Source organism: Cohnella sp. GbtcB17 (genome assembly GCF_019091135.1).
Classification (GTDB): domain Bacteria; phylum Bacillota; class Bacilli; order Paenibacillales; family Paenibacillaceae; genus Cohnella.
Window position 1 is genome coordinate 1 of record NZ_JAGXJW010000003.1, and the last position, 57671, is coordinate 57671.

Annotated in this window: 41 protein-coding genes and 2 pseudogenes (1 of these 43 running past the window's edge); 8 read left to right on the forward strand and 35 right to left on the reverse strand. The window is 55.6% G+C overall.

Translation table 11 applies throughout. The features are described 5' to 3' along the window. The 14 genes and pseudogenes from KVT38_RS01795 to KVT38_RS01860 all read right to left on the reverse strand — a co-directional run. A pseudogene (locus tag KVT38_RS01795) lies at nt 1-3212 on the reverse strand (hypothetical protein); the annotation flags it as partial. 122 nt (nt 3213-3334) lie between these two features. Then, nucleotides 3335-5941: a winged helix-turn-helix domain-containing protein gene (locus KVT38_RS01800; RefSeq protein WP_217591978.1), complete on the reverse strand. Its 2607-nt coding sequence runs from the start codon at nt 5939-5941 to the stop codon at nt 3335-3337. 136 nt (nt 5942-6077) lie between these two features. Further along, nucleotides 6078-8924, reverse strand: coding sequence for an ATP-binding protein (locus tag KVT38_RS01805; RefSeq protein ID WP_217591979.1), 2847 nt, complete (start codon nt 8922-8924; stop codon nt 6078-6080). Then, nucleotides 8917-9282, reverse strand: coding sequence for a response regulator transcription factor (locus tag KVT38_RS01810; RefSeq protein WP_217591980.1), 366 nt, complete (start codon nt 9280-9282; stop codon nt 8917-8919). Before KVT38_RS01810 ends, KVT38_RS01805 begins: the two co-directional genes overlap by 8 nt. Nucleotides 9283-9287: 5 nt before the next feature. Then, complete coding sequence (locus tag KVT38_RS01815; RefSeq protein WP_217591981.1) at nt 9288-11627, reverse strand: hypothetical protein; 2340 nt, start codon at nt 11625-11627, stop codon at nt 9288-9290. 1 nt (nt 11628) lies between these two features. Beyond that, nucleotides 11629-13038 carry a glycosyltransferase family 2 protein gene (locus tag KVT38_RS01820; protein ID WP_217591982.1) on the reverse strand — a complete coding sequence of 470 codons (1410 nt, stop codon included), beginning with the start codon at nt 13036-13038 and terminating at the stop codon, nt 11629-11631. After that, on the reverse strand, nt 13031-14080 hold the full coding sequence (locus tag KVT38_RS01825) for a HEAT repeat domain-containing protein (protein ID WP_217591983.1): 1050 nt from the start codon (nt 14078-14080) through the stop codon (nt 13031-13033). Before KVT38_RS01825 ends, KVT38_RS01820 begins: the two co-directional genes overlap by 8 nt. A 1-nt stretch (nt 14081) precedes the next feature. Continuing rightward, on the reverse strand, nt 14082-15710 hold the full coding sequence (locus tag KVT38_RS01830; RefSeq protein ID WP_217591984.1) for a response regulator: 1629 nt from the start codon (nt 15708-15710) through the stop codon (nt 14082-14084). A 230-nt stretch (nt 15711-15940) separates the two neighbouring features. Next, nucleotides 15941-19045 (reverse strand): glycosyl hydrolase, encoded by a 3105-nt coding sequence (locus tag KVT38_RS01835; RefSeq protein WP_217591985.1) that lies wholly within the window; start codon nt 19043-19045, stop codon nt 15941-15943. Nucleotides 19046-19080: 35 nt separating this feature from the next. Continuing rightward, nucleotides 19081-19965, reverse strand: coding sequence for a carbohydrate ABC transporter permease (locus KVT38_RS01840; protein ID WP_217591986.1), 885 nt, complete (start codon nt 19963-19965; stop codon nt 19081-19083). A gap of 18 nt (nt 19966-19983) precedes the next feature. Further along, nucleotides 19984-20895 carry an ABC transporter permease gene (locus KVT38_RS01845; protein WP_217591987.1) on the reverse strand — a complete coding sequence of 304 codons (912 nt, stop codon included), beginning with the start codon at nt 20893-20895 and terminating at the stop codon, nt 19984-19986. A 70-nt stretch (nt 20896-20965) separates the two neighbouring features. Next, nucleotides 20966-22666, reverse strand: a complete 1701-nt coding sequence (locus KVT38_RS01850; protein ID WP_217591988.1) for a type 2 periplasmic-binding domain-containing protein — start codon at nt 22664-22666, stop codon at nt 20966-20968. A gap of 90 nt (nt 22667-22756) precedes the next feature. Next, nucleotides 22757-24403: a response regulator transcription factor gene (locus KVT38_RS01855; protein WP_217591989.1), complete on the reverse strand. Its 1647-nt coding sequence runs from the start codon at nt 24401-24403 to the stop codon at nt 22757-22759. After that, nucleotides 24381-26156: a sensor histidine kinase gene (locus tag KVT38_RS01860; protein ID WP_217591990.1), complete on the reverse strand. Its 1776-nt coding sequence runs from the start codon at nt 26154-26156 to the stop codon at nt 24381-24383. The genes KVT38_RS01855 and KVT38_RS01860 overlap by 23 nt, the downstream gene beginning before the upstream one ends. Nucleotides 26157-26375: 219 nt before the next feature. On the opposite strand from KVT38_RS01860, the gene KVT38_RS01865 reads away from it, so the two are divergent. Together KVT38_RS01865 and KVT38_RS01870 are read left to right on the forward strand one after the other, a co-directional pair. Beyond that, nucleotides 26376-27182: an AraC family transcriptional regulator gene (locus KVT38_RS01865; RefSeq protein ID WP_217591991.1), complete on the forward strand. Its 807-nt coding sequence runs from the start codon at nt 26376-26378 to the stop codon at nt 27180-27182. A gap of 77 nt (nt 27183-27259) precedes the next feature. After that, nucleotides 27260-28231: a proline dehydrogenase family protein gene (locus tag KVT38_RS01870; RefSeq protein WP_254638910.1), complete on the forward strand. Its 972-nt coding sequence runs from the start codon at nt 27260-27262 to the stop codon at nt 28229-28231. Nucleotides 28232-28379: 148 nt separating this feature from the next. Here KVT38_RS01870 and KVT38_RS01875 read toward each other — a convergent pair whose 3' ends face one another. From KVT38_RS01875 to KVT38_RS01900, 6 genes are all read right to left on the reverse strand, one after another. Continuing rightward, nucleotides 28380-28748, reverse strand: coding sequence for an iron chaperone (locus KVT38_RS01875; RefSeq protein ID WP_217591992.1), 369 nt, complete (start codon nt 28746-28748; stop codon nt 28380-28382). Nucleotides 28749-28771: 23 nt separating this feature from the next. Continuing rightward, the gene (locus tag KVT38_RS35320) at nt 28772-29188 is read right to left on the reverse strand and encodes an FAD-dependent oxidoreductase (RefSeq protein ID WP_306795280.1); all 417 of its coding nucleotides are present in this window, start codon (nt 29186-29188) and stop codon (nt 28772-28774) included. A gap of 351 nt (nt 29189-29539) precedes the next feature. Further along, nucleotides 29540-29941, reverse strand: coding sequence for an SRPBCC family protein (locus tag KVT38_RS01885; protein WP_217591993.1), 402 nt, complete (start codon nt 29939-29941; stop codon nt 29540-29542). After that, nucleotides 29938-30267 carry an ArsR/SmtB family transcription factor gene (locus tag KVT38_RS01890; RefSeq protein ID WP_217591994.1) on the reverse strand — a complete coding sequence of 110 codons (330 nt, stop codon included), beginning with the start codon at nt 30265-30267 and terminating at the stop codon, nt 29938-29940. Before KVT38_RS01890 ends, KVT38_RS01885 begins: the two co-directional genes overlap by 4 nt. A 111-nt stretch (nt 30268-30378) precedes the next feature. Then, nucleotides 30379-31590: a CynX/NimT family MFS transporter gene (locus tag KVT38_RS01895; RefSeq protein WP_217591995.1), complete on the reverse strand. Its 1212-nt coding sequence runs from the start codon at nt 31588-31590 to the stop codon at nt 30379-30381. A 158-nt stretch (nt 31591-31748) separates the two neighbouring features. Next, on the reverse strand, nt 31749-32315 hold the full coding sequence (locus KVT38_RS01900; protein WP_217591996.1) for a helix-turn-helix domain-containing protein: 567 nt from the start codon (nt 32313-32315) through the stop codon (nt 31749-31751). A 179-nt stretch (nt 32316-32494) separates the two neighbouring features. On the opposite strand from KVT38_RS01900, the gene KVT38_RS01905 reads away from it, so the two are divergent. The 4 genes and pseudogenes from KVT38_RS01905 (at nt 32495) to KVT38_RS01920 (ending at nt 34793) form a co-directional block, all read left to right on the forward strand. Next, nucleotides 32495-32995: an RNA polymerase sigma factor gene (locus tag KVT38_RS01905; protein ID WP_217591997.1), complete on the forward strand. Its 501-nt coding sequence runs from the start codon at nt 32495-32497 to the stop codon at nt 32993-32995. Continuing rightward, nucleotides 32980-33639, forward strand: coding sequence for a zf-HC2 domain-containing protein (locus tag KVT38_RS01910; protein WP_217591998.1), 660 nt, complete (start codon nt 32980-32982; stop codon nt 33637-33639). Before KVT38_RS01905 ends, KVT38_RS01910 begins: the two co-directional genes overlap by 16 nt. Nucleotides 33640-33740: 101 nt before the next feature. Beyond that, nucleotides 33741-34073 (forward strand): annotated as a pseudogene (locus tag KVT38_RS01915) (amidohydrolase family protein); the annotation flags it as partial. A 195-nt stretch (nt 34074-34268) separates the two neighbouring features. Continuing rightward, nucleotides 34269-34793, forward strand: a complete 525-nt coding sequence (locus tag KVT38_RS01920) for a serine O-acetyltransferase (protein WP_217591999.1) — start codon at nt 34269-34271, stop codon at nt 34791-34793. 470 nt (nt 34794-35263) lie between these two features. Here the strand turns inward: KVT38_RS01920 and hisD are convergent, their stop codons facing one another. From hisD to KVT38_RS01940, 4 genes are all read right to left on the reverse strand, one after another. Further along, nucleotides 35264-36538, reverse strand: a complete 1275-nt coding sequence (gene hisD, locus KVT38_RS01925) for a histidinol dehydrogenase (protein ID WP_217592000.1) — start codon at nt 36536-36538, stop codon at nt 35264-35266. Between the two features lie 152 nt (nt 36539-36690). Next, on the reverse strand, nt 36691-37701 hold the full coding sequence (locus tag KVT38_RS01930) for a LacI family DNA-binding transcriptional regulator (RefSeq protein WP_217592001.1): 1011 nt from the start codon (nt 37699-37701) through the stop codon (nt 36691-36693). A gap of 169 nt (nt 37702-37870) precedes the next feature. Next, nucleotides 37871-38317, reverse strand: coding sequence for a hypothetical protein (locus tag KVT38_RS01935; RefSeq protein WP_217592002.1), 447 nt, complete (start codon nt 38315-38317; stop codon nt 37871-37873). 139 nt (nt 38318-38456) lie between these two features. Further along, complete coding sequence (locus tag KVT38_RS01940) at nt 38457-39449, reverse strand: cation diffusion facilitator family transporter (protein WP_217592003.1); 993 nt, start codon at nt 39447-39449, stop codon at nt 38457-38459. 80 nt (nt 39450-39529) lie between these two features. Here KVT38_RS01940 and KVT38_RS01945 point away from each other — a divergent pair, with 80 nt between their 5' ends. Then, a complete protein-coding gene (locus KVT38_RS01945) occupies nt 39530-39982 on the forward strand; it encodes a hypothetical protein (RefSeq protein ID WP_217592004.1) in 453 nt (150 codons plus the stop codon). Here the strand turns inward: KVT38_RS01945 and KVT38_RS01950 are convergent. The 3 genes from KVT38_RS01950 to KVT38_RS01960 all read right to left on the reverse strand — a co-directional run bounded on the left by KVT38_RS01950 (nt 39979) and on the right by KVT38_RS01960 (nt 44306). Next, on the reverse strand, nt 39979-40641 hold the full coding sequence (locus tag KVT38_RS01950; protein ID WP_217592005.1) for a DUF4386 domain-containing protein: 663 nt from the start codon (nt 40639-40641) through the stop codon (nt 39979-39981). The two genes, KVT38_RS01945 and KVT38_RS01950, sit on opposite strands and share 4 nt — an antisense overlap. A 75-nt stretch (nt 40642-40716) precedes the next feature. Then, complete coding sequence (locus KVT38_RS01955) at nt 40717-42852, reverse strand: winged helix-turn-helix domain-containing protein (protein ID WP_217592006.1); 2136 nt, start codon at nt 42850-42852, stop codon at nt 40717-40719. Nucleotides 42853-43394: 542 nt separating this feature from the next. After that, nucleotides 43395-44306, reverse strand: a complete 912-nt coding sequence (locus tag KVT38_RS01960; RefSeq protein WP_217592007.1) for a LysR family transcriptional regulator — start codon at nt 44304-44306, stop codon at nt 43395-43397. 111 nt (nt 44307-44417) lie between these two features. On the opposite strand from KVT38_RS01960, the gene KVT38_RS01965 reads away from it, so the two are divergent. Then, entirely contained in the window at nt 44418-45707 is a 1290-nt protein-coding gene (locus tag KVT38_RS01965) for an adenylosuccinate synthase (protein WP_217592008.1), read from the forward strand. Between the two features lie 24 nt (nt 45708-45731). Here KVT38_RS01965 and KVT38_RS01970 read toward each other — a convergent pair whose 3' ends face one another. The 8 genes from KVT38_RS01970 to KVT38_RS02005 form a co-directional block, all read right to left on the reverse strand. Continuing rightward, nucleotides 45732-48107, reverse strand: coding sequence for an alpha-L-arabinofuranosidase C-terminal domain-containing protein (locus tag KVT38_RS01970; protein WP_217592009.1), 2376 nt, complete (start codon nt 48105-48107; stop codon nt 45732-45734). A gap of 239 nt (nt 48108-48346) precedes the next feature. Continuing rightward, nucleotides 48347-48835, reverse strand: coding sequence for a DinB family protein (locus KVT38_RS01975; protein WP_217592010.1), 489 nt, complete (start codon nt 48833-48835; stop codon nt 48347-48349). A gap of 156 nt (nt 48836-48991) precedes the next feature. Beyond that, the gene (locus KVT38_RS01980; protein ID WP_217592011.1) at nt 48992-49387 is read right to left on the reverse strand and encodes a (R)-mandelonitrile lyase; all 396 of its coding nucleotides are present in this window, start codon (nt 49385-49387) and stop codon (nt 48992-48994) included. A 145-nt stretch (nt 49388-49532) separates the two neighbouring features. Continuing rightward, the gene (locus KVT38_RS01985; RefSeq protein ID WP_217592012.1) at nt 49533-51971 is read right to left on the reverse strand and encodes a DUF4832 domain-containing protein; all 2439 of its coding nucleotides are present in this window, start codon (nt 51969-51971) and stop codon (nt 49533-49535) included. 997 nt (nt 51972-52968) lie between these two features. Then, the gene (locus tag KVT38_RS35325; RefSeq protein WP_217592013.1) at nt 52969-54690 is read right to left on the reverse strand and encodes a sensor histidine kinase; all 1722 of its coding nucleotides are present in this window, start codon (nt 54688-54690) and stop codon (nt 52969-52971) included. After that, nucleotides 54687-56240 carry an ABC transporter substrate-binding protein gene (locus KVT38_RS01995; RefSeq protein WP_217592014.1) on the reverse strand — a complete coding sequence of 518 codons (1554 nt, stop codon included), beginning with the start codon at nt 56238-56240 and terminating at the stop codon, nt 54687-54689. Before KVT38_RS01995 ends, KVT38_RS35325 begins: the two co-directional genes overlap by 4 nt. Nucleotides 56241-56415: 175 nt before the next feature. Continuing rightward, on the reverse strand, nt 56416-57420 hold the full coding sequence (locus KVT38_RS02000; RefSeq protein WP_217592015.1) for a LacI family DNA-binding transcriptional regulator: 1005 nt from the start codon (nt 57418-57420) through the stop codon (nt 56416-56418). A 68-nt stretch (nt 57421-57488) separates the two neighbouring features. Beyond that, nucleotides 57489-57671, reverse strand: the end of a protein-coding gene (locus KVT38_RS02005) for a GH32 C-terminal domain-containing protein (protein WP_254638911.1). Its footprint extends 3576 nt past the window's final position; only the last 183 of its 3759 coding nucleotides appear in the window; its start codon lies beyond the right edge, outside the window — the gene reads right to left on this strand; the stop codon is at nt 57489-57491.

Consider the following 57671-nt stretch of genomic DNA (forward strand, 5'->3'; position numbering starts at 1 on the left):
GGTGTCGGTGTCGGTGTCGGTGTCGGCGTCGGTGTCGGCTCAACCAGTCGGAATCGATTCGATACGACCTCCGCCGCGTTGCCCGCCAGATCTGCTGCTCTCACGTGCAAGTACCAATCGCCGTCCGCTTCGCTCTTCGTCAACTCGGCGCCGTTCGCAAACGTCCGCCAGCCGTCCGCCGGTGCGGAAGAATCCGTCGTCCAAGCGTATTGGAGCGTCGATTCATCGATGCCGCTGCCCGCATCCGTCGTCGTCGTCCGAGATGAAGCCGATGATCCCGCTGTCTCCTGACCGTTCGGGGAGAACGCGACCAAAGGCGCAGTCCGATCGATCCTCACCCGCAGCTCGTCGAATTGCACACGGCCCGCCTCGTCCTCCGCCTCGAAGAAGATCGCGTGGTCGCCTTCCTCCGTCAGCTCGATCGGCGAATCGTTTGTATAAGCTTGCGGGGAACCGCCATCCACCGCATAGGTGAACGACACGAGCCCGCCGGCTCCCTTGGCGTACACGCTGACCGTGACGCTCTGCTTCGTCCACGCGCCGTCCGCATAAGCGCTGCCGTCCGCCTGCGTCATCGACGGCGTCAATATTAGCCCGCTCGTATTGATTTTTACCGTTCGCCGTTCCGTCGTCTCAAAGCCCGCCTCATTCACTGCCTTGAGATCGAGCACATGGACGCCGTCATCCGCCAACTCGATGCCGGCGCCGTACAAGGCCCAAGTCGCGCCGCCGTCGAGCGAGTAGACGATCTCATTAACCGATGCGGGATCGTCCTCTATGGATACACTCACCTTCACTGTCTGGTCCGTCCACGTGTCGTCCCGGTATTCGTTGCCGTCCGCCGTCGTCATCGCGACCGACAGCGCAGGCGGCCAGGACGGCCGACCGGTCACGCTGAGCAAAGGACGATTCGCGAGGTCGACGACGCTTCCCGAGCCGGCATCGTAAGAGACAAGAATATTCTGACCGACTCGCAAGGACTCGCCTACCGTCAGCGCGATGGATTGCGGACCGGTCTTCGCAACGTCGACGACCGTCGCGGCCGCGTCGTCCGCTTGAACGGCAAATCCTCCCGCGGATCGCAGGTTCACCTCTTCGTCGAACGTCAGCAGGATGCGGTTTGGCCGTTCGCCCCGTATACTGGCGATCGTGGGGGGCGCTGCGTCCTTGCCTATGTTCGCCGCAATGCCTCGAAGGGCGGGATAAGACTTTCCTTGCTCGATCGTCCAAATCCCATCGAAATTCCAACCGGAGTAAGTCGCCTGCCGCTTCATGGCGGCAGTCGTCTCACCGCCTCCATGACCTGAGGTGGAGGCATCGTAATATCCTGCAGCAACGATGGATACGATGGGGAATTCTCTTCCCACTATACCTCCGATTTCCGAACCCGTACCCGTTACATAGCCTGCGGCATAGGCGCGGTTGACCGTACCGACATGCCTTCCGACCAGTCCGCCGACTTCGGAAGTGCCCGACACGGCGCCGATGGCGTAAGCATCCTCGACCAAGCTCCCCAGATCGGCGCGGCCCACGAGCCCGCCGACCGCATAAGTGCCGGAGACGTCGCCTGCCGCATAGGACTGCCTGACGACGCCGGGAATCATGTTGCCCACAAGGCCCCCGACATTGTCGCCTCCGCTTACGTCAGCCGTCGAGTAGGATAATTCGACCGTACCGCCTCTATTGTCTCCGACCAGTCCGCCGCTTGCATATGCGCCGCGGATGCTGCCGCCATCCACCCCTATGCTGCGCACGAGACCTTCATTGCCCAGATAACCGATCAGACCGACCTGGCCGGTACTCGGGCGGTTAATGCGCAAGCCGCGGACGGCATGCCCCTTACCGTCCAATCGACCGGTAAAGCCCTCCTGCGTCGAACCGCCGATCGGTGCGAATCCCGCCCCTGTTCCGGCGCTCGTGGCCCACATGTCGGCCCGGCTCATATCCGTGAGCGCCGTACCGAAATTCACATCATCCGCAAGTGTATATTCGGCCGTCAGATCCATCGCCGCTAGCTGCAGCTGATGGACGTTGCCGATCGTCTTCGACCATTCCGACCGGAGGAACGGCCGGGTCGAACCGTCGATCATGAACCAGTCCGCGTCGAAGTCGAACCCTGCATAGCTCGCTTGACTGAGCGCATGTGCGGTATCAAGGCCTGTCGCGACGCAATATACGCCGTATTGGTCGTTGTTGTAGCCGCAGCCGTTGGTTTGAAGCGATGACCCCGAATCCCAGTAGTTCGTCTTCATCACGGCCCCGTTGTTGGCGCCGAGCACGCCGCCGACATCGCCCGCGGCAGCGGCGACGGCGCCGGAGGTATGGGTGTCGCCGATATATCCGTCGACCGCCATGCCGACCAGCCCGCCAACGATACGATCTCCGCTGACGGAACCCACGTTGTACGAGCGGCTCACGCTGCCGCCGTTCAGCGAACCGACCAGCCCGCCGATGTAATAACCGCTTGCTTCAACCGTGCCGTCGAAATAGGAGAGATTCAGGTCTCCTCCCAGCTTCTGCCCGACCAGTCCGCCGACGACCGTTTCTCCCGCTACGTCGGCTGTCGCGTACGACTTCGTCACCGTCCCGTCGCTTCGACCGGCCAGACCCCCGACGCCGTTCGTCCCGTTAACGCTGCCGATGGCGTAAGAAGCGTCAATCCGGCCAAAATCGTACCCGACCAGCCCGCCGACCGATCCGAATCCCTTGACATCGGCGATCGCATGCGAGCGCTCGACCGTCCCGTTGCTGTTCCCCGCCAGCGCGCCTGTGAAGTTGCCGCCGACGACGGAGCCGCCTTCCATCCCGAGATCCCGGACAATCCCGCCCGTGTCGATCGCCCAGAACAGGCCGACCCCGTCTTCGGAAGGGCGCTCGATCGTCAGATTCCGGATAATGTGTCCCGCTCCGTCGAACGTCCCCTTGAACGGTTTGGAGAGGTCTCCGCCGTACCCTTTCCCGATCGGCTTCCAGCCGCCCTCCCAATCCTTCGTTTCCGTCGCATCGATGTCCGCGGCGAGACGATAGTTCGCCGTCACGTCGTCCCGCACCGCGTCGAGCTGATCCAGCGTCTCGATCACGAAGGGATCGGCCGCGGACCCGCTGCCGCGCATGACCGTACCTTCCGTCTCTGCCCGAACGGATGCAGGCAGCACGCCGAACTCCAATGCCAGAACCGTCAACCATACGAAAACGCGCTTCATTGCTCCCATACCTTCCTTCTCCTGTTCGATAGCCGACAATCTTCCACAAGAATTATAGAAGATCCCTCCGGCTGTCGAATCTAACCGCGGTTATAGCCCCGGTTATAGAGAAATGGAAAAAGCGGGCGGATTCAGCGATCCCCCCGCAGTTCGCGCCCGCGCTTGATGGCTTCTATGCGGTTTTTCGCCTGCAGCTTGCTATAGATGCGATTAATGTGCGCCTTGAGCGTGCCCATGCCGATCCCGAGCGTCGCGGTCAGCGCCGCGTTGTCCATGCCCGCTTCCATGTGGCGGAAAATCGCGTGCTCCTTCGGCGTCAGAAGCGTCTCCAAGGCGGCCGGCGGGACGCTTGGCGCATCGGCCGCACTTCCGTAGCACGCCAGAATTTTGCGCACGTAAGCGAGCGCGGGCGCGTTCCGGTCCCGGATATTCCCCTTCTGTCGCTGCCGCACGTATTCCGCGAGCAGCTCCGCGACCGGCTTGCCCTTGTCCACGAACACCCGAACGTAGTCGTCGGGCTCGGCGTAGCGAAGCGCCTCTTCGAGCTTGAGCAGCGCCTCCTCGGTCTTGTCCGCGCTTTGCAGCATCATCGCCTGCAAAATCTGGAGGTCCAGCGCATCCATCGGACGATGTCCCTTGACGGCAATGGACAGCAGCTTCTCCGACAAGCCCCACGCCACCTGCCGCTCCCCTGTCTCCATCAGCACGCGCACGAGGAAAACATAAACGAACAGCTGGTACACGGATACCGGATCGTCCGCGGACAGCTTGTATCGTTCCTTCCATCGAAGCGCCTCCGTCAGGTCGCCTTGTTCGAGCCGCAGCGCGGCCAGCTCCGCCTCCAGGAGAATCGGCGCCGCCCGGGCTTCGTCTCTCAGCGCTCTCTCGCCAGCCTCCTCCAGCCATCGCTCCGCCTGCGCGAAGTCCTGCCTCGCTCGCCCGACCCGCGACAGCAACAAGCTGGCGGGAACGTATGCTTTTTCCGGCTGATAGGCTTCATGGCTGCTCCCCGCGAGCCCTTGCTTCAAATAGCGCTCCGCCTCCTCCAGCTCGCCCCGTTCGTACAGCAGTTCCCCGTAGCAGATCACCGTCAGATCCTGCAAGCCGATCCGTTCCATGAACGCAATCATGCTGGCGAAAAAGTCGTCCGACAAGCCTCTGGGCAGGTGCTTGCCCCGCTTGCCGTTGTACGAGCGGAATACGGAAGGCGCGAGCGGCATGTAAGGAGACGCGAAAATCAAGTCGGTTCCTTCGGGACTATGTTCAAGCGACAACCGAATATACGCCAACGCGCGGACCATGTCCATGTCGTACTGGGTCGCCTTGAAGTTCCGAACGTAATACAAATAACCCAGGTAACGGTTTTTCTCATCCTCTCCCCAATGGGACGAGGCGTCCTCGTAATGCCGCTCGGCCAGCCACAAATACCGGTCGGCCGTTTCCGCGTCTTGCGCCCACAGCAGCGAGAAAATGTAGGAAAAGTACAAATAAGGCCGCTGCATCAGCATCTGCTCGGGGATGGCCGCCAGCCAGGATCGGACCGCCTGGAATTCCCGGCGGATCATGACGCTGCGCATCTGCTCCAGGAGACGCATCGCTTCCTCGTACCGCTTCGCGGCCAAGTAATAATCGACCGCCTCCTCGAGCAGCTCCTTACGCTCGCACCACTCGGCGGCGGCTTGGCACAAGGCGCCGATCCTGCCGGCCTCCTGACGCTCCAGCCGGTTGCGCAGGAACGAGCCGAACAAGTGGTGAAACCTGTACCATTCCTTATGGTCGTCAAGCGGAATCAGGAACAGGCCGAGATCCGCCAGCTCCGCGAGCTTCGCGGCACCTTTCTCACCGCCGACCGCTTCGCACAAAGGGCCGTTCATCCGCACCAGCACCGATACATCGAGCAAAAAGCGCCGGGTCCGCTCGTCCAGTGCCTCGAACACTTCCTCCAGCAAATACTGCTCCACGCTGCCGCCTTCCGGAGAATAAGGCTTTTTGACCGCGCCCGTTCGTCCGCCGTAACGCCAAGACATCGCGATCAGCTTCAAGCCGGTCACCCAGCCCTCGCTCTCGGCCAGGCATTGCTCGATCTGCTCCCTCGGCAGCTCCAGCCCCGCATACGTCCGGAAGAACGCAATCGTCTCCGTCAGGTCGAACCGCATTTCTTCCGCATCGATGCCGTGAATCCAGCCCCGGCTGCGCCATCTCGCCTTGGCAAAGCCGATCGAGGCGCGGCTCGCGAACAGCAGGTGCACGGAAGGGGGTAGGTACTCCAGGAAAAAAGAAACGGAATCGACGATTTCGGGCGTCTCGATCAGGTGCCAGTCGTCCCACACCAACGCGAGCGGGCGCTGCAGGCGGTTCAACTCATTGAGCAAAATGACGAGAAACGGCTCGAACTGTCCGGGACTCAGCGCTTCCGCCGCGGCTTCGACCGATGCCGGCAGCGCGCCGATCGCCCCCTCGATAGAAGCCGTGACATATCGCCAAAAGCGAACTAGGTCATTATCCTTCTCGTCGAGGGACAGCCAACCGACGGGAACGTCCGCTTGACGGACCCATTCGCTGACCAAGGTCGTCTTGCCATACCCCGCCGGTGCGGTCAGGAATGCGGCTCGTCCGGCCATCCCTTCGTTCAGCCGCGCGATCAAGTGCGGCCGCGGCACATGCTTGGCGATCGGGCGCGGAACCCGTAATTTAGACAAAAGAATGCCGGGGCTGTTGTCGTTCCATGCGCTAGTCATCGTCCGGTCCTTCCTCTAGTCGGGTTTTCAATTTCTCCTTCTATTCTAGCAAAAAGATAGTCGGTGAAGGGATAGGCTTGATTGATACATCGTGTTTAAAAATGATACTTTCACGAAGTCCGGCAAGCGCCTTCCCTCATACCTCCTTCAATAATCCACGGATTGCATTCGTCAGCTTGGCGGGCGGATACGGCTTAACCAGGAACGTATCGACGTTCAGGTCGGCGGCATGCGCCTGCTCCTCGAAGGCGCTGGAAATGACGATCGGCATTTTCTCGAGCGCCGTGTTCGAACGGGCGGCCTCGATGATCGACCAGCCGCTCACGTCGGCTTCCAGCATTAGATCGACGACCAAGACGTCCGGCTTCAGCTTTGGCAAATCCTCCAGCGCCTTTCTCCCTTCGGAGTAGAGATGGACGCGAAACCCGCTGTTTTGCAGCTCGTCCCGCAGCATAATCGACAGGTTGCGGTCATTCTCCACGAGCATCACGTCGGCGGAAATCGCTGCTCCGGCCTGCTCGCCCGCATCCGTCTCAAGCGTCGGCTCCGGTTCATAAAAAGGCAGCGCGATCGTAAACGTACTGCCTTTACCGAGCTCGGATTGAACGGTGATGTCGCCTTTATGGCGGCCGACGATTTCCTTGACGATGGCAAGCCCCAGGCCGGTGCCCCCAATCTCGCGCCGGTCGGTATTGTCCACGCGGAAAAACTTGGTGAACAGCTGCGGGATCGCTTCGTCCGGTATGCCGAGCCCCTCGTCCTTCACGGTTACGATCACGCGGTTGTCGCTTCGTTCACACTGTACCCTTATATCGCCGCCGTTCGGCGAGTACTTAACGGCATTGCTGAGGAGGTTCGTAAACACCTGCGTCATCTTGTCGCGATCGCCGAGTACGGTCGAATCGGCCGCGTCGCAGTCATAGACAAAACGGTGCCTGTCCTGTCCCACGCTCAGCGTATCGATCGTCTCGCGGAGCAGCGCCGGCAGCGCAAGCGGCTGCATATCGTACACCTGCTTGCCGGATTCCATTCGCTGCAGGTCGAGGAAATCGTTGATCAATGCCGTTAGCCGCCGCGCCTCCTGATAGATCGTCGAGACGTATTTACGCTGACGCTCCGGCTTGAGCTCGCGGTGCAGAAGCAGCTCGGCAAATCCAAGCACGCTTGCAAGCGGCGTCCGAAGCTCGTGGCTGACGGTGCTTACGAATTCCGACTTCATCCGGTCGACTTCGTACTCTTTTGTAATATCCCGGTGGACAAGCAGATAGCCGAACAGCGTGCCGCCGCGGTACAGCGGCTCGCAGTAGATCTGGATGTATCGGTGAACCGGCACTGAGATCTCGTAATTTATGCTGTACGTATCGATCGGTGCCCCCGAGTAGATCCGCTCGACGAACTGCAGCAGCGGCTCCGGCTCCGCGATGCGGTCCAGAAGCAGGCTTTTGAACTGGTCCAGCGTCATGCCGGCCGTTCCCCGCATGCTGCCGCCCACGTTCAGCAGCTCCAGCCATTTCATGTTGACATGCAAGGTGACGCCTTCCAGATTCATCAGCTGGACGCCTTCCTGAATCGTATTCAGCATGCTTGTATTCAGCTGGCGTTCGTATTCGGATTCGGCATAGATCTCGATTTTGGAAAGTGCGAGGGATACTTGTCTAGCAAGCAACAAGATCTCGGCTTCCTCGGAGTTCCCGAACGTTTTGCCCACCCGCGTCAGCATGATAATGGCGGACAGATGGTTGTTGTCGCCTAGAATCGGCACGAGAATGTCCGTCGCACGGATCGCTTCGGTATGGTAACCTTTCTCCCCCTGCGTCGCTTCTCGCTCGATCGTATACGGCGCCAGCGTTTCCAGAATGCGGGCCATGATGCCTTCGTGCCAATGGTTGACAAATTGCTCGGCCGCCTGTCCGCTGAGACCGAACGAGGCGTACTCCCGTTTTTCGTTAATCAGCTTGATGATGCCCTTGTCCGAGCCGGTCACCTCCACCATGCCGCGGACGATGGACTGGAGCAGCTCCTGTTTGTCCAGCGTCGTTGCCAGCGACTGGATCAGGCGGTTTTGTTTGGCCAGGTATTGTTCGTTCTCTTCCATCTGTCGGAGCGCGGCAGTCAGTTCCTCCTGCTGCGCCTGCAGCTCGTCCTGCTGTGCCTGCAGCTCCTCGTTCTGGGCGACGAGCTCTTCTTCCTTCGCCCCTATATTTTCCATCATGGCTTCCAGCGATCGCGAGAGCACGCCGATTTCGTCCACGCGCCCGGTATAGCCCGTCTCCACGTGTTCGCCCCGGGCGAAGCGGGTTGCGGCATGCGCGAGATGCCCGATGGGATTGCCGATATCCTTGGCGACCCGCCTCGCAATCAAAATGGATATGAGCAGAATGGCGGCGATGTACAGCATAAAATATAAACTTTGGATGAAAAGCTCGCGAATCAGCTTGCGACTCTGATCGTCGACGACATCGCGCATGGTTTTCTCCTGCGCCGCCGACATGGAGATGATCTGGTTGGATACGCTGTTCGGATTGTATTTGATCAGTTCGCGAATCTCATCGTAACGGCCCACTTTCGCCTGGATGACCGCCTTCTTGAAGTTGCCGTCCGACTGGCCGAAGCTGTCCAGGAACGGCTCCGCCTTGCCCACCAGCGCCTCCTCGTCCTTGCTCATCGGCGTAAGCTTAAGCGCAGCGATGGCATCCCGTGCGAGGCCGATCTCCTTCTCCATGGCCTGAAGCTCGAAGTCCTCGAGATAAATCAGATAACCCCTCGCGCGAAGCACCGTTTCGTTGGAATGCTCCGCGATGGCGGTGATCAGCGCCAGCTTTTCCTTGAGCGGATCGGTTTCCGTCCTGTACTTCTGGACCAGATGAATCGTACTCCAGAGCACCAGAAGCGCGCCGATCAGGATCAGGATAACGGATAGGCTCATGAGCGCGGACAAGCGCGTTTTCAAGCTTTTGCGGAAAAAATTGCGAAATTTAGCCATTGAGCATTTGTCCCACCTTGGCAATCAGATCGAGCGGACTGAACGGCTTCGACATGAAGTCGTCCGCGCCGGCCTGCAGCACCTTGTCCTGTTCCGCCTGCTGGTTCTTGGCCGAGAGCATCAGAATGCGGGCGCCGCTTCGTTCGGGAAGCGCCCTGGTCTTTTCGATCACTTCGATCCCCGTCATCTTCGGCATCATATAATCGAGAATGATCAGATCGTATTCCCTCGCCGTGATTTTCTCCAGCGCTTCTTCGCCGTCGACGGCCGCATCGATCTCATAACCTTCGTCTTCCAGCGAATCCATGACCAGCATGCGCAGAATCGGTTCGTCTTCGGCAAGCAGTATAGATGCCATAAGCGTCACTCCTTCACGTTCGATTTGAAAAGGTTTTGCAGCACGTAATAGGACGCCTTCAGCCGTTCGTGATACGTCGGCAGCTCCCAACCGCTCCAGCTATAGACATTCATGTCCGCTGCGCGGAGCGTTCCGCCGGCAGCCGCTGGAATCGAGCCGGTTACCGTCCGGCCGCCGGGTTGATCCTTGTTCGCGGATCCGGCGTCATAGGCGACGGCCGCCATGCGAAGCCCGTCCGTCTTCGCCGCAGCGGCGAGTCCGTTTTTCCATACGTCGCCGTTAATTTCATGCGTGCTGGGATCTCTCACGCCCAGCAGCTGCCAGGGAATGCGCAGCTCCACCATGCCGTCCTTGTCCGATGCGCATACGTCCGCGAGCGAGTCGTAGGACGGGCTGTCCGGGTTCGCGTTGCCGAACCGCAGCATGCCTGTCTCGTAGGAGTCGAAAGGGATGTGCCCTTCGCCTTCCGGACGGTCCGGGATCACCATTCCCTTGTTGAGGGCAAGCCGTATCGGATGCCAGACACCGTTGTCCGGACGGGACGCGTAAGGCTGGTCGGGGATCATCTGCAGCTGGCGACCGTACTGGTAATGGAACAGGTCGTAATAGCTGTCGACCCAGATGCGCGATTGATCCGGCCCGCGCAGATCGACGGCAAAATCGAAGCCGGCTTCCGACCGCAGGCCGCTGCCTCCCGGTACGGTATGCTGTCCCTGACCGGCGGCCGAATCGACGAGCAGCAGGAACCCCGTTCTGCTCCAATCGATCGGAACCGACTTGCCCGCTGCGTCTGCCGTGTCGATCCGGATGTACACGTAGCGCTCGTCGCTTGCGACGCGGTAGGATTGGAGCTGAGCCGCCCCCGCCTCTTCACTGGCGGCTGAAGACTCAGGCTTTGCGGCTTGTGACGCTTTGACCGGCTTCACGCCCAGCTTGTCCCAATCGCCGCCGTCGCCGTCCGGATAAACGGCGGTCCGCTTGGCGCCGGGATCGAAGGCCAGTATGCCGAACTGCTGCTCCCCGGTCTGCGCGTTCGACCAGAACGGCCTTCTGTCTGGATTGTCGTAGTCCATCGTATTCCATGTCCGCTTGAACCACTCGTCCTGCCATGTGAACACAATGCCGCCCGCAAGCCCTTCCGCCCGGATATCCTCATACATCCCGGCATCGATATCGCCTTGCTCCTTCTCGGTATGGAACCCCTGGTTTCTGCCGCCTACGCTGCGGTGCGTGAGCCCGCGCGACGACGGCACGCCGAATTCGGCTACAACCAGCGGCATCCGATGCGCGGCCTTCAGGTCATGCAGGTAGCCCGCGTAGTTGTTCGGCTTGCCGCGCTGATCGACGTAAGACGTATACTTCTGCTCGTAGTTCAGAAACTCGGGATAATACGGATAAATGTGGTACGACGCAAAATATCCAGCCTTCATCGAGGCGGCGGGTACGATGTGGTTCGGATCCACGGATACCATGTCTTCCGTTGCGGAAGGCTCGGCCGGATGACTCAGCGGATCGGTCGTGACCCAGTTCGTAAAGCTCATCGGGCGCTGCCACCCGTACTTCTCCGTTTCATAGGAAGCCGTCTCGTCCATCATGCGCGCCAGCCAGCTTTCAAACGGCGAAGCGCCGTCCGTCTTGAAGTACGCCCCCTGAAAAGGCTGCATGCCCGCATGCTTCTTGTCCGTCGCGTCGACCATGGACGGATCCCATTCGATGCCCAGCAGCCACCCGATCACGTATTCGGAAATATCCGCCTTGTACCGGCCCGACGCGTGGCCCGGCTTCGCCGGAACATTGGCATTCCCGTGAATAATATCAACCGTGCGCCTGATTTCCTGAACAAAATCGTCCGTATTTACGCTGGCGTAGGCATCCTGCGTCGAGGCGAGATTTTCCTCGTTCGCCCAGACGCCATGCATCAGGTAAAGCGGCTCCTTCGCCTTCCGGTTGTAGTCCAGGAACGCCTCATAGAAGGCCGGGGGATGGATCGTATAGACACGGAGCACATTGGCGTGCATCTCCCCGATCTGGCGGAACCAGCGCGCATACTCTTCCTTCGTAATTGCCGCTTCACCCGGAAAATGCCCCGGCTTTGCGATCCCCATATTGACCCCTTTCACTGGGAGGTCGATCCATGTTCCGTTTCTGTATACCTGAAGGTATTCATCCCCTACTTTGCCGGACATCTTCACGCCGTCCAGCGTTGCATGCTCCGCCGCATGACGCGTGCCGCCGTTCAAGCGAATCCCTCCCCATATGCCCGCTGCAAACAGCGCCAGCACCGCAGCACCCAGGACGAACATCCGCGTACGTCTCCGATCTGCATCCTTTGTTCGACCGTTCACGTTATGCCGACACCCCCTTGCGTTTCATGGTCCCCCATCCGCGCTTGCCGACGATCCACTGCAGGAGGCCTTCGATGCGCCACCATACGGTGAGCGGCCTGTACCAGAACGATTCCGTCAAAGCGTAAGCGAACAGGCGAAGCAGATCCGACAGCCGCGGGTATTTGCGCAGGCTCCATTCCTCCAGCAGCACGGCCGTCATGGAAAATACGGAACCGTATAATACCGAGGCAGCGGCCAGCAGAAGCGCAAAAGGCCAGTAGGTAGGTCCCGAAGCGAAAAGAACCGCCATGAGCAGATAGGTCAACCCTTCGACCACCGGTCCCAGCAGCTCGATAAACAGAAAATAAGGCATCGAAACGAGGCCGACGGCTCCGTACTTCGGGTTGAACATCATGGTGAAATGCAGCTTCAGGCTCTCCAGCAGCCCTCTGTGCCAACGGTTGCGCTGGCGGCGCAAATATTTGGCCGATTCCGGCGCTACCGTCCAGCAGACCGGGTTGGGAATATAGATGATCTTTTTGCCGAGTTTGCGGTCGTTGTTCATCCGGTGCAGGCGCACGATGAGCTCCATGTCCTCGCCGACCGTACTCCGGCGATAGCCGCCGGCTTCCACCACCCAATGCTTGTCGAATACGCCGAAAGCGCCGGAAACGATCAGGAGCAGGTTATGCCTGCTGAGACCGATCCGGCCCAGCAGAAAAGCGCGCAGGTATTCGATCACCTGCATGACGACCAGCGGATTGCGCGACAACCCGATCCGGACGACTTCGCCGCTCTCGATCGTGCAGCCGTTGGCGATCCGGATGGAGCCGCCCGAAGCGATGACGTCGCCGTCGGAATCCAGGATCGGCTTCATGACGCGGAGGAACGAGCCCCTTTCCAGTACGGAATCGCCGTCGAGCGAGCAGAAATACGGGAAGCTGGCGTAATTGATGCCCGCATTGAGCGCATCCGCCTTGCCCCCGTTGGCTTTGTCCAGCAGGTATAAATTGTCGTACAGCGTGGATCGGTACACGACGCGTACCTCTTCGGTCTGCAGCACCTTCCGCACGTTCCGCGGCACGGGCACCATCCTGAACCGGTCAATCATCACATCCAGCGTCGCGTCGGTCGAGCCGTCATTGATCACGATGACCTCGTATTCGGGATAATGAATGCTCAGCAGCGACCGGACGCTGCCGTATATGCCGAGCTCCTCGTTGTAGGCGGGAACGAGGATGGAAATCGGCTTCGTATAGCTGACATCCAGCAGTTCTTCATAAGGATTGTTGTCGTCGAGCAGCGCCGTCCTGCGCAGCTGAATGGCCGACACGACCGTAAAAAACGAATAGAATCCGATTACGATCATCATGTATCCGAGTACAAGCCTGCCCGTCCACAACAGAACCTCGTGCAAGGCTTCAGCCATTTTCCAGCCCCCTTTCGGCCCACTCGGCGGCCATGTCTCTTGCGAACCGGTCACTGCTGTGGTCCGCGATGCGGCGAAGCAGCGGTTGGCCGTCGGGGAACGCGCATATCGATTGCGCCGCCTGGGATCGAACGTACCACGACCCGTCGCTCAGCATCGCCTGGAGGCTTGGCAGAAACCCGGCGTACCGGATGCGGCCGAACAGTCTGGCAGCCATAGCCCGTTCCTGCCAATCGGCCGACTCGGCATGACGAAGCAGACCGTCCCCATCGACGGATACCGGCAGCTCGCACAGCGCCTTCAGCGCCCGGATCCGGAATTCGGCTTCCTCATGGCCGAGGAGCTCCTGAAGCGTATCGGCATGCTCCAGCTTCCGCAGGATTCCGACGATATCTACTGCGGCCAGCTGCCAGTCCCGCGGATACGACACCCGTTCTTGCATGAAAAGGGTGAACAATCCGTCGCTCATCCGCGACAGAATAAGCCGGCGCTGGAACTCCGGGAGCGCGGGCGGCCGGTTCTTCAGCCGGCGAAGAAGCGCTTCATCCCCCCAGCCGGCAAGCGTCTTGCATATTTGCGCAAGCTCTGCGGCGGAAACATCGCTGTCACGTTCAAGCAGCTTCACAAGCTCGGGCGCAAGCCCCGTCATGCCGAACCTTTCGATCCGATACAGCGTGTTCATGCGGATGCTCCACTGCCGGCTGAAAAGATTGGCCCGATAGGCTGCCGTAAACGTGGATTCCGCATAAGACGTAATTCTCCGGGTCGCCTCTTCCCCGCTCATGACATCCGCACAGCTGTCAAGCAGCATCTCCAGCGCCCGGATTTGAACCGGTGAGCCGCCGGCGTCGAGGAAGCCCGATGTTTTGCCGTGAATGAGATAGGCGAACATGGCGGGGCGCGCCTCTTCGATCAGCTGCTCCAGCTGGCGCGCCAGCCGGTTGTCGGCGTGCTTGCGCGCGAGCAGATAGCAGAGGAGAACGAGCAGCACCGCCGCAATGAACAGTACAACCAGCAGGGCGACAAAAACTTCCGTCCGCATGTCAGCCCACCCTGCGAGCCAATTTGCGAATGCGGGCCTCAAGCTCGCGGATGCTGAACGGCTTCGTCATGTAATCGTCGGCACCGAGCTGAAGCGCCTTGACGACGTCGGCTTCGCCTTTCTTGCCGGTCAGCATCAGTACCGTATATTGGCCCGGCTTGCCGAAGCCGCGAAGCCGCTGCAGCACCTCGAGGCCGTCCATCCTCGGCATCATCCGGTCCAGGATGACAAAATACCGCTCTTCGCTGCGCGTCCACGCGTCGGCCAGAAACGTTTCGCCGTCGCGATAGGCGCGAATGTCGAGCTTGGCCTGTTCCGGGAAACAGGTTGCGGTATACTCGGACAGCATGGAGCGGACAATCGGATCGTCGTCCACGATCGCAATGCGCAGCGGAATAAGGGCGCTTTTCTCGTTCTGGACGGTGTTTGCCCGCACGGCTTTACCGCCAGCTTCCTTTGCGGCCCGGAGCGAAGCCTGCGCCTTGTCGAACCAATAGGGCGCCGGCTGCTCCGGGTCTGCCGCTTCGACGACGCCGGCAGACCATGAGGCGCCGAAGGCCGTTCCGCCATCCTCGAATTCCATGGCGGCGAAAGCCGCTGCGGCTTGCTCAAGCGCCATCTTTGCCTGCCGCTCGGTCATGTCCGGAAGGAAAAGCAGAAACGAATCGCCGCCGGAGCGAACGATCGGATAACGATCCGGAAGCGTTTCTCTCAAATGCTGCACGACCGCCTCCAGCACCCGGTCGCCGGCACGCGGGCCATACCGCTGGTTGATGGCGCGCAGCCCGTCGACGTCGAGCTTGGCAACCGTGAGCGTCGAACCGCTTGCCTCCGACGCTTTCCGCATGTCCTGGAACGTTTCTTCCGCAAGGTTCCGTTTCAGGGCGCCCGTCAACTCGTCATGTCGCATCAACCGCTCGAACAGCTGCTTGCGCATCCGCTGCCGCTCCAGTACGGCCAGAAATTCAGGCATATGGAGCGGTTTGGCGACAAAATCGTCCGCACCGAGCCGGTAAGCCTGGATTCGCGTTTCCGTGCGGTTGTCGGCACTGACGATCGTCGTCGGAATGAATTGCCGGCGCAGCTTATCCCGCAGCGCGAGAATAAGATCGAAGCCCGAACCGTCCTCCATGAGCAGGTTGAACACCAGGCTGTCGGGCCTGTAATCGTGCAAATAATCGATGGCTTGGGCCGGCGTGGTTGCGGCAAGCACCATATATCCCCTGCTCTCCAGCTGGTCTTTTACGAACACGAGAAAGGTGGCGTCATCGTCGAGCAGCAGCACCACGGGCTGTTCGCCTTCAGGCATGGAGACGAAGGGCTGTTCGGCTGCCGGAGCAGCCTCTGCAAGGATGCCTTCGTCCTCGCCGAATGCGGCCGCAGCGAGCGGAAGAAGAAACCGGCGAAGCTCGTCGACCGGATAAGGCGCTCCGCCTTCCGGACGCAATTCGTCCATCAACGACCGCGCCGTCTCGGAGAGGCCTGCCATGCCGATCGTGCCGGATGTGCCGCTGACCGTGTGCAGAAAACGGTAGACCTCGTCCCGGGGAGTCGATGCATCGGTGCTTTCCAGCCAATTCTCCAACTGCGCGCGGACAGAAGCTTGCAGGGCATCCTGATATTTTTTCATATGCGGTCACTCATGGGTATGCATACAGTCCTTTCGCATGCGATGTAACTGCGCTGCCGTCTCTCTTCATTAGCCTTTCGGTTCGTTTTTGTAACGGCAACAGGAAAAATAGCTTAATCGTGGTCGAAAATTCCGGCGATTACCCGCACCACTGCGCTTCGCTTGTTGCTGAATCGCAAAAAAAGGCGTATGCACGGGATCCAATGAGAATTGGCCGCGCATACGCGTTTTTAATCATTTTCTTTCGTTTTATAAAGGTGAACCTGCCCCATGAGGCCGTATGGAGTCGTTACATAATCCGGCGTATACTCCAGCCCGGTCCGGCGATAATCCCACCATTCCTTCCAATCATACGCCGTTCCGGCCTGATGAAGCGGTCCCAGCATATTTCGGAGGCTTCCGACTACTTCAATGTCGATGCGGTTTCGTCCGAGTGACAGATACTTACCGATATCCAGTCGCTTTGCCGCTTTCCACGGGACATGCCCTGCAAACTGGTCATTCACTCGAATATCCACGGTAACCGCCCGATAATAGCCGAGTTCCAAAAGGACGGATTCATCCCTTTCCAATTCAGCTTCTTTAACATACTCAAAGTGATAGACCATACTGCCCGCATAGTGGAGGTAGCCCTGCAATCCCCAATCTCCAAAACGCAACCGATTCGGTTCTTGGCCAATCACACGGTCGACGGATACCCCAAAATCGCCGATTAAGTAACAGTCTTCGAGCTCTAACGTGTGGTTGTAGGAACAGCCGATTGTCAAAACGTTCGTTCCAGACTTAAGCTTAGGCAGCTTGACTTTTAAGAAGCTGCGATCGATAAACCATTCTTGCGGATCTTCCGTAACGAAGTCGCCATTTAAAGTAATCTCGAATAAATTCGCTTGCTCGATGACCACAAACACATCTTTTTCAGGCGAATCGCAAACCTCAAATACAAATTCGAGCGTAACCGGCGTCCCATCCTTCTCATGCGGCTCATGAATCCATAAATGCCGTTGCAATCCGCCGTTGGCGAATACTTGCCTCATATTTAACTCGGCTCTAATCTCCCTTTGCGCTTGCCATACATCAGTTATTCCATGCCAGCTCCCTTCACCGATACGATATCTGCATCGATCTAATGTGAGCACATTGGGCGCTGTACGCGTAAACCGGCTCGCAGGTCCAAGCGCAGTAATAATGGGGCCGGGAGATGCCGAACTTGGACTTGCAGCTGCCTTATCGATGCGAGTCGGCTCCCTCTTCAGATCCAGCACATAAAGTTTAGAGTCTGCCGGCCCAAACTTCGTTTTGTACTTCATGTACGCCCCTTCAGCAATCGCATTGACCTCACGCACTTCTCCTGTGAGCACGTCCCATTGTTCGACGCGACCGACGCCTCTGAGCTCGATCTCGACTTCCTCTCCATGCAGCCGGTCTTTATTGACGACAAACAAGATTCTCGTATCGTCCAAGTCTCTCAGCATATAAAGGAAGGATTCAGCTTCCCGACCATTGGCATTTTTAATGCTGACTTCTCTAGGAAGCAGTCGTTCGAGCGTCTGGAGCACTTCGCTGTCATTGGATAAATGGACGAAGCCATCAAGTTGTTGGATGGAGGCCATGATGTCCGACGGCAAACCATCCACAAGCGCAGGCATCTCGCCCACAGCGATGACCCTGCCACCTGCCATCAGGAACCGGCGCAGCAGCCCGACCGTGCTGGAGAGCATATTTTTCATCGGAGGCATAATGACAACAGAATAAGATACCGCGTTTACTTTCAGCCTTCCATCGACTATATCGCCGCTCTCGCTTAGTATGAGCTCGTCTCCTAAATCGAAGTCATAATGCGCAGCCAGCATCAGATCCGTGAATTGGTTAAAAGTTCGATCAAACTGCTTTGCCTGATCGATATTGCCGGCCTGGTTCGCCCCTCTGCCTTTTACATCGACGCCCAACATAGACCAGACGGTCGTTAGGGGATGCAGCACCAGCACCTCGCGAACGGCTTCGCCTTGGCTTAGAACTGCGCCTAGCCTTGCGAAGTAATCTTCCATAACGCGATTATGGGGCCACCAGTTGGAATTATAATTAAAGGAAGGCGGATAATCGCGTTTTCGGCATCCTTTAAGAGAATATAGGGCCAGATGATGCGTGAGCAGATTTACGCCAAGCACGAATTGCCAGTCGCCTATCCATCGGCGGCTTTCAAAGGTGAGTTCCCAACCTGTAACGCCATACGTTTCCGTAATTACCCTCTTCATTCCGTATTGTCTGGCTACGCTCGACACCTGCTTGACCGTTAGACTCTCATCCGTTTGCTCACAGAGCGTATCTATTCCGGGAACATCCAAAAATCGATAGTGAGGCATAACCGCCCCGGACGTCTGAACCGATCCGAGCAAACTGCTCTCGGAATGAAAATGTCCACTGAAGAGCAACCCATTCTCGCGGCACCATTGACTGATCGGTTTGGTATACGCTTCGCAGAATAATTCCGCGACTGTTTTCCAATAATCGAAACGGGTCTTCGCCGACTTTTCTCCCAAGAAAAAAAGGTAAGGAAGCACGCTCCAAAAATCGTAGCCATTCGCCTCGAGAAAAACTTCAGGAAATCGGTCCGTCCAACTGATCCATGCGCGATCCGTTACTTGCCTCTCGGCAAATCCTCTAATACTGGGCTCATCCGTGAAAATACCGGGTACCGTTCCTCCAAATTCGTCTCCAACGGCTTTTTTGTACACTTCATAAGTGGACTCGATAAAAAGCGCAGCGGATCTGGGATTTAAATTGTCGGTATACGTATCTCCGTGACACCAATCATTTGGCACCGCCATTTCGCGCCGAAAAATCAAGTAGGCTTGTTTTTCCGTTGCTTGAATAGCTTTTTCCAGATCGGGTTGACGAATGATCTCAAAGCGCTCTATTTGGTCTTCATGGATGACAGCCTTGTATACGACGACAATCGTTTGATCCCACGCTACATTTTCAGAAATCTCTAAGGTGAGTGCTTTGGCACGGACATCGTCTCCGCCAAGCTTGGGAACCGCTCCGCCGCCCATACCGGACGAATAACGATCCTCGTCATACAGCCAGGCGTGGAGACCCTCCTGCTTCGCCATAGCCACAGTGTCCTTAATGCGTGCCATGAACTCGTCGCTTAAATATGGCGTCTCCAAGCCTTCGCGAACGTGCATCATAAAGCCGCCCATGCCTTGTTCCTTGAAGCCTTTAACCTGCCGATCCAGTTCATCCTGCTGGAGACGATCGTTCCACGACCAGAACGGCACGCCCCGATACGCCACTGGGGGTTGCTCAAATAGCTGGCGTAATTCCGATTTGTTCATGTTTACCATCATTCCTTATCGAAAAGAATCCGGCGTTATCCCTTAACGCTGCCCAGAACAAGCCCTTTGACAAAGTATTTTTGCAAGAACGGATAAATACAAAGCACAGGCAGCATGGAGACGAAGAGCTGGGCGGCTAATACGGTACGACTCGAGATATTCTGTAGAAGAGTGATATCGTTTGCGCTCATATTCGTCAGATCGTGCGACACGATGACCGTTCTCAAATAGGTTTGCAGCGGATAATTAGACGGCGAATTCATAAAAATCAAGCCGTCAAACCAGGCGTTCCAATGAAAAATAATGGTAAATAGCGCGATCGTGGCCAGCGAAGGCTTTGAGATCGGCAAGTAGATGCTCCATAGCGTTCTCCAGATTCCTGCGCCGTCAATCTGAGCCGATTCTTCAAGCTCGGCTGGCTGCGTCCGAAAAAAATTAAGCATCAGTACGATATTGTAAACATTTACGGCCGTAGGCAGGATGAGCGCCCAGATCGAATCCATCAAGCCCGTTTCTTTAACGACCATGAAGCCGGGAATCAGGCCTCCGTTAAAAATCATCGTCACCACAAAAAACCAGGAATAGACGCTGCGCGATCTGAACTTCAGGTTCGGCTTGGACAACGGATACGCCGCCAGGATCGTCAAGGTCAGGCTCAAGCTTACACCAAGAAGCAGACGTTCGAACGACACGACGATGGACGACAAGAATGCTTGGTTCTTAACGATATAGTTATAAGAATCCAGGTTGAACCCGACAGGCCAAATCGTTACCCAACCGGCCGTGACCGCCGAGTTGCTGCTGACCGACATGGCGGCCATATGCAGAATAGGGAACAGGCAGGTCGCCGCGAACAACGTTAAGACGATGTAATTGCTGTATACGAACAGCCGTCTGGAGGGCGTGCGTCTCTCAATCATGGAACATTCCTCCCGAGGTTAGAAAATGCGATAGTTAGCGAGGCGATAAGCCAGGAAATACGATACGGTGATAAAAATAAACGATACGACGGATTTGAACAGGCCGACAGCAGTCGCTACGCCGTATTGCATTTGTTCCATTCCGAGTCGGTACACGTACGTATCCAAAATATCCGCACTGTCGTAGACTTGCGGGCTGTAGAGGTTAAATACCTGGTCGAAGCCGGCATTCAGGATGTTCCCCAAGCTCAGTACGCTTAAGAGGACGATGATCGGACGCATCCCCGGAAGCGTAATATGCCACATCTGCTTCCAGTGTCCGGCACCGTCGAGCGACGCCGCTTCGTTCAGCGACTTGTCGATATTCAGGATGGCTGCCAGATAGACGATTGTGTCGAATCCAAGCTCCTTCCAAATATGCGAGGCGACCAGCACGATTCGGAACCAGAGTCCATCGCCCAGGAAATAAATCGGTTCAATCCCGAATAGTTTGAGCGCATGATTAACGATACCGTCAGTCGGGGAGAGAATATCGATTAATATACCCGACAAAATGACCCATGATAGAAAATACGGCATATAGACAACCGTTTGAATGGTTCGCTTGAAAGCAGCATTTTTGATCTCACTGAGCAATATGGCCAGTGTTAGCGGAAATAAAATGCCTACAATCATCTTCATTACAGAAAGCAATAAGGTATTGCTCAGCACCTGCATCGTATCCGGCATATTAAACACGTACTTGAAGTTGTCGAGCCCGATCCATTCCGATCCGTACCAGCCGTGCGAAGGCACGAAATCCTGAAAAGCGATGACGATCCCTGCAATTGGACCGTAGCTGTAGATAAGCACCAGAACAACGGCCGGCAGCAGCATCAGATGATAAGCGCTTGCGTTAAATCGGCGAATGCGATTGGGTTTAGGTTGCATCCGTATGTTCCCTCCGTTCGCGGATAAAACAAGGGAAGGGGTCGGTGATCCCCCTTCCCTTTCTTTCCGCTTATTTTTTGGCCGTATCCCACGCGTTGACTTCGTTCGTTACATCTTCAAGCCCCAGCTTGTTCAGCTGACTAACGAACTTGTCGAAGTTATCCACGGTATCTGCACCCATGATCACTTTGGTGAAGTACTCCATTACGTTTTGATCGATGGTTGCCAGACGATTTTTCATCGCCTCCGTGGAAGCGCCGTAGAATTCATCCATCTTAAACAGGTTGTTGTTCACATAACCTTCCATCGAAGTGAACGAACCGGTCTCTCCAAATACTTTTTCGTATTGCGCGTTCGCATTGTCTCCATTTTTAAATTTAACGATATTATCGTAGTAGCCCTTCTCTTCTGCATTCAGCTTGGAGGCGTCGCCCGTTTTAAAGGCTTCTTTGATATTGAGATGCGCCTGCAGATTTTTCTTCGCTTTCCAGGCTTTCGCAACCGCATAGTGATGGCCCGGAGCAGGAGGCGCCCCTAAATATTTATCAAACTCTTCTTGACTCGTCTTTCCATAATTGAGTTCAGTCCAGAAGTTGATGAGCTTCACCAGGACTTCCGGATGCTCATACTCCTTACTGACCACATAATAATTCTCAACGTTCAGCTTAATTTGCGGGTTGGCCGGCTGATCGTCCTTGGATACGATTGGATGTGCGAGCCAGTTGGAGTCCGGAAAGTTATCCTTGGTCTGCTGCAGCGGGAACATCCCGTTCCACATCGCGCCGATGTTGATGCCGGCTTTGCCTGATGCAGCTGCTTCAGCAGCTTTGCTTGAGTCCTTGGCGCCAAAGTCCTTCTCAATCAAGCCTTCCTTGTAAAGCTTGTTCAAGTAAACCAGTGCATCCTTGACTTCCGGCTGCGCGCTTCCGTACACCAGTTTGCCGCTCGCATCCCGAATCCAAGCCTTCGGATAGGCATCAAAGGCGTTAAACAGGCCGACGCCTTCCGCTACGCCAGCGGTCAGAAAATCCTTGTTGAACAAGAGCCCGATTGTATCCTTTTTCCCGTTGCCATCCGGATCTTGCTCAACGAATGCTTTCAGTACGGTGTAGAGCTCATCCGTCGTTTTCGGCACTTGAAGATTAAGTTTGTCTAGCCAATCCTGCCGGGCCCACAGGAACGGCGCACCGTCGATCGCAGAGTTCGTTCCGGGAATCGCCAGCAGCTTGCCGCCGAACGTCGCCGAATCCAGTGCCGCGTTGCCTTCTTCAGTAATAATCTCCTTCGTTAACGGCGTCGCGTATTTATCGAATACGTCCTTCATATCCCACACAAGATCGGTCTTGGACAGCGTCGCCAACTGCTCTTTCGTGACAGCCAAGATGTTAGGAATGGAACCGGAAGCAATGGAGACGCTTACTTTTTGCTTTGCGGCATCTGCGCCTTTTACGAACCATTCCGGCTTGACATTGATGCCAAGCTTATCGCGATATCCCTGTATCCAGACGCTATTTTCCCAAGCCTCTTCCGTAAAGGTATCCCCGATCGCATCATTGACCAAGACGCCTACTTTAACATCCACCGGCGGATCGAATTTGGCATTGGGATCGGTTGCTGCCGAGGACGCGGATGCTGACGCCGAGCCGCTAGGTGCGGCACCGGCCGAAGCGTTGGTTGCATCGTTTCCGTCATTTCCGCAAGCGGCCAATGCCGACATCATGAGCACACTTGCAATCAAAACCGCAGGAGTGGTCTTCATTTTCTTAGTCATTTAAATCCCCCTATAGCCATTGACTGGATTACGTAATCATCATACCGAAACCGCTTACTTCGAATCTATTTCAAACTTCCGAGATTGCTATCACTTTTCCGACGGACGATTCGCACGAAATTCTTGCGGCGTCATGCCTGTTTCCTTTTTAAAGTATCTACTAAAGTAACTCGCGGTCGTAAAATTCAGATCCTTGGCAATCTGTTGAACCAATATGTCCGGATCCGCCAGCCACACTTTTGCTTGACGAATTTTCAACATGCTTATATATTCCGTAATCGTACATTGTTCGGATTGTTTAAACAGCTTAGACATATAGTCGGGATTAAAATGAACCACTTCAGCCAGCCTAGTCAGCGATAAATCCTCTGATAAATGACTCTCGATAAAAGCTTTGAGCTTTTCGACCACATCCTCGCGCATTTTTAAAGAATTGGAGGAATAATAGTCTCCAAGCAGTATGGCCAATCTCTCCATTGCATGAATGGCTTCGTCGCGCGTGTTAAACCCGGAGGGCTCCATCAAACGATTCATCTGCTCCTGAATCATCGCAACTCGATTTAATCCATATTTATTGACCACGGTCAGGTAGCGTATGGCCGTCGCATAGTACAGTTCTTGATAGCGTTCTTCAGCATGCGCCTGCGCGATGAGGATGCGAAATTCTTGCAACACCTGCATCACTTCTTGAATCCGACCTGTCTCCAGATACATATCCAGCAACGAAACCTTTTTTAGATAAACTTCAACTTTGGCGCCTGCGTCCGATTGCATAGGTGTGCTTATCGTATGCGGAAAGTTGCGTTCACGAATGATTATTTGTTTCTCGCCGTAAACCTGTGTAAACAGCATGTTTAGCTTCGCATACTGAACGGCTGCATCCCGCAGGGAAGAAGCCTTATCCCCAATCGCAAAAGAAAACGTATGCCCGGTAGACTTCAATGCAGTCGCGGACGTCGTCTCAAAGACACCTTCAATAAAGGCTAGCAGCCTTTCTTCAGAGACGTACATTTCGTCTATGGGCTGATAAAGCAGGACAATGACCTCGCGATTCATAACGACCGATTCGAATCGAACGAGCGGCGCTAAATATTGTCCGCATACCGATAGGACGGCGGCAAACAGAATATCCTTATCTCTCATTCGGATCGTGCTGCTGTCCGCGTCGAGTCGAATGGAAGCCAGTCGGATCGGTTTAGACACATCGATGGCAAGACCAAGCGTTTCCGAGACGATCTCCGTTAATTCCTCCTCGGGCAAAAGCCCCATGAGCAGATCCGATAAATACAAAGAACGGTGATGGGCGATATGCTGACGTCGCAAATCGTTCGCTTGCTTTAGAAGCGATTGGATCTCTGTCCGTTTATCCAGCTCCGAGATCGTCTGCCTGACGGTTTCCAGAATCCGTTCGTCGCCCTCCGACTTGAGCAAGTAACTTTGCGCGCCGCTCTTTACGGCATGATGAATAAAGTCGAAGTCATCGTAACCGGACAAATAAATGAGACGGCAATCCGGCCAACTCTTACGGACGACATCCCCCAGTTCAAGGCCCGACATTTTGGGCATCCGTATATCCGTCATGAGAATATCCACCTTGCGGTCTGCGAGCACCTCCAGCGCTTCGCGTGCGCTTGAGGCCTTTAATAAGTTCAAGCGATCCCCTTCATATTCAAGTAACAGTTCGTATAGTCCATCTACGATCAGTTTCTCATCATCAACGATTAACATCCTGTACATGCGAGTCCCCCCTGTCCGGCACAATCATAATGGAAACTTTAATACCGCCTAGTTCGCTTCTCTCTGCTTGAATTCCGCTGCCCGCTCCGAAAGTAAAAGCAAGACGGCGGTGAATATTAAGGATGGCCGTAACTTCGCGAGACTCATTCGTCTCTGCCAGCAGCTCGTTCAAACGCGCGAGATGCTGATCGGCATCCTCTCCGTTGTCCTCTACGATGATCATAAATCGGTCTGGTTTGACGCTGAAGCGGACCCTTAATATTCCGCCTGCATCTACTCTTTCGAGACCATGTTCAAAAGCATTCTCGACGAGAGGCTGCATGATTAACCTCGGCACGCTAATCGGTTTAAGCGTATCGGGCACTTGATCGTACTCGACGGATACACGATCGGAGAATCTGGCGAGCTGCAACATCACGTAGTTACGGGCATGTTCCGCTTCTTGTTCCAAAGGAACGGTATCCCTCGTGCTTCGTGTGATAAACCTGAAATACTGAGCCAGCTGATCGGTAAACTTTACAGCTTCTTCTTGCTTGTCCATTTTGATCAATCGAATAATGCTGAATAAACAATTGTAGAGGAAATGGGGATTGATTTGCGATTGCAACTGTTTGAGTTCCGCGTTTTGTCGATGGAGCTGCTGGTCATATACCTCTTCAATTAACGTTTTTAACTTTGCCAGCATCTCATTATAACGTTGGTATAAGTCGCCAAACTCGTCGTCCACGGCATGCCGAATATTGAAGTCGAAGTTGCCATCCTCCACATGCCTAAATGCACGAACAATTCTGACTAGCGGCTTATTAATCGCTTTATTGATGTAAAACAAAAACAAAGCAACCGCCAGAAATGTGATCACGAAAAACAGCGAGAACCAAACGACACGCTCCGTTACGGATCGGAACATGTCATTTTTATACAAATATTGATCTAAGAAAAGTCCAGTTTCAGATATGGCTGATCGTACATGGATATACTGTTTCCCATCTATAGAAACACTGTCGGTTATCGATGCTTTAGAAGGGAGCTCTACAACCATGTGATTGTTAAGCCATTCCGTCAGCTCCGGATTCAAGATGACAGCGATGTTGCCTTCCTGGGACATCGAGAGCATAATCGCTCCCGTATAATCGCGGCCGACAGCAGCTTCAATGCTGCGGCGCATCTCACGTTCATTCAGTTCGACCTCGACGATAAGATCGGGAATGCTGCCGGACATATCTTCGAGCGGATAAGCTTCAATCAGGTAAGAATGGCGTTCAAAAATGACTTTGTAAGGCGCGCGCATAAGGCTGGCCGAGATCAAATCCGGCTCCAACTGGCTATACCCTTCAACAGCCGATATCTGAATCTTGAGTTGCGGCATATATACGCGAACATCGGATATAAGATCGCTGCTGTTTTTAATGGAAAATAACTTGGACCGAATGGAATTGATTAATTCGATTTGACGATAAGGCTCGAGCACATCGTGAGCATTCATGAGCCGAATGACCATTTCGTCATTCATCGTTTCGTATTGCAGCGTGTTAAAGCGTTTAAATGTATGGCCAAGATCGTTCACATAGTTAAACGCCTGCGTATGAGCTGATTTCAAAATATCTTGTCTGAACATCGAGGTTCCCCAGCTGTACAAAAATATCGCGAGAACATAAATAGGAAGCATGGCGACAATAAAAGCGATGATTAGTTTGGAGTAAATGGATTTTCCAAATCGGCGCCTTGCACTTTTTGATTTTTTTGGTTTTTCCATAAAAACATTCTCCTTGTCGACCGCTCGTCGACTCATTCTAAAGATTCGGCTCTGCTTCCTCAATGTCATTTTACCGACTTTTATGTAACTATTCCGTGGAATTTATTTCTTCATCATGAACGAAACATCCCATTGTTTGTGACCCAATCTTGAGATATAAAGAGTATCATATAGAGTAGCGAAACCATGTTCATTCACATTTGGAGGGGTACAGTTCCGATGGCCGATGTAACATTTTATCGAGACGAGGCATTGCCTTTCTTGGAAGCAAAGCGATGTCGGAAGAGTGACTTGGCTTATCAGAAACATTTCCATGAGGAACATTCCCTCGGTCTAATAGATGAAGGCGAGACTCAGGCGTGGTGCGAAGGGATGTTATGGCGCGTAGAGTCGGGGAGAATGATCAACTTTCCGCCGCACATGCTCCATGCTTGTCAGCCTGCTGAGAATGCCGACTGGAAATACAGAATGCTGTTCATTAAGCCGGAATGGTTGGAACATATTGAACTTCCTCATCTTCATCATCTTCAAATTCCGTTCTTGCTGGAGGACGGGAAGAACAACGCTTGCCGTACACTATTTAATCGAACGATGGATTCTCTTGTCCGCAATGAATCTTCCTTGGAGATTGAGACGGCGTTAATCGAACTGATGCATATGCTCATCATTAAGCATGAATCCGACATCGTACACGAACCGCATGGCGCATTGAAACAGAAATACGTCAATCGGGTCAAGGAATATATTCATGCCTATTATAAGGATCGGATCACCCTTGAAACATTGGAGCAGGAGACCGGCGTCGGCCGTTATCATCTGATACGGCTATTTAAGAAAAGTACGCATCTGCCTCCCCATGCCTATCAGAATCTGCTGCGCATTAACCATGCCAAGATTGAGCTGAAAAAGCAGCGGCCCATTGCCGAAATAGCGGTAGACACCGGATTCTATGATCAAAGTCATTTTACGAAAGCCTTCGCCAGAATCGTAGGCGCGACGCCTCAAACTTACGCGTTATCCATATAAATAGAGCAATTTTATACAATCCTCTTCTATGGTCTCGGTAGTACACTGAACCGAGAACACAAGGGGAGGGCTACAATATGGCGATCATGATTGAGCTGGAAAAACAATTTGCAGAAACGATGAAATCCATTGCTCGGCGGGCAGCGTTGAAGGATTACGTCGAGCAGACGCCATCTATTTATCATATGCTGCAACGTGCTGCCGCGAGGTATGTGACGGGTGACGACAGAGCAGCCGGACTGGAAGCCGGGAGTGCGCTTGTCAATAAGGGATATGCGATTTCTATCGAATACATTGGCGAAAATACGGCAGACGTCCAATCTTGTGAAGCGGCAGCACTGGAAATGGAACAGCTTATTCAGTCCCTGATCGATCGCGGGATACCGGCTCGCGTATCGTTTGATCTCTCCCACATCGGTTTGTCGATAGATCACGCATTCGCATATAAGCAGTTGGCCGCCTTGGCGGAACAGACCCAGCGCACGGGTATCGAGCTGTTTATCAGCATGGAGGAATCGGCCAAAACCGAAGCGATTCTATCGATCTATAAGCGTGCGGCAGCTGTCTACCCGAATATGGGTATCACCTTGCAAGCGCAGTTGCACCTTACAGCACAGCACTTGAATGACTTGCAGACTGATTCTAGACGATTACGCCTTGTGAAGGGAGCCTATCAAGAGCCGGTTGAGCTGGCGCTCTCACGCTCGGACGCTCTGAACGAACGCTATCTACAACTCTTGGAACAATCCATTGATAAAGGGCATCGAGTATCTATCGCTACCCATGATGAGCGCATCATAGATGAGGTAATCAATCGGGGATGGGCCCTGAAGCCGGGTGTGGAATTCGAGATGTTATACGGGATTCGGCCCGACTTAAGCAGCAAGCTGAGAAGAGCCGGTTATCCCGTTCGCATCTACCTTACCTATGGCCATGAATGGTATTTGTATTTATGCCACCGGATCGCCGAGCATCCGCCAAATTTATATCAAGCAGTGATCGACATCGCGGCTGATAGACCCATTGATTCTGTTAGGGATTATGAATAATGGCGAGCGTAAAGTGCGTTTAAAGCAATACTTGAGTCATGTGTACAACTAACAAATCCCATAAGAAAATGCCGCCAAGAATCGTGAAAGGCTGGCGGCATTTTTGTTTATTATTCATTTGATAGTCGTCTCGTCCGGTCCTTCCATCTCACCGCCAGAAAGTGGTGCAGGTTGCCTTATCCGCCATATTAAACGCGATCATCTTTTCAAGCAGCGCGTATTCAACCGGACGAGCCCAGGGGATACGCACGAGCCCTTTCGTCTGCTCATACCCGGCCTTTGAGATCTCCTCAGAGAAACGCGCCATCCCCGCTTCCTCCGGAGAAACGGCCATATGTTTCTTGGATACGCTAAAGCCGATGATAAATGTTCCATGGTCTGTAAACATGGGCTGATTCCACTTCAGCACAGGCGATAAATTCGGGAATTTCTTCATCACCCAAGACAGAACCTCTTCCATACGCGCTCGATTTTCCGGGTTTTCGATACGATCCAGGAATTCTGCGAATGCTTCCATACTTATCCCTCCCTCGCAATCTACTAATATCCGAAAAAGGCATCCTTTTTGATATTTGGTTTGGGAACATGATTGTCCAGTAAGTACTTAAAAACCGCCTCAACCATAGATTTGGGTCCCGCAATATAGTATTTGCCGCTATTCTTATATAGGGAGCTGAACTTATTGATCTCCTGTTGCAACTCATCCCTGGATTCAAGATAGGTTAGGCTTGCCAAGGTACGACTAGCCAACTCGTCAAGTTCATTCTTGAACAAATGCTCCCTATTCCTATCCAAATAAAGAAGATGGATCGGCCTCCCGACTTCCTTGGACGTTGAATCGATTTGCTTGAGGATCGACCGAAACGGGGTAATGCCGATCCCTCCGGCAATGAACAATGTCGGAGCTTCATCTGTGAGATAAAAAGGTCCTACGGGTCCGCGCATCGTGATTTTCATGCCCGGCGTCAATTCCAGCAGTGCTTTCTTAAACTCGCTCGGCTGTTGACCTAAGCGCGTTGTGATTCTAACCGCAGTCTCAGCTGGCGCGGACGACACGCTGAACGGACGCGTGCCTTTTTTACGGACTTATGCGTAATGCTGAACAAACCGTATTGTCCGGCTTTCCAGGTTAAGTCTGTATCTTTTTCAAATACAAACGTATGTACATCATCCGATTCCTTATAGCTTTCTATAAATTGTAACTCTCTCTTTTTGAAAAAGGGGACTAGATTATCTCGAAAAAAACTCATCATCTCATCTCCTTCTATCGACTAGTACTCGCCTTTCTTGCTATACTCGCCCGGTTGTTTATCGTTCCGACAACACTGTCGCAAGCTTGTCGATCCACGCCTTCCAACCATGCTTGGCGCCTGCAAATCCTTGTTCATTGGTAATTCCGGTTTGCTCAAGATGCAGAGTCGCCTTCCCATTTCCCAAATCTTGTATCGTCAATGTAACCGTATGCCTCTCATCTCCGACTGCCCAAGTAAAGGACAACCGGTTCGGTTCATCCAAGACAAGCACTTCGCTGTCCACGATTCCATCCCAATGCTCGTTCGGCTGATGGCGGAACTGAAAGCGATGTCCAACGACCGGCTTAAAGTCATTATCCGCAATCCATTTGGCTAACTTGCGCGAGTCGGTCAAGGCAGTCCACAGCTTTTCAACCGAAGTCGTAAATTGAAAATCCATGTTCAGCGATAAACTCATTCTTCATCCTCCTCCAGTAACTGGCCTAATCGCATCATATTGTTGCTCCAATACTTCCTGTAGAAAGCGACCCAATCTTCGATTTCCTTGAGCGGAGATGCGTTTAACTTGTATCGCGTTTCTCGGCCGACTCTACGATCGTGCACCAGGCTGGCATCTTTGAGGATGGTCAGATGTTTGGACACCGCCGTACGCCCCATTTGAAAATGCGGCGTGATCTCGTGTAAAGACCGCTCGTCTCCATCTGACAACAGATAAATCAGTCGACGCCTCGTAGGATCTGCAATCGCGTCAAACACATCCCGTTTTTGTACAGCTTGATTCATCACAGCCCACCTGATTCCCGATGTCATAAAATAAAATAAACAGACACCGAATAGTGTCTGTTTTATTATATGACACCATTTGGTGTCCGGTCAATTCCCGAAGCTGTCCGCTTAACCCGCGCTTACAAAACGGTTTCTTGCCGCCCCCATGCCGACGATGAACAGCAGCACTGAAGCGCCCAGCAATACGAAAAGCGGCGGTGTCCAGCTGTTTGTCGCATCATGCAGGTAGCCGATGAGCGCGGGACCTGTTGCAGCCAGAAGATACCCGACGGATTGCGCCATACCGGACAGCTCCGCCGCTTGATGGGCATGCTTGGTACGCAAGCTGAAGAACATCATGGACAAGCTGAAGGCGAAGCCTACGCCGATTCCGAGCAGGATCATCCACAACAAAATGGCGGCGGAGCTGCCGTAGAGCAGTCCAAGCGTCCCCGCCACAAGCAACAGGCTTGTGACCATCACCAATCCAAGCTGGCTGGACATCCGTCCGGCAATAACGGGAACGATAAACGTAAACGGCAGCACGGCTAGCTGCATGATGGAGAGGTACCAGCCGGATTGGCTCGCGTCGATGCCCAGCTGAATGAGTATTTCAGGCAACCAGGCGATGAGTATATAAAAAACCATCGACTGAATCCCCATAAACAAGGTGACTTGCCAAGCGACAGAGGAACGCCACACGTTCACATGATGACTGACCGTCTGACGACTCGTCGTCGCACCTTGCTTGGGTTGACGACCTCTTAATTGAGTGAACCAGCACAGGATCGAGACGAAGCTGAGTATTCCCCATATCCCCAATGCGCCCTGCCACTTCAGCCCTGCGTTCGCGGCAAGCGGCACGCTGACCCCCGAGGCAATCGCTCCGCATAAATTCATGGATATGGCATAGACGCCCGTCATGGAGCCAATCCGTTTAGGAAAATCCCGCTTGATCAAGCTCGGCAACAATACGTTGCAAACGGCGATGGCGAATCCAAGAACGGCCGTTCCGATATACAGACTGGCGGCGCCGTAGAACGAACGAATGACAATACCGACTGTCAAAAAGATCAGCGCGATCAAAATCGTGCGCTCAAATCCATATCTGCGTCCAAGCTTGGGTACGAGAGGCGATAATAAAGCAAAAGCAAGCAGCGGTAACGTCGTTATCATGCCCGCCAATGTATTGGAAATATGCACCTCATCTTTAATCAGACTCACCAAAGGGCCGACCGAAGTTAATGGAGCTCGTAAATTAGCCGCAATAACGATGATGCCGAGTATGAGCAGCCCTATCGAAGAGGGCATGGCCGTCTTTTTCATTTGTTCTTCCGGCATTCTCCTGTCTCCTTCCTGATCCACAACCTATCCTTATTCGCGCGAATAAGGAAAGTATATTATAGTATATTATTTTTAACAATCATTATTTTATAATATACAAATATCACTCTAAAAAAAACAACTCCGAGATCCCGGCAAGGATATCGGAGTTGTTTTTAATAACCGTATTTCAAGGAGATATGGAGCACCGCTTCGCGATCCGTAGGATTGGTGTAAGCGTGAGGGCAATCCGCGCGAAAGCTGATCGTATCGTATTGATTCAACGTATAAACTTCGCCATTGACTTGAATTTCGACGGAGCCCGTCATGACGGTCGCGATTTCGGTTGTATTTACGTGGTGACCCTCAGGGTAGTACGCGCTATTCGGCTGCAGATACGCCCGACACATCTCAAAATCGCTGCTTGCGTTTTTGAATATCGGTTCGATGATCCAATTTTTTTGATCGTTCGAAAATCGCATGCCTTCGCCCGCTCGATACAAGCTGACAGCTTCCTCGGATTTAAACAAAGCGAGCAGCGGCAAGGATATGCCCTTCGAAATCTTCCAGATGATCCCCAAAGTAGGATTCGTCTCGCCGCGTTCGATGTTCCCCAGCGTGAGTTTGCTTACGCCCGTTAACGCTGCCAAGTCATCCAAACTCATGTTTTTTTCTTTTCTGTACTTTTTTAAGGCGCCGCCGATTTGCAACACCATTTGCCTGGATTCGTCGACTTCATCCATTCCCTAATCACCTCAATACCAAACGGTTACAGTTAGTATATGATTTATGAAGCCTCTTTTCCATACGATCGGTACCCGCTCCTTTCGCGGCAGCCCCGCCAATCCCTTCAAAAAGTTTATTTTTAACCTTCCGTAACGAAAATCCGCTTGCCGATACTTATGTAGTAGGAGGTGAATGGATGGAGAGTATGGAGCAGCTGTACGAAAACTACGCGCAGACCGTTTATCGATACTTATACAGCCTCACGCAGAACGCCGATCTGTCGGAAGAGCTGACGCAAGAGACGTTTTATCAAGCGATGAAAACCATCCATCAGTTCCGCGGCGAGTGCAAGCTGTCCGTATGGCTGTGCCAGATTGCGAAGCGGGCCTGGTACAAAGAGCTGAACAAAAATAAGCGGAAGCCTTCGGTCTCCCTGGATGAGCTCGAGATCCCTATCCCTGCCAGCCGAGACCCCGAGAAGGATGTCTTGCGAAACGAAGACAAGCTCGCCATGTTCCGAACGCTCCATCAACTGGACGCGAAAACCAAAGAGGTCATGTACCTTCGTCTCTCCGGCGAACTGAGCTTTGCCGAGATCGGCGATATTGTGGGCCAAAGCGAGAACTGGGCGCGGGTCACCTTCTACCGCGGCAAACAAAAAATGGCGAAAGGAAGATCCGAATGGAACCGAGATTAAATTGCGAGATCGTGCAAGATCTTCTGCCCAACTATATCGAAGGCCTGACGAGCGAATCGACGAACCAGTCCATTCGAGCTCATCTGGCCGGCTGCGAGGAATGCAGGAGAGCGTTGGAACTGATGACGCGCGATACTCAAGGCATTAAAGGGGCTCCGCCCAAACAAATCAACTTCATGAAAAAAATTAAGCGCAGGCAGTGGCTCATCACAAGCGTCAGCGTCGCGATCGTCGCCGCGCTCTTGATCGGCGCCTATTACTTGTTCGGAACGAGAGACTTCCCCGTGCCGGCGAGCGATGCGAAAATTAGCGACGTGTATCAGACGCAAGACGGCACGATCCACTATCGCGTGACCGCCAACATCAAGGGGTTTGTCAGCCGGGTTTCCACGCGCGGCAGCAAGCATACGGAAATCTACCGGATTTACGAGCACAGGAAGCTGTTCTCCAAGGAGAAGGAAAGCGTCGTTACGATGCCCGAGAACTGGTCGACGAAAAAAGCGAACACGAAACAGGAGAAGACCGGCATCTACTTCGAAGGAATCAATAAGGACGATCGGATCACCGTCTGGGAAAAAGGCATGACGATCCCCCAAGCGACCGCCGAGCAAGAAGAAGCGTACCGGAAGTATCTAGGAAGATAAACCAAATGGCTATGGCAGCCGACCTTTTTAGGTCCGCTGCCATTTTCTCTATAACCGCCCGTTGATTTTGATCAACAAAGCCTTCAACGTTTGCCTTTCCTGACCTTCACCGTGCCGGCGTAGACATACTGGTCGGAACGGATGTTGCCCCCGTTCCCGTTCCGAATCTTGGCGGTCTTGCTCATGGAGCCAGTGTCCACCATGAACTGCAATTGCTCGTTGAGGCCGGGTTCACGCCGATCGAAGCGCTGCAGTCCGCGACCTCGAAGCCGGCCCGCAGGTTCGGCTTGAAGGACCGCGGCCGGATTGCCGAAGGCGCTCGCGCCGACCTCGTATTGGTCAACGGCGACCCGACAACCCGTATCTCGGATACGCTGTACATCGGGGCCGTATGGTTCAAAGGTGCGCTGCAAAGAGAAGCCGGAACGTCCTAAGCTTTAACCTAAACGAAAAGCGGCGGCCGAAGACCGGAAAACAGGTCTTGGGGCCGCCGCTTTTCAGACCTCCCATTATAAGATTTATATATGTAACCTTATGTCATAGATCACTATTCCAATTCCTTGTTAATTTTTGAATTGACTGGATATTAAGACTTTCTATATTATGGTAGTAAAGGAGGGGTTCAAAAGATGAACAAGTTCAAGCAGGACCTCAAGGTCAATCGCCGGAATCCATTGATTCTTTCGGCACTGGCCACTTACAGATTCGGAAACTGGGTGACGTACGACTTCAAAGTCCCTGTACTGAAGCAGCTCCTTAAGTTTATTTATGCGGTTATGGATACGCTGTTTGTTCGAATCGTCAACAGCGGGGAACTTCCTGCGAGGGCGAACATCGGAGGCGGGCTCTTCCTTCCGCACGGCTTAAACGGCGTTGTTGTCCACTGGGATGCGATCATCGGGTGCAACGCGACCATTTACCACCAAGTCACCATCGGCGCGAAGGACCCGAGCACGCCCGAGGAATACGGCCCGCCTACGATTGGCGACCATGCATTTATCGGCGCGGGAGCCAAGATTATCGGTAAAATAACGCTGGGCAACCACGTCATGGTCGGCGCGAACGCAGTCGTTCTCAAGGATATCCCGGATTACTCCACCGCGGTCGGCGTACCGGCGATCGTCAAGCCCAGATCGGTGGCTAAGGTTGTTTAGACGCATTTCCCGCTATGAATGAACGAACAATAGTTTGTATGGATATTCTCCAATCGATCCTTAAACTCATTCAAGAAATAATTCGCATGCAGAATGTTTTTAATTTTACTAACGTCGCTAACGACAAGCCCGATCTCACTGATGCTTAAAAGACTTTCACCTGTAAATGGCGTATGTATGTCATGGCCACAGTTATGCCTTGCGATAAACTCAACGATTTTTCCTCCCGGGTCACAAAAATAGGTGGGGATATCAAATGCAAAATGATAAAAGGGGTCCTCCGCATCATGGGTCTGCACAAAAGTAAGCTCCGAGCGCCCGATCGGGCATTCCTCAAGCCCGTCCCCGCTCATGGCTGAGCCATACGGGTGCAGCAGGTGACATTTCACGTTATAGAAAAGGCGGATGCCTAGGAATGAGATAAAGCGTGAAAATTATATCTACGTTCGAGACATTCCGCTTCTATGTCATCAAAATGAGTATCTTCGAACCCGCAAGTCGGCTTGCGCTTTATGCCCGGCAAAATGCTCCAATTCGCAAAGACGGGAAACATACTGCCCGACAAGCCTGCTTGCCTCCTCCGTGCAGCGTTGATAGGTGACCGTCTTCAAATATTTGCCCACCCATAATCCTCCGGTATACCGCGCGGCGCCCTTCGTAGGCAGCGTATGGTTGGTCCCGATTGCCTTATCGCCGTACGCCACGTTTGTTTCGGGACCGAGGAACAGCGCTCCGTAGTTTTTCATGTTGTGCAGAAAATAGTCCGGATCTTCCGTCAGCACCTCGACATGCTCATAAGCCAACTTGTCGGCTTCGGCTAAGGCTTCCTGAACGTCGTCCACAACCATAACCGCTCCATAGTCGCGCCATGACTTGCCTGCAATATCGGCCGTAGGAAGACTTTCAAGCTGACGGTCAATTTCAACTAGCGTTTCCTGCGCCAGCGTCTCCGACGTCGTAATGAGAACGGCAGGCGATGTCGGACCATGCTCCGCCTGGCCCAGCAAATCGGTCGCGACCATTTCGGCATCCGCCGTATGGTCGGCGATGACCAGAACCTCCGTCGGCCCTGCGAATAAATCGATCCCCACTTTTCCGTACAACTGGCGTTTGGCTTCGGCAACGTAAGCGTTTCCAGGGCCAACCAGCATATCCACCGGTTTGATCGTTTCGGTTCCAATGGCCATGGCGGCCATCGCCTGAATGCCGCCTAGAATATAAATCTCATCGGCACCGGCCATGGCCATCGCGCAGACCGTTGCGGCGGGTACGGTTCCTTCAATCGGCGGCGTACATGCGATCACGCGGGAGACCCCCGCCACTTTTGCCGTTACAATGCTCATGTGTGCCGATGCGACCATCGGATAACGGCCACCCGGAACATAACAGCCCACGCTGCTTACCGGGATGTGTTTATGGCCAAGCACGACGCCCGGCAGCGTCTCAACCTCCAGATCATGAATCGTTTCCCTTTGTTTCGAAGCAAAATTGCGAATTTGGGTCTGTGCGAAGCGGATATCTTCTTTGACGCTATCCGGTACGGACCTCACGATCTCGGAGATCTGCTCAACGCTGAGCCGGAAGTGTTCGGGGGACCAGTGGTCAAACTTCCCGGACAGCTCCCTTACCGCCTCGTCCCCGCGTGCGGACACATCCCGAATCACAGATCGGACGGTATCGTAGACCGTTTGATCCTCCTGATAGAAGTCGGCGGGCGTCATACCCTGCTTGATAAACTTGACCATCCTCATGCTCCTTCGCAGGTAATGAATACGTATTCACGAAAATGGTAACACCTGCCTATCTTTTCGTCAACCATGATTTCTTCGCCTTTTTGCAGCAGCGGAGATCATGCAAGAAGCCCCCTGCGCCAAGCAGGAGGCATCCTTGATGTTCCTTAGCTACCGGATGAGTTTACGAGACCCGTCGTCTTTCTCACAATCAGCTCCGGCCTTAACGTGATCTGGATGGCACTTCTCTCGGAATCGCCTTTTTCAATCAACTCGAAAAGGGATTCTGCTGCGATCCTGCCCATGGCGAATTTCTGATGGCCGACTGTAGTCAGCTGAACGGCACGGTGGGACGCCATCCGCGTATTATCGATCCCCGCCAGACTGATGTCCTGCGGAATCCTCAGACCCATCATGAGGATGATATCCATGCAGATCAGTGCGATGGCGTCCGTTGCGCATATGATGGCGGTCGGCAGCTCCGGACGGTTCAACATCGTGAATACCGTTCTTTCAATCTCTTCCGTAGTCGTGTCGATAAAACTCGTCCATTCCGGCTTCATTTCCAGACCGTGCTCCTGCATCACCTGCTTGAATCCGACGCTTCTCTCCTGGAAGGTCGAGAAGTCCGTTTTCCCGGACAGATAGGCTATCTTGCGGTGACCCAGGCCAATCAGGTGACGCGTAACCTCCGCCACGGCCGATGGATTGTCAAGGACGACATAATGACCTCCGCTCTTAGACCTCCTATTAAAAAAGACACAGGGCACCTTGACCCGCTCCAACTGTTCCACAAGCGGATCGTCGAGCTTGATGAGCGACAACAGCACGCCGTCCACTTTGCTGCTCATGATCAAATCAAACAAATCCGGAACCTTGTTCTCGTCTTCGAAATAAACAAGCGTTTTGTAGCCTTTATGCTTCGCAAATTGAACGATGGAATCGGTCGTTTCGGCAAAAAAGCCGTTCTGCAAAGAGCCTGAAATCAGCGCAATCGTCCGGGTCGTATTCGTAACCAGGCTTCTGGCAATCAGGTTGGGAACATACTGAAGCTGTTCCATGGCTTGCAGCACCTTCATTCTGGTCTCCGGTTTCACGCTTTGTGGATTGTTCAACACTCGCGACACCGTAGCCTGGGACACACCGGCCTTCTTCGCCACATCGATGGAGGAGCTCATGAATAATCCTTTCTGAATACGTATTCATTTATTTCGATTATAGAAGCGGATCGTTGATCTGTCAATGGATGGGCCGCTTCCGTGTGGTTGTTCCATGATAATGTCACCGTATCGTAATTTGGCTCGAAAATGTAAAGCAGGCACCGAACAGCCAAATCCTCCGCTCCGACTACCCCCCGTAAATAAAGCTTCTCAATTCACTTGTCAGGTCTTTCGATATCGTATATCCCTGACTACTTTCCTCCGTATCCACGAGCAAGGCATTCATGCCGTCTTCGTCTGCTACGTTAAGGACATATTTCTTTTGCGCGCCGTCGTCGAACAAGAGATACATGTAAAAAATGACGACATAATTCAAAACGCCGTTCATTTTTTCCGCGTTAACGATTGCCTTGCGGAATACGTTCAGCGCGTTTCCGTTTTCCTTCGCGAACGTCTTTTCCGTAAACGGAGGAAACGGAGGCGTCCCCACACGCTTGCAAAAGTCCGCGCATTCCAGCTTGACGGACACGATTTCTTTTCCGTCCAGCATGACTTTACCGGTCGTGTCCTTTGCGCTTCTGCAGCCTGTCGCAACGATGCTCAAAACCAAAACGACAACCGCGAATAGTCTCACGCTATCCCCTCCCGTTGAAAGTAAAAACGATCCATTTTGTTCAAAGGTTGCTTGACCCGCTTGTCATAAAAAAAGCCCGCCGATTGCGCCGGCAGGCTAGGACCTTAAACAAAGATGATTTTACCGTTCGTTCACGTCGTTAAGAGTTGACAGGCTCCGGATTCCAGTTCTTTACGCCATTGTCTTCGATAATCCCGATGGTCACGTCGGCAATGTCGGCGTCCAGCAGCAACCGATCCCGGATCTTGAACTTGATATCGTCCGCGTCCGCCAGCGTCAAGCCGGGCCGCAGCTCGATCAGTCCCTCCACGTGATAGTAACGGCCTTCCTGCAAAATCCGCATTTGATAAATATCGGTCACGTAGCTGTTCGAGAAGATGATCTGCGCGACTTTATCCTCAACATCCCGAGGTGCGGATACGCCGATAAGCCCGACCATATTGTCGTAGCCGACCTTGAATGCGACGCCGACCATGAGCAGGCCGATGAGGATGGTCGAGATGCCGTCAAGCAAATGAAAGCTCGTCAGCGAAGTAACGACAACGGCCAGAAGCGCCAGAAGCGCACCGGTCGTCGCGACAAGGTCTTCGTAAAAGACCAAACGCGTCGGCGGCGCCGCGCGTCCTACGTTTTTGAACGCTTGCGGGATGATCGCGAGCCCCTTCGCTTCCGCCCGCGACTCGTGGACGATTTCCTTCATCGCTTTTATGAGCACGAATCCGTCGACCGCGACGGATAGGAGCAAGACAATGAGATTAAACCAGAAGCCATGCGACTCGGCCGATGGATGCTTCAACAAGTGAAATCCTTCGAGGATGGTCTCGTAAGCCATCACGGTGACGACGATGACGGCCACCATACAGAACAAGTTGATGACCCGTCCGAACCCGGTCGGAAAACGCCGCGTCGGCTTTTTCTCCGCTAGCACGCTGCCGGCGAATACGAACGCTTGATTGACGGCATCGGCAATCGAGTGCATCGTCGACGCGAACATCGCTCCGCTGCCCGTCGTTACCGCGGCGATGCCCTTGACGATCGCGACGCCGGTGTTGCCGATGGCTGCCGCCGCCGATGAGGTATTGCCTTTTTTCAGTAATGCGATAAAGCTTGTCCTTTGACTGTCCGATTCCACGATGTAAAGTCCCTCCCAATGGTTATCAAGCTTTCTACGTAAAAATGAGATGAAGGTCGCGCTAACATCAAATTGTTAAGATGCGCGGCACCTTCATCCATTATAATGGAATTACCCATATATGGTTAATTTATAATTTCCAAGGGGATAAAAACATGACAAAGCATTTGTGGAAAGACGGAATCGCGCTCCTTCTCTCCTTATCGATCGTCGGCGGCGTCGCTTTTAAGACGTTGCTCCCCAACGCTTTTGCAGGCAAACCTGCTTTGACTTTATCGCTTGACGAGGCAAGCGCGCGACTGGAGCGAATCGTAACGAACCAGCGTTCGTCTATCGCACGCATCGACAGCCGCGCTCTTGACCCAGCCGTTTATCAAGCGCTGGCGAATGTCGTTGCCGACTATGGCGCTTCCAACGACTTGTTATACGCCGCGAAGCTGGTGGAGAAGTATAACCGCGACGGGACGCTGGAAAGCTTGCGCGAAGCGTTGGATATCGTTAACGATGTGAAGCAGCAAAATGTTTACGATTAACCTGCCGTTGCCGTGCGCGGATTAACGCCCTTAAAGATGAGCCAGAGCGGAAGCGCGATTTCGAAGATGGCTCCCGGAATAAACAAAGCTGTCCCCATGTCCCGGCCGGTTAACGCCAGGCAGCTGCTCGTCAATAGCCCGGCATAACCGATGAAGCCCACCGCGGGCAAAAATCTCGGTACCAGCCTGGAGCGATAGAGAATATAGCAGAACAGCAGGCTGCCCAACCCCAGCACGATCATCGCCAATTGAAAGAGCATGTTATGCGCTTCAACTGCGAAATCCGCGATCCCCTGATAGACGGAGCGATCCGCTGCCGCAGCCGCAGCATCTTGTTCGCCGAACGCGAGCAGGACGACCGGAACGACTAAGCTGACGATTAAAATCGCGGACTCGATGAGCCTCGAACCGAAATACCCCAGCGCAAACGCCTCGTGATGCTTTTTTAATATCGGATACAGCAGCATCGCGATCCCTAACACAGCCGCGGCGTTGATGAGCTCCAGCAGCGTTCCCGCGATCACGCTCGTTCGGTCTCCCGCTATGCTGCCAAGCGCTTCGGACCGCTCGAGCACGGGATTCAGCAGCCCGCTCCCGATCATATACGCCGCCGTCGATACTAAAAATAACGCGCCTGCCCCTCTTGCCATTCCATTCATGCGGATCTCCCCTTCGCTTGTGTTACCCGAATTATAGCGAAGGAAGCACGATGGACCGTAGACACTTAAGTGTGGTCATCGGTTAGGCGGGAGCAGATTTAACGCTTGGGCGCGCGCGATCGCTTCCGTGCGTCTTTGTACTTGCAGCTTCTCGAAAATTCTGCGATTGTGTCCTTTGACGGTGTCCAGCGCCAAGAACAGCCGCTCGCCGATGTCCCGGTTGGACAGTCCTTCGGCGATGAGCGCCAGCACCTCGAGCTCGCGCGAACTGAGCGGCTCGATCAGGCCGCCCTTCGCCCCGGGCTGGCCGTCCTGTCTCGCGCGCCGAAGGCCGGCCTGCGCTTCGCGCAGCGCCGGAAGCGGCAGATCGCCGGCCAGCCGGAGCGCTTCCTCGTAGCTCGCGGCTGCCGCTTCCGGGTCGCCGGCCGCCTCCTCGATCTGGCCGAGCCCGATCCAGGACAGGACCGCCATCAGCGTGTGGCCGAGCAGATGGCTGTAAGAGACGACTTCGCGATACGCCTGCCTGGCCCCGGCATAGTCCCCCCGCCGTTGGCTCGCGACGCCCAGCATCCATGCGGCCGACGTTCGGACGGGCAGCTGGTCCGGCCCAAGGTACGCCAATGCGCGGCTGGACTGAGCGATCACGCGATCCAATATCTCGGCGCTTGCGCCGGCGCCCGCATCCTTGGCAGGCGCGATCAGCCCGATCAAGTCTTCGGTCTTGTCGTCCTGCGCCGTCGTCTGCATGGAGGCTTCCGCTGCCTGCAATTTGAGATCGGACCCGCTTGGCGTCGCGGCCATCGCGAGCGAGGCCACGGCGGCCCGGGTCGCGGCGATGATGCCGATCCAGTCCTTCACGCGGGCGTCCTGCGGGACGCCCTCAAATGCCGCTTCCGCCGCTCGCAGCTTGGGCTCGATATGCGTCGGCTTGCCTGCGATCAGCAGCGCCGATCCGTACATGACCCACAATGCGGGCCTCGCGTCCAGCTCGGCACGGGGCAGCGAAGCGAGCCATTGTAGCGCCAGACTTGCCGCGCCGCGAAGATGCAGCGGCATGCCGTTGCCCTCGAGCAGCCGTGCGGCGCGGTCGACATCGGCCGACGCCGCGGCATGACCGAACGCCTCAATCTCGAAGCCTTGCGCTTCGTACCATGCGCTTGCTCGGCCGTGCAGTTCCGCGATGCCGCTCGCGTCCAGGCGATCCTGCAGTTTTCGCTGCAACGATTCGGCAAACAAATGATGATACCGGTACCATCGTCGTTCATGGTCCAGAGGAATGAGGAACAAATTCTGGCGTTCAAGCTCAAGCAGTCGCTGCCCGCCCGGTATATCGGAATCGGGCATAAGCGCGTCGCAAAGCGAACCGCAGAGGCGGTCGAGGATGGAGGTGCGCGCCAGAAAGTCCTGCACGGCTTCTGGCTGCCGGTGCAACACCTCTTCGACCAGATAATCCAGCACGAACCGATGGCTGCCGGAGATCGATTGCATAAAGCGGTCCGACCCGCGATCGCCTTGGATCGAGAGCGCGGCGAGCTGCAAGCCGGCGATCCAGCCCTCCGTGCGGGATTCCAGTACGCCTACTTGGTCCGAGGGAAGATGAAGTCCCATGACGTCATTCAGGAACCCTTCGATCTCGGCAGACGTAAACCGAAGTTCGGCCGCACGCAATTCGGTCATCTGATCCCGCGCCCGCAGCCGCGCCAGTGGAATGAGCGGATCCTCGCGGGTTACGATCGCCAGATGGACGTGCGCGGGCAGATGCTCGAGCAAGAAGGAGACCGCAGCGTCGACGGGCTTCGATGCCGCTGCGTGATAATCGTCGAGCACGATCATAAACGGCGGCATGCCCGCAGTCTCCTCGACGAGCGCTGAGAGGATCGGCTCCATCGGCGGCGGCTCCGGCGATTGAAGCACGGCGAGGACGCCCTCTCCGACCTTCTCCTCGATCGACTGCAATGACGCGACGAAGCAGGCCAAGAAGCGCGCGATCTCGGCGTCTCCTTCGTCCAAGGACAGCCATGCGGCCCGTCGCCCGCAATCGGCGATCCATTCGCCGACCAGCGTCGTTTTCCCGTATCCGGCGGGCGCGGAGATCAAGGTCAATTTGCGGTGCAGACCCTGCCGAAGCTTATCGATCAGCCGCCGCCGAAGCACCGTGCCGGGGCGGCGCGGCGGTATATGAAGCTTGGTTGCTAATATGGTCGTCGACATAGTTATATCTTACCATCGGGAATGGCGTCTTCAAAGAGCGGACTTAGCCCGGAAGTATCCAGTAGCTGTCTTTTTCTCCGTCATGTAAGAGCAGTACGTCAAAAGTAGGCCTCTACATGTCCGATGCCTCGTTTCCAATAGCCGGTGGGGCTGCGATTGTTTCTGGCTGGAACTTTCTGCGGTCGGCACCCCTCCAAGCGGCTGCAGGTGTTTCTGGTTGAGACCTTTTGCAGTCCGTACGCCTCGAAGCGGCCACGGGTGTTTCTGGTTGGGACCTTCTGCGGTCGGCAAGCCTCCAAGCGGCTGCGATTGTTTCTGGTTGAGACCTTCTGCAGTCCGTACGCTTCAAAGCGGCCACGGGTGTTTCTGGTTGGGACCTTCTGCAGACCGTACGCCTCAAAAGAGCCACGGGTGTTTCTGGTTGGGACCTTCTGCGGTCGGCACGCCTCCAAGCGGCTGCGATTGTTTCTGGTTGGGACTTTCTGCAGGCCGTACGCTTCAAAGGGACTGCCTTTTGTTTTTTAGTCGGGCCTTCACTCGCTTCAATCCTCCACAGCCTCTTTAATATCATCCAGCAACAGCTCGATAAACGCCTTACCTGCCGCGGATACGGATCCACTTTTTAGCGTTGCGATCCCGATCTTTCGAGGGGGAACCGGGGGCACGAGCGACAGTTCGACGAGTCCGCCTGCAGCAAGCTCTTGCACGACATACTCTCTGATCACGAATGCGAGTCCAAAGCCGCTTTTCGCAAACTCCGCCAGCAGGTCGAGACTGCCCAGCTCCAATTCGGGCTGCAAGCTTTCTCCGTGCGCATGCGCATAGGTATCGAGATATTGCCGCGTCGTCCCGCCCGGTTCAAGCAGCAAGAGCGGGTAGTCGCGTATGTCGGATAGCAAAAAAGGACGCCCGGACAAATGCGAAAAGGTACGCCCGGCAACAAGGCAATCATGGAGGGGGATGCTCTCCCGGATTTCTATCGTGGGATCGGGAGCCGGCAGGCTGATAATGCCGAAATCGATACGGCCGTCCTTCAGAAGCTTTACCGTTTCCGGCGACGTTCTGTTCGTCACTCTGATGCGGATCCCCGGGTATTCACGGTGGAACCGCTCCAAGTACGGCAACAAGTAATGACGGCATAACGTATCGCTGGCCCCGATATTGATCTCCCCGCCGTACAATCCATGCCTTTCCGCCAGCAGCCGTTCTGCGCTCTCGATTGCGCGAAAGGCAATCTCTAAATGCCGCAGCAATTCCTCCCCTTCCGCAGTCAACTGAACGCCTCTCGACGTGCGAAAAAAGAGCTGCCCGCCCAGCTTGCTCTCCAGCAGCTTCAGCGTATGGCTTACAGCCGGCTGCGTGATGTAAAGCCGTTCTGCCGCCCGAGACAAGCTGCCCGTTTTCGCAGTCCAGAAAAACACGCGGTACCAGTCTAAGCTGATGTCCTGATCCATTCCTATTACCTCACCTTATATCTGATATTACTAAGATCAATTTTATTGATATCACTTCCCCAAGTATACTCAAATACGTAAAACCACTACAAGTTGAAAGGCGTGAGCATCGTGAGGGTGACGGCAATTGTTGGAGCGAATTGGGGCGACGAAGGAAAAGGAAAAATAACGGATGCCATGGCGACGGATTCGGCGTTCGTTGTGAGGTTTCAGGGCGGCAGCAATGCGGGGCATACGATATTGAACGAACACGGCAGATTTGCGCTGCATATGCTGCCTTCCGGCGTATTTCAGCCGCAGGTCACGAATGTCATCGGTCCGGGCGCCGCGCTTGACACCGAGACCCTCTTATCGGAACTGGCGGAGCTAAAAGCCGCGGGCATACCTGCACCCAAGCTCCGCGTGTCGGATCGCGCGCAGCTGGTATTGCCGGTGCATCGGGCTTTGGACGGGCTGGAGGAGGATCGGCTCGGCAGCCAGGGATTCGGTTCTACCCGAAGAGGGATCGCACCCTTCTATGCGGACAAATACGCGAAGCTGGGCATTCAAGTGTCGGATCTGTTCGACGAGAATCGGCTGCGGATACGGTTGGAAAAAAGCTTAACGACGAAAAACGTGCTGTTGGAAAATCTGTACGGTACTCCGGCGGCCGAAGCAACGCAGTTATTGCCATTGCTCTTGGAGCTGGCAGAGAAGCTGCGTCCGTACGTGGACGACACGACCGTTCTTTTGCATGAGGCCTATGAATCGGGGAAAACGATATTGCTCGAAGGTCAGTTAGGCGCGCTGCGCGACCCGGACCACGGCATTTATCCGTTCACGACATCGTCTTCGACGCTGGCCGGCTATGCATCGGTCGGTGCCGGATTGCCGCCTTATGCCATCGCCAACATCATTGCCGTCGTCAAAGCCTATTCCAGCTGTGTCGGCGCCGGACCGTTCATAACCGAGCTCCATGGCGAAGAGGCCGAGACGCTGCGGCGCCTCGGCGGAGATTCGGGCGAATACGGCGCCACTACCGGCCGCCCGCGCCGCGTCGGTTGGTTCGATGCGGTAGCGACGCGTTACGGCTGCCGGCTTCAAGGCGCGACGACGATTGCGCTGACGAATATTGATGTGCTGGGTTACTTGACTGAAATTCCGGTTTGCATCGGTTACCAGTTGCCGGGATCCATAGAGCCCGTGACGAAACATTTCCCCGTATCCGCCAAGCTGGACGAGGCCCGGCCTGTTTATCGCATGCTCCCCGGCTGGCAATCGGATATCTCCGGCGCGCGACGATTATCTGAGCTGCCGGCCGCAGCGCGCAGCTACATCGCCTTCGTCGAAGAGACGACCGGCGTCAAAGTCGGATGCGTATCCGTGGGGCCCCGGCGAGAGCAAACCATCTGGGTAGACTAGCGGCAAGGTTGGTTTAGCCTCGCGCTATTCCCCCCGCACCCTGATCACGGTTACCGAATACTTCGGAAATTCATACGCGAAGTCCGGCCCCTCGAACGTGATTTTTTTCGTCCGCGGCGCGATGTGGGTCGGTTGCTCGAACGAATTCTCGTCTTCAAGACCATAGCCGCTCAGTTCGTGCACCTCGGCGATGCGCTCCCGGCCGCTCTCCATGCCTTCGAACGCCAGTTCCACGGTCTCGGGCACTTCGCGGACGTTGACGACTTTTACGATCGTATCGCCTGTCGCTTCCTCCAGGCTCGCCGCATAGTACAAAGGCTCGATATACGGAATATGATCCTCGGTCTCCGCGACCACGGCTCCGTCGATGGAAGCGACGACTTTTCTCCCGGTCACGCGGAGCGCCAGATCGTACTCCACGTCGTTCTGTACCTCGAACAGGCTTTGCGTCAGAACGGAACCCTTGCCACCGATGACGGAGTGGATCGTGGAATCCTGGTTCTGCCAGCCGCCTATGTCCCACTGCAGATGCTGCCGGTCGTCGGTCCACCCGAAGTAAACGGCGAAGCCCCATTGGCCGCCGCCTGTCTTTCTGGCTTTAAGCGACAAAGTGTAGTCCTCCCACTCGGCGGCGCCCAGCATGGCGATCTGTTTGTCGCCCGGGCCCGTTCGGTCAAACGCGGTATCCGCAAAGGAGAGCGTCTCTCCCGTCGCATGGTTGACCAGGCGAATCGAGGTATATTCGACCGCGTTCGCGTTCGCGCCAAATCCGATCTGGCCGCGGATGGGCGTCACTTCGCGAGCGGGCTCCGGGGCCTTCAGGCCGGCGGCCTCGATCGGAAGCAGAACGTCGCCTTGATGGTGCATAAACAGCTGCTGAACGTAATAGTTGGCGGTGCCGAACGCCTCGTGATTGTTGAACCAGATCAGATCGGGCTTCCAATTGACATAATCGACGTTGCAGAGCAGCGGCGCATAACACGCCAGGCCGACCGCATGCGCATTCCGCTCGAGCCCGGTCATGAAGGCGGCCTCGGCCAGCGCGTTGTAATAGGCGTTGCCCCACGAAGCGTATTCGCCTAGAAACACCTTCGGATCGTCCGCCTTAAAGCCGTCGTAGCGGCCGACGTTGGCCAGGAACCACTCCGGCGATTGGTAGTAGTGCTCGTCCACGAAGTCCGACTTGTTCTCTCTGGCCGAGCGCCAGCCCCGTTCGTACTCGCCGCCCGCGGCGAAGGGGCCGCTGGAATTAATGATTTTGATCTCCGGATGCTTGTCCTTGATGGCCCGGTGGAAGTACGCATAACGTTCGAAAAACGGCGCGCCTACTTCTTCGTTCCCGATGCCGACATACTCAAGGTTAAAGGGAGCCGGATGTCCGAGCTTCGCGCGGATGCTTCCCCATTCCGTCGACACGTCGCCATTGGCGAATTCGATCAGGTCCAGCGCATCGTCGATCCAAGGACCCAATTCCTCGATCGGCACGATGCGCTTGTGATGCGGATCGTAGCCGGCCGGCAGGATCGGGATCGGCTTGGCGCCGATATCTTCGCAAAATTGAAAGTACTCGTAATAACCGAGCCCCAGCGTCTGATGGTACCGCCAGTTGCTGCGTCTTGGGGGGCGCTGGGCGACGTCGCCGATCGTGTTTTTCCAGCGGTACATCGAATCCCGGTCGTCCGCATTCAGCGAGCCGTCATGCACGAGGCAGCCTCCGGGAAACCGCATGAACTTGGGCTTCAAGTCGGCCAGCAGCTTCGCGATATCCGTTCGGAGTCCGTTCGGACGGTCGCGGTACGTGTTGGCGGGGAAAAGAGACACCATGTCCAGGCACAGCTTTCCCGTTCCCTTGGTCACGATCGTCAACCGGCTGCCGAAGTCGGTCGCCCTCGCAGTCAGCACGGCCTCGTATCGCTGCCAGTCGGCGGACTCGACTTGGATGACGGCTTCCGCGTGGACAGCCCCGTCTGCGCCCTCGACCGCGATACGCACGGGCTCCGCAAAGGAGGCGTCGCGTCTCGCATAGACGGAGAACCGGTACCGCTCGCCGGCGCGAACGGGTATGCCGGTATTGAAGCCCAGGTGGGCGATGCCGACACCGTCCACTGCCTCTATAATGTCGATGACCGCATAGTGCGTGTTGCGATCGTTGATCGGGCGCGCATCTTCGACGGTTAACGCCGCCTTGCCTGCCCCGCGTTCGATCTTCTCCCAGCCCGTCAGCGCGCGATAGTCCGGATGATCGATTGGATCGAACTCGAAGGAGCGATTGCGGACAAGCTCGGCATACAGCCCGCCGTCCGCGGCATGATTGAGGTCTTCGAAAAAAATGCCGAACAGATCGCCGAGCGGCACACCCCTTTGCCGGGTGTTTATCGTCAATTTGCCTGGAATCGTCAATGAGATTCGCTCCTTTGCATCATTCGCCGAACGCGGCCAGCAGTCTGCCCTAGTTCGGCTGCCCGCAGCGTAGTTTCTCTACCTAGAATCTCATCTTTATTTCGCACCGTAAATGATCGATGATCGAGAAAAACCTGACCGATGATGCGAAAATGAAGGCCCTTAAAGACCATGCTGCGAAAACACGAACAGCCCAAGACGTCCGCGTGGACGATTTGGGCTGCAGGGGATGTTTCTCTTTATTGCTCGTCGGCGCTGGGGCCGTAAATGCCGGGGATCGGCACGTCAAGCAGCCTTAGATAGACCGTCAATTGCCCACGATGATGATAAATGTGATTAAGAAGCGTCGAACGGACCTGCTCGTAACGCGAGGTCGAAACGATCGACACGCCCTCGAGCGTCCAGTTGAAGGTCTGCCGGAGATCATTGTCGCTCCACTCGCGGATCCGGCTTGCCGCTGCCGCCGCGGAACGTTCCAGCAACGCCATGATTTCCGATATGGATTCGGCTTCGGGCAGCGGAACGATTGGCACTTCATGGGACGATGAAGAAAGCATCGAGGCCACAGCCTCGGGCATGCCGGCCAAATGCAGGGCAAGCTGTCCCAGCGACATGGACTTGGCATGCGGTCTCCAAGCCAGGTTGGCTTCGGGAATAATCTCAATGAGACGGCGGGTAGACGCCACCTCCCGGTGCAATTCTTCCTCTAACAGCTGGATCAAGCTCATGATTAGCCCCCTCCTTTGTGATAAGCCGATTATAAGGCATACCCAGGCAAGCCATTTCTTTCCGATTGCTCGATTATAAAAGAGAGCCAGTTCGCGAAAAGAAAACGAGGAACGGCTGATTGCCGTCCCTCGTGCCTGCCGGCGTATCGATACGCCTTAACCCTCGTACTGCTCGTCGCTCACATGCTCCAGCCATTCGACCGCTTTGCCGTCCAACCGCTCCTGAATGGCGATATGCGTCATCGCCGTCGTCGGCGGAGCGCCTTGCCAGTGCTTCTCGCCGGGCGGTGACCAGACGACGTCGCCGGTGCGGATCTCCTCGCTCTCGCCGCCCCAGCGCTGCGCCCGTCCCGCGCCGGCCGTCACGATCAGCGTCTGTCCGTGCGGATGCGTATGCCATGCGGTCCGCGCCCCCGGCTCGAACGTCACGCTCGCACCGGCTCCCCGCCCGGGATCGGCCGCTTCGAACAGCGGATCGATGCGTACCGTGCCGGTAAAATAATCGGAAGGTCCTTTGCCGGAAGGCTGCGACCCTACTCTCCTGATTTCCATGCGCTTCATTCCTCCGTTCGAATTGAATCCTTTCCCACAACCTAATCGAAGCATTTCAAATAGTCAACCCGTGTGCCGTTGTTCCGCCGGAAAAAGCCGGTGCGCGAGTAATCGCGCGCCGGCTTTTTTTGATTATGGACATACGCTATTCGAACCGGATCTCGTCGATTGTAAAGTTGCCCGTGAACGCGCCGTGCTTGAACTTTCTGGCCGTTGCCTTGTCGAACCCCGCGAAGTCGGCCAGCGGTATGCGGATCGTCTGGTAGGCGGTCGTCGCGGTGACGGTCTTCGTCCCCTTCGCTCCTCCCGCGTCCCACATCGTCACGTTAAAAGAGGCGCCGTTCGTGCCGCTCTTCACGACGTAGACGAGGTACGTATAAGGAGACAGGTCGACGTTCGTCTCGGCTGCGCTGAACGTGGCGTCCCACCAGCTGACGCCGCTAAGCGACAGCTCGGAGCCGTTGCTCGAGATCGTGCCGTCTCCCCAATAGCCGCCTCCCATATCGTTTGTGTGCAGCGAGTTGTATTGGTTGGCATTGTCGTAATTGTCGAAAACGAGCGGCGGCGTACCGCTGCCGCCGCCGTTAGCGCTCACGGCGATGCGGTCGAAATCGGGCGCATAGCCGGTTGGCTGGGAAAACAGCAGCGTATTCGCGCCCGCCTGCAGATGTACGGTCGTCGTCTTCGATGCGACCGTCGTCCAGCCGCCGGAGCTCGGGAAGCTGATCGCCGTGCCCGCGCCGCCGTTGACGCTAAGCGAAGCGGAGCGGCTCGCGTCGCCGTTCAGATAGTAGATCGTCAGCGTATAATCGCCGGCCGCAGGCGCCGTCACGCCGTTGAACCGCAGCGTGCCGCTGCCGTTGCCGACGTAGCCGACCTTGCTTCCGCCCGAACACGTCGCGCAGCTTGAGACGGCGGCCGGGCTAACGAGCGTGTTGCCCGACGCTTCTGCTTCATAGGCGGTCGTGCCCGCAGGCGGCGTTGGCGTTGGCGTCGGTGTTGGGGTCGGCGTTGGCGTCGGTGTTGGGGTCGGCGTTGGCGTCGGGGTTGGGGTCGGCGTTGGCGTCGGGGTTGGTGTTGGCGTTGGTCCGCCCGTCAGAGGCGGATCGGCCAGCGTCGTGGACGTCGTGGCGCTCGCGGTTACGCGGAAGCCCGACAGCGTCAGCCAGCCGCTGCGGTTGGCGTCCTGCCGCGTGTTCGCGAAGCGAAGCGGCTTGCCGTTCGACAGCGGGTTGACGACGCGCATGACCAGCTTATAGTCGCCGGCGGGCAGACTGTGGCTTGCGCTAAAGGCAAAGCTGTAATCCGCGCCGCCCGGCAACACGCTTTTCAGATTCCAGCTTGCGGTGCCCAGCGATTTGACCCAGACGTCGGAGGCGTTCAGCACGCCGAACTCGACCGGCCAATTGTAGTAGAACGGCGCTACGCCCTTGTTCTGCAGCTTGACGTTGACCGTCAGCGAGGACGCCGGCGAATCGGGCAACTGCACGCCGGAGTTGTACAGCGTGTAGCCCAGCATCTTGTGCCCCCGCAGCGCGTTGGCCGAGGCGGTGGCGTTCGGCAGCGACGTTTTGAACAGTCTGTCGTACATCATCCATGAAGCATGCGTCGTCTCGACCGAGGTCTGGTAGTTCTGCCCGTTCTGGTTGGGCCAGGTTTGCCAGAAGCTCGTATCCTGCTGAAGCGGCGGATAGAGCTCGCCCCCGATCGGATGCGTTTGCCAAATGTTTTGCACGCCGTTCTGCGTAATCAGATTCCAGAAGTCCCAGTCCGTCTCGAACAGCGTCGCGTAAGCGAAGGAGTCGTCATGGTACCCGAAGGCGTTCTTGAGCGTCGCCGTGCTCGCGGAGTATGGATACCGGGCCAGCACCTGCGTCGTGTGAAACGCGTCCTTGAACGCCGTCAGCAGCGCGTCCATGTTCGACTGGTTCATCCGCCAATCGTTCGGAGCAGCGTCGTAGGGCCATGTATGCCACTCGCCCCAGAAGCCGTACAGCCCCGCCGTCACGAAGCCGATCCGCGAATCGCCGTCGTAGCGCGCGCCGAGTGCGGCGACGAACTGGCGCAACGCCGTGTTCAGGTTGACGTCGTTCCAGTCGGGCGCCAGGCTGTGCGTCGACGTGTCGTGGTTGCCGTTCTGGTCGTAATCGCGCGTCAGCAGACCGCCGTTGATCAGAAACTGTGGAATGCCGGTCGTCCGTCCCGGATAGTCGACGTAGACGCGGAACGCCGCCTGGTTGCCCCGGCTCGCGATATCGTTCAGATAGGCGTCCAGCGGCGCCCAGTTGTACGTGTTGGGGCCTGTCATGAGATCCCGCAGCGACACGTAAAACCACTCCATGCTGTGCGGAAAGCTGTTGTTCGGATCGACGCTTTCCGAAGGCTGCTTGGAAAAGGGCATGAAGCCCTTGAGCGGGTTCTGCTCGAGCCCCGGCTTGTTCGGATCGTACGTCTGCGTCTGCCATTCGCCCGAGGCGGCGGCGTGAGGCAGCCGGAGATTCATAAACAGCATCGTGCCGATCAGAACAAAAACCATGATTAAGAGCACCGGCTTTGCGGGCCTTGCGAGTCGTGCGTTCGACATTACATCGTTCACTCCTGTTCGCATGGGATATGTTGCAGATGCGAGCGGCGGACCTGCCCGCCGTCCCTGCTCCTCGCCTCCCCTCCGGTACAGCCTCGCGTCTGCGCTCCATGGCAACGCAAACGAACGGACCATCGCCTCTCTGACTCAAACATTTTGGGTAAGCGCTTACGTTACCATCATAAATCACGCGTTTTGCACGTCGATAGGCCCCAATTTTAAGATCGAAACCATCTTTTTCAGGTCCGTTTCCAGAAGCGGGCGTTGTGTGGCGAAAAAAACAAAGGCTGCCTCTTAGGTCGCTTGATGACCTTTGAGACAGCCATTTGGTAGGAGGCTGTTTCGCCTCAGATAATTCGCGCTGCGTACGGCCCATCGCCTTCTCGACGAGAGGCGATGATGAACCCGCGCACCGCGCATGGCCCATCGCCTTCTTGACGAGAGGCGATGACGAGCTCGCGCACCGCACATGGCTCATCGCCTTCTCGACGAGAGGCGATGACGAACACGCGCATCGCGCATGGCCCATCGCCTCTTCTAAGATAGGTGATACCGAACCCGCGCACCGCGCAAGCCCCATCGCCTTCTCTACGAGAGGCGATACCAAACCCGCGCACCGCGCATGGCCCATCGCCTCTTCTACAAGAGGCGATGACGAACACGCGCACCACGCAAGCCCCATCGCCTTCTCTACAAGAGGCGATACCGAACACGCGCACCGCGCATGGCCCATCGCCTTCTCTACAAGAGGCGATACCGAACACGCGCACCGCGCAAGCCCCATCGCCTTCTCTACGAGAGGCGATGACGATCCCGCGCACCGCGCAAGCCCCATCGCCTTCTCTACGAGAGGCGATACCGAACCCGCGCTCCGCGCATGGCTCATCGCCTTCTCTACAAGAGGCGATGCCGGATCCTCGGCCCGCGGCAACCCCGTCGCCTTCTACTTAGCAGGCGATGCGCGGTTTCACGCGCCGGACCCGCAGCGGTGCACCCGTCACTCCGCCTCGCCAACCTGAACCTGCCACACCAGCTCCGCGCACAGCCCGCCCCGCTCCGAGTGGCTGAGGAACAGCCCGGAGCCTTTGCCGAACAGCAGCATGAGCCGCTGGTGGACGTTGTGCAGGCCCGCGTCGATCTGATCGCTCGGCGCCGTGCGGATCTTCGCCTGCAGCGACTCCAGCTGCGCCGGCGTCAGACCCGTGCCGTTGTCGTCGACCGTGAGCCGCGCGAGGCCGCCCTCCTCCAGCGTTCCCCGGATGCGGACGCTGCCGTATTTCACGGGTTTTCGGAACGCGTGCACGATCACGTTTTCGATCAAAGGCTGCAGCGACAGGCGGGGAATCTCCATCTTCAGCATCGCCGGATCGATATCGATCTCGTATTCGAAGTCGTCCGTCAGCATGCGGTGAATGTCCAAGTAGTTTTCGATCAGGTTGAGCTCCTCCTGAATAGTCGCGAAGCTGCTGCTCAGCTTGGTCGTATAGCGATAGTACCGGCTCAAATTCATCGTCATCGAGACGGCCGCTTCCTTTTCCTCGAGCTCGACCATGCTCTTAATATACGCCAGCGTATTGTAGAGGAAATGCGGATTGATCTGCGACTGCAGCTGCTTGACATTCGCTTCCTTCGTCCGGATCTGCTCCTTCAGCACGTCCTCGATCAGCTCTTCGATCCTCGCGGCCATCGAATTGAACTTCTGATAGACGTAGCGGAACTCTCCTCTTGGCGGATCCTTCATCCGGCTCGTATAGATGCCCTTTTCGATGAAGTTCATGCCCTGCATCAGCTTGCGAAACGGAATCCGGATGCTCCGATACAGTAAAAAGCTCAGGATGCAAGCCATAAAGAGCATCATGCCGCTGATCGAGTAGAACATCGTCTGACTGCGCTTGATCGGAGCCATAATCGTGTCGATCGGCACGTAATCCACCAGATACCAGCCGAGCGACTGGACCATGTCCATGTGCACCTGGTATGTGCCGCCGCTCGTCCGGATGAGCAGGGGATCGAAGCCGTCTTCCGTGGCGACCGGGTCAAGCTCGGGCAGCAGTTCCCGGATTAAATCCTGATTCGCCGTATAATTGTAGATCGGGGTGTCGCCCGGCTTGTATAAAAAGGGATCTTCCAGCCCGTTGCTCTTCATCTCGGACAAATCGCTCTTGATCTCGCCTTCGTCCACCTTGGCGACGACCGTCAGGTCCGCCTCCTCTTCCCTGGCGCTCTTGGCCGGATTGGAGATCGTCTCGATAAAATAGGCGTTGCCCTTCGGGCTCGTCCGGTAGCTCCAGAAGCCGTCCTTGTCCGGCAGCTCCGCCGGCACGGCGCCCAGGCTCGAATTGCTCTTGATGACCACCCCGGTCTTCGGGTAAACGACCGCGATGATGCCCTTCCACCGCCCGTAGCCCGCCAGCCTGCTGATCTCCTCGGACACGGTCTTGAGCGTGCGGTAGTAGAGCAGATCGTCGTTCAGCAAGTCCGGATAGGCCAGATTGCGGACTTCATTGCTCTCGTACAGCATCTTTTGATAGGAATCGTATTGGGCGAACATTTGGCCAAGCTGCCCGACGAACGTTTGCACTTGCGTGCGTTTGGCCTTCACGATTTCCCTTTTCAGAACGCTTGAGCTCGTGTGATTCGAGTAGGCGTACAGCGCGATGATCGGCGTCAGCAGCAGAAGCAGGGCGAGTACCATCCTCGTGAAAATGCTGGACTTCACTTCGACCCCTCCCGATCCGCGCGGGAGGTCTGCGACGCTCTAAATTCCGCGTACTGGCGCTTGAATTCCGCCCATACTTTGTCGTAGCCGGCCTTCTTGAGCGCCTCCATCGCGCTCGGAAAGGCCTGGTCATAACCGACAATACCCAGATTGATCGGCAGGAACTTCTCGTTGTACACCGCGAGCACTTTGGCATACTCTTTTTTGACCGGCTCCTGGTTAAAATGAAAACCAAAAATCTTCGAGATCCGCGCATTGTCGTCGTTATGCAGCATATCCTCCACGACGGAGTCGTCCACGTTGGTCGTCGGCATGAAGTAATTTTTGTTGCGCCACATCCACTCGTACATGAACTGGTCGTTCGTGAGCAGCTTGATCTTGTCGTTTTCGATGCGATAATCCTTGCCTTCCACGCCATAGATGATGAAGTTGTAGTGCTCCTTGCTCTGCAAAATCCAGTTCATAAACTGCATGGCGCGCTCCGGGTGAAGGGACTTGGTCGGAATCATATACGCCTCGTTGGACGGCGCCACGATGTACTTCGGTTTGTCCGGGGCCAGGTAATATTCCCTAAGCTTGGCATCGGGATCCGCGTTCTGCACCGTCTGCAGGTTCTCCATCGCTCGGGAGACGGCGCCCACCCGGAACAGCAGCTTGCCCGCGTCCTCCTGGTCGATGTTGGCCGCCTTATTGCCGGCGAGACGCTTGTCGATGACCCCGATGTCCACCCAACGTTTGCGTACGTCCGCGACCTTCTTGTACAGCTCGGATTCCAGATAATCGACCAGCTCGCCGGTATTTTCGTTGACGGCGAACATTTGGTTCTCGTCAAGGAAGGTCAGCGGCTGATCCGACAGCTCCCGCCACAGGACGTCCTGGCCGCGATCGTTTTCCAGGTACCCGTAGTAGCTCGGATCGCGCGCATGCATTTTCGTATAAAAAGCCTCCAGATCGGCGATCGTGCGAATCTCCTTCATGCCGACCGACTCCAGCAAATCCTGACGCACCATCACCGACGTGAATTTGCCCGCGGAAGTAAACGCCTGCGAAGGAATCGCCCACAGGCTGCCGTCCATCTCGTACTGCTTGAAGTTGTCCGACGGGATATTCGCTGTCAGATCCTGTCCGTACGTCTGAAGCAGCGTATCCAGCGGCCGGATATACCCCTTCGTCCTGTAATCCGATACGAACGACGTGCCGTACCAGAACAAGTCGTAGTTCTCCCCGGTGGACAGCGCAAGCTCGACCTTGGACTGATAGTCCGCCCAGGGAATGTACGTCAGCTCCAGCTTGAGGTTGAGCTCCTGCTTCAGGCGCGCGTTCAGCTCGTTGTCGACGAACTCCCGCATGCGCGCCGATTCGTCCCCGGGCATAATCATGCTTAGCGTGACATAGGGCTGCGGGATGTCGGGATTGCTGTCGTCGGTAGCGTCGCCAAGTCCCGGTATGCCTTTGCAGGACGAAGTAAGCGCAACCATAACAAGGAACGACCCGAACGCCAAACGACGGGCAGCGGCTCCAAGCCCGGCCTTCCATGGGGACAACCTCATTCGCCTTGACCACCTTTATCGTCTTTCGTTCAAAAAAGAAAGGAAACTTTTTGCGCAAATAAAATCAAATTTAGCATAACACAGGGGCTTGAACTTTTGAACGACGATTCAATCATGCCGTTAAAAAAAGAAGCTCCCCTCCCGGCCTCTGCCGGAATGGGAGCTTCTTCATGCATTACCGTTTTCTGCACGATTCGCGCTCGATCAGCTCCGTCTTCAGGCTGATGTTGACCTCCGATATCGTCTTGTTCGCGATGAGCTCGGTCAGCATCTTGACGATCAGGCCGCTAATATCGTAGCGGAAGCGCCTTACCGTCGTAAGCGGCGGGATCGTATACTCGGACAGCTTCAGATCGTCGAACCCGATCAGCGAGATATGTTCGGGAATGTTCAGCTTCAATTCGGAGAGCGCCTTCATGGCGCCGAAGGCCATCATGTCGTTAAAGGCGAACAGCGCGGTAATCCCGCCGTCCTGTTCGATCAGCCGCTTGGCCGCCCGATAGCCGTGCGACGGATCGAACGCGCCCGCCAGGACGCGGTCCTCGCACCAGGCAAGCCCGAGGTCGCGAAAAGCGTCCTTGCAGCCGTCCAGCCGGTTTTGACTGACCAGATGGTCTTCCGGACCTGCGATCAAGCCGATCGAGCGGTGGCCCAGACGGTGCAAATATTGGATGACTTCGTATGCGCCTTTCCGGTTGTCGTAATCGACGAAGTTCTGAACGCGGTCGTATCTTCTGCCGTTCGTCACCAAATACGGAATCCCCTGCTCGATCAGATCGTCCAGCAGCCGGTCCTCGACGAACGGATCGAATACGATCGCAGCGTCGACCTTGTTGTCCAGCAGCGTTCGGTAAGCGGAGCCGGAGGTCCGGTAGTCGCGGGAATGGGTCGCCATCAGGAACCGATGCCCGTTCGCTTCGAATTCTTCTTTTAAATGGCTTAAATCCGCCGAGGAAGCCGGGTCGTTGTCGACAAAGTCGTGGACCTCCGGCACGAATACCGCAATGGTGTACGCGAGTCCGCCAACCTTGGACAGCGTGACGCCCGGCTTCAAATATTCCTTGGCGATCTCCATCACCTTGCGCCGGGTATCGTCGCTGAAGTTGCCCTGATTGTTGATGATACGGGATACGGTGCTGATCGAGACATTCGCCCTTGCCGCGATTTCCTTTAGCTTCAAGCTCGTGACTCCCTTTCTGCGCAAACCGCCTCGCCCTCATTCTAAAATTTGCGCAAAAAAGAGTCAAATCAATGTTGCATGGTCCATCTTTGTTTGTCGTTCGTCCTGTCAAAGTCGGTTAAGACCAAGCCGGTCCCGGACTCCGACTCGGACACCGCGAGCGCCTTGCCGTTATGCGCAGACAAAATGCCGACACTGCCGTCCTCCAGCTTTTGCAGCAGCCACCGCTGATTGTCGAATCCCAGGTAGCT

What these genes read in the sequence shown, in the direction of transcription:
- KVT38_RS01845 (WP_217591987.1), bottom strand. Translation starts at nt 20,895, where the DNA reads ATGCAACCTAAACCCAATCGCATTCGCCGATTTAACGCAAGCGCTTAT.
- KVT38_RS01910 (WP_217591998.1), top strand. Translation starts at nt 32,980, where the DNA reads ATGGAACCGAGATTAAATTGCGAGATCGTGCAAGATCTTCTGCCCAAC.
- KVT38_RS01945 (WP_217592004.1), top strand. Translation starts at nt 39,530, where the DNA reads ATGCGCGGCACCTTCATCCATTATAATGGAATTACCCATATATGGTTA.
- hisD (WP_217592000.1), bottom strand. Translation starts at nt 36,538, where the DNA reads ATGGTCAAGTTTATCAAGCAGGGTATGACGCCCGCCGACTTCTATCAG.
- KVT38_RS01865 (WP_217591991.1), top strand. Translation starts at nt 26,376, where the DNA reads ATGGCCGATGTAACATTTTATCGAGACGAGGCATTGCCTTTCTTGGAA.
- KVT38_RS01825 (WP_217591983.1), bottom strand. Translation starts at nt 14,080, where the DNA reads ATGCGGACGGAAGTTTTTGTCGCCCTGCTGGTTGTACTGTTCATTGCG.
- KVT38_RS01860 (WP_217591990.1), bottom strand. Translation starts at nt 26,156, where the DNA reads ATGGAAAAACCAAAAAAATCAAAAAGTGCAAGGCGCCGATTTGGAAAA.
- KVT38_RS01805 (WP_217591979.1), bottom strand. Translation starts at nt 8,924, where the DNA reads ATGGCTAAATTTCGCAATTTTTTCCGCAAAAGCTTGAAAACGCGCTTG.
- KVT38_RS01900 (WP_217591996.1), bottom strand. Translation starts at nt 32,315, where the DNA reads ATGGATGAAGTCGACGAATCCAGGCAAATGGTGTTGCAAATCGGCGGC.
- KVT38_RS35320 (WP_306795280.1), bottom strand. Translation starts at nt 29,188, where the DNA reads ATGAAAATCACGATGCGCGGACCCGTAGGACCTTTTTATCTCACAGAT.
- KVT38_RS01830 (WP_217591984.1), bottom strand. Translation starts at nt 15,710, where the DNA reads ATGAAAAAATATCAGGATGCCCTGCAAGCTTCTGTCCGCGCGCAGTTG.
- KVT38_RS01890 (WP_217591994.1), bottom strand. Translation starts at nt 30,267, where the DNA reads ATGAATCAAGCTGTACAAAAACGGGATGTGTTTGACGCGATTGCAGAT.
- KVT38_RS01870 (WP_254638910.1), top strand. Translation starts at nt 27,260, where the DNA reads ATGGCGATCATGATTGAGCTGGAAAAACAATTTGCAGAAACGATGAAA.
- KVT38_RS01800 (WP_217591978.1), bottom strand. Translation starts at nt 5,941, where the DNA reads ATGACTAGCGCATGGAACGACAACAGCCCCGGCATTCTTTTGTCTAAA.
- KVT38_RS01850 (WP_217591988.1), bottom strand. Translation starts at nt 22,666, where the DNA reads ATGACTAAGAAAATGAAGACCACTCCTGCGGTTTTGATTGCAAGTGTG.
- KVT38_RS01895 (WP_217591995.1), bottom strand. Translation starts at nt 31,590, where the DNA reads ATGCCGGAAGAACAAATGAAAAAGACGGCCATGCCCTCTTCGATAGGG.
- KVT38_RS01985 (WP_217592012.1), bottom strand. Translation starts at nt 51,971, where the DNA reads ATGTCGAACGCACGACTCGCAAGGCCCGCAAAGCCGGTGCTCTTAATC.
- KVT38_RS01835 (WP_217591985.1), bottom strand. Translation starts at nt 19,045, where the DNA reads ATGAACAAATCGGAATTACGCCAGCTATTTGAGCAACCCCCAGTGGCG.
- KVT38_RS01980 (WP_217592011.1), bottom strand. Translation starts at nt 49,387, where the DNA reads ATGGAAATCAGGAGAGTAGGGTCGCAGCCTTCCGGCAAAGGACCTTCC.
- KVT38_RS01885 (WP_217591993.1), bottom strand. Translation starts at nt 29,941, where the DNA reads ATGAGTTTATCGCTGAACATGGATTTTCAATTTACGACTTCGGTTGAA.
- KVT38_RS01975 (WP_217592010.1), bottom strand. Translation starts at nt 48,835, where the DNA reads ATGAGCTTGATCCAGCTGTTAGAGGAAGAATTGCACCGGGAGGTGGCG.
- KVT38_RS01810 (WP_217591980.1), bottom strand. Translation starts at nt 9,282, where the DNA reads ATGGCATCTATACTGCTTGCCGAAGACGAACCGATTCTGCGCATGCTG.
- KVT38_RS01820 (WP_217591982.1), bottom strand. Translation starts at nt 13,038, where the DNA reads ATGGCTGAAGCCTTGCACGAGGTTCTGTTGTGGACGGGCAGGCTTGTA.
- KVT38_RS01995 (WP_217592014.1), bottom strand. Translation starts at nt 56,240, where the DNA reads ATGAGGTTGTCCCCATGGAAGGCCGGGCTTGGAGCCGCTGCCCGTCGT.
- KVT38_RS01950 (WP_217592005.1), bottom strand. Translation starts at nt 40,641, where the DNA reads ATGAATGGAATGGCAAGAGGGGCAGGCGCGTTATTTTTAGTATCGACG.
- KVT38_RS01905 (WP_217591997.1), top strand. Translation starts at nt 32,495, where the DNA reads ATGGAGAGTATGGAGCAGCTGTACGAAAACTACGCGCAGACCGTTTAT.
- KVT38_RS01960 (WP_217592007.1), bottom strand. Translation starts at nt 44,306, where the DNA reads ATGGATCAGGACATCAGCTTAGACTGGTACCGCGTGTTTTTCTGGACT.
- KVT38_RS01930 (WP_217592001.1), bottom strand. Translation starts at nt 37,701, where the DNA reads ATGAGCTCCTCCATCGATGTGGCGAAGAAGGCCGGTGTGTCCCAGGCT.
- KVT38_RS01840 (WP_217591986.1), bottom strand. Translation starts at nt 19,965, where the DNA reads ATGATTGAGAGACGCACGCCCTCCAGACGGCTGTTCGTATACAGCAAT.
- KVT38_RS01920 (WP_217591999.1), top strand. Translation starts at nt 34,269, where the DNA reads ATGAACAAGTTCAAGCAGGACCTCAAGGTCAATCGCCGGAATCCATTG.
- KVT38_RS01855 (WP_217591989.1), bottom strand. Translation starts at nt 24,403, where the DNA reads ATGTACAGGATGTTAATCGTTGATGATGAGAAACTGATCGTAGATGGA.
- KVT38_RS01955 (WP_217592006.1), bottom strand. Translation starts at nt 42,852, where the DNA reads ATGTCGACGACCATATTAGCAACCAAGCTTCATATACCGCCGCGCCGC.
- KVT38_RS01875 (WP_217591992.1), bottom strand. Translation starts at nt 28,748, where the DNA reads ATGGAAGCATTCGCAGAATTCCTGGATCGTATCGAAAACCCGGAAAAT.